Source organism: Prosthecobacter debontii (genome assembly GCF_900167535.1).
Classification (GTDB): Bacteria; Verrucomicrobiota; Verrucomicrobiia; order Verrucomicrobiales; family Verrucomicrobiaceae; genus Prosthecobacter; species Prosthecobacter debontii.
Window position 1 is genome coordinate 1 of record NZ_FUYE01000003.1, and the last position, 57,671, is coordinate 57,671.

General features: G+C 55.3%; 47 protein-coding genes (1 of these 47 running past the window's edge). 17 read left to right on the forward strand and 30 right to left on the reverse strand.

Features of this window, described 5'->3' with window-relative positions:
* The coding region (locus B5D61_RS04790) for a helix-turn-helix domain-containing protein (protein WP_139373069.1) at positions 1–238 on the reverse strand (238 nt) is incomplete at its 3' end.
* A 411-nt stretch (positions 239–649) separates the two neighbouring features.
* Positions 650–1,243 (reverse strand): hypothetical protein, encoded by a 594-nt coding sequence (locus B5D61_RS04800; RefSeq protein ID WP_078812183.1) that lies wholly within the window; start codon positions 1,241–1,243, stop codon positions 650–652.
* 381 nt (positions 1,244–1,624) lie between these two features.
* Here B5D61_RS04800 and B5D61_RS04805 point away from each other — a divergent pair, with 381 nt between their 5' ends.
* The gene (locus B5D61_RS04805; protein WP_139373070.1) at positions 1,625–2,080 is read left to right on the forward strand and encodes a hypothetical protein; all 456 of its coding nucleotides are present in this window, start codon (positions 1,625–1,627) and stop codon (positions 2,078–2,080) included.
* Positions 2,081–2,087: 7 nt separating this feature from the next.
* On the opposite strand, the gene B5D61_RS04810 is transcribed toward B5D61_RS04805, so the two are convergent.
* The 4 genes from B5D61_RS04810 to B5D61_RS04825 all read right to left on the reverse strand — a co-directional run bounded on the left by B5D61_RS04810 (position 2,088) and on the right by B5D61_RS04825 (position 7,169).
* Positions 2,088–2,501: a hypothetical protein gene (locus B5D61_RS04810; protein ID WP_078812185.1), complete on the reverse strand. Its 414-nt coding sequence runs from the start codon at positions 2,499–2,501 to the stop codon at positions 2,088–2,090.
* A 346-nt stretch (positions 2,502–2,847) separates the two neighbouring features.
* The gene (gene lpdA, locus B5D61_RS04815; RefSeq protein ID WP_078812186.1) at positions 2,848–4,224 is read right to left on the reverse strand and encodes a dihydrolipoyl dehydrogenase; all 1,377 of its coding nucleotides are present in this window, start codon (positions 4,222–4,224) and stop codon (positions 2,848–2,850) included.
* Between the two features lie 421 nt (positions 4,225–4,645).
* A complete protein-coding gene (locus tag B5D61_RS04820; protein WP_078812187.1) occupies positions 4,646–5,593 on the reverse strand; it encodes an AEC family transporter in 948 nt (315 codons plus the stop codon).
* Between the two features lie 4 nt (positions 5,594–5,597).
* Complete coding sequence (locus tag B5D61_RS04825) at positions 5,598–7,169, reverse strand: class I tRNA ligase family protein (protein ID WP_245846471.1); 1,572 nt, start codon at positions 7,167–7,169, stop codon at positions 5,598–5,600.
* 165 nt (positions 7,170–7,334) lie between these two features.
* Here B5D61_RS04825 and rapA point away from each other — a divergent pair, with 165 nt between their 5' ends.
* Together rapA and B5D61_RS04835 are read left to right on the forward strand one after the other, a co-directional pair.
* Positions 7,335–10,064 carry an RNA polymerase-associated protein RapA gene (rapA, locus tag B5D61_RS04830; protein WP_078812189.1) on the forward strand — a complete coding sequence of 910 codons (2,730 nt, stop codon included), beginning with the start codon at positions 7,335–7,337 and terminating at the stop codon, positions 10,062–10,064.
* Positions 10,065–10,159: 95 nt separating this feature from the next.
* Positions 10,160–10,861: a hypothetical protein gene (locus B5D61_RS04835; protein WP_176159228.1), complete on the forward strand. Its 702-nt coding sequence runs from the start codon at positions 10,160–10,162 to the stop codon at positions 10,859–10,861.
* 22 nt (positions 10,862–10,883) lie between these two features.
* On the opposite strand, the gene waaF is transcribed toward B5D61_RS04835, so the two are convergent.
* The 6 genes from waaF to B5D61_RS04865 form a co-directional block, all read right to left on the reverse strand.
* A complete protein-coding gene (gene waaF / locus B5D61_RS04840) occupies positions 10,884–12,881 on the reverse strand; it encodes a lipopolysaccharide heptosyltransferase II (RefSeq protein ID WP_078812191.1) in 1,998 nt (665 codons plus the stop codon).
* Between the two features lie 83 nt (positions 12,882–12,964).
* Complete coding sequence (locus tag B5D61_RS04845) at positions 12,965–13,879, reverse strand: sugar phosphate isomerase/epimerase family protein (RefSeq protein ID WP_078812192.1); 915 nt, start codon at positions 13,877–13,879, stop codon at positions 12,965–12,967.
* Between the two features lie 228 nt (positions 13,880–14,107).
* Complete coding sequence (locus tag B5D61_RS04850) at positions 14,108–14,608, reverse strand: NADH-quinone oxidoreductase subunit NuoE family protein (RefSeq protein WP_078812193.1); 501 nt, start codon at positions 14,606–14,608, stop codon at positions 14,108–14,110.
* A 41-nt stretch (positions 14,609–14,649) separates the two neighbouring features.
* Entirely contained in the window at positions 14,650–15,909 is a 1,260-nt protein-coding gene (nuoD, locus tag B5D61_RS04855; protein WP_078812194.1) for an NADH dehydrogenase (quinone) subunit D, read from the reverse strand.
* Positions 15,910–16,096: 187 nt separating this feature from the next.
* On the reverse strand, positions 16,097–16,327 hold the full coding sequence (gene rpsU, locus B5D61_RS04860) for a 30S ribosomal protein S21 (RefSeq protein WP_078812195.1): 231 nt from the start codon (positions 16,325–16,327) through the stop codon (positions 16,097–16,099).
* Between the two features lie 90 nt (positions 16,328–16,417).
* On the reverse strand, positions 16,418–16,909 hold the full coding sequence (locus B5D61_RS04865) for a hypothetical protein (RefSeq protein WP_078812196.1): 492 nt from the start codon (positions 16,907–16,909) through the stop codon (positions 16,418–16,420).
* A 464-nt stretch (positions 16,910–17,373) separates the two neighbouring features.
* On the opposite strand from B5D61_RS04865, the gene B5D61_RS04875 reads away from it, so the two are divergent.
* The gene (locus B5D61_RS04875) at positions 17,374–19,740 is read left to right on the forward strand and encodes an Ig-like domain-containing protein (RefSeq protein WP_078812198.1); all 2,367 of its coding nucleotides are present in this window, start codon (positions 17,374–17,376) and stop codon (positions 19,738–19,740) included.
* A gap of 133 nt (positions 19,741–19,873) precedes the next feature.
* On the opposite strand, the gene accC is transcribed toward B5D61_RS04875, so the two are convergent.
* The 4 genes from accC to B5D61_RS04895 all read right to left on the reverse strand — a co-directional run bounded on the left by accC (position 19,874) and on the right by B5D61_RS04895 (position 23,406).
* A complete protein-coding gene (gene accC / locus B5D61_RS04880) occupies positions 19,874–21,235 on the reverse strand; it encodes an acetyl-CoA carboxylase biotin carboxylase subunit (protein ID WP_078812199.1) in 1,362 nt (453 codons plus the stop codon).
* A gap of 107 nt (positions 21,236–21,342) precedes the next feature.
* Positions 21,343–21,876 carry an acetyl-CoA carboxylase biotin carboxyl carrier protein gene (gene accB, locus B5D61_RS04885; protein WP_078812200.1) on the reverse strand — a complete coding sequence of 178 codons (534 nt, stop codon included), beginning with the start codon at positions 21,874–21,876 and terminating at the stop codon, positions 21,343–21,345.
* 79 nt (positions 21,877–21,955) lie between these two features.
* The gene (locus B5D61_RS04890) at positions 21,956–23,224 is read right to left on the reverse strand and encodes a pseudouridine synthase (protein ID WP_078812201.1); all 1,269 of its coding nucleotides are present in this window, start codon (positions 23,222–23,224) and stop codon (positions 21,956–21,958) included.
* A 29-nt stretch (positions 23,225–23,253) separates the two neighbouring features.
* Positions 23,254–23,406 carry a small basic protein gene (locus tag B5D61_RS04895; protein WP_078812202.1) on the reverse strand — a complete coding sequence of 51 codons (153 nt, stop codon included), beginning with the start codon at positions 23,404–23,406 and terminating at the stop codon, positions 23,254–23,256.
* Positions 23,407–23,550: 144 nt separating this feature from the next.
* Here B5D61_RS04895 and mutS point away from each other — a divergent pair, with 144 nt between their 5' ends.
* Positions 23,551–26,055, forward strand: coding sequence for a DNA mismatch repair protein MutS (gene mutS, locus B5D61_RS04900; protein WP_078812203.1), 2,505 nt, complete (start codon positions 23,551–23,553; stop codon positions 26,053–26,055).
* A gap of 293 nt (positions 26,056–26,348) precedes the next feature.
* Positions 26,349–26,720 (forward strand): MutS-related protein, encoded by a 372-nt coding sequence (locus B5D61_RS27190; protein ID WP_217698917.1) that lies wholly within the window; start codon positions 26,349–26,351, stop codon positions 26,718–26,720.
* 660 nt (positions 26,721–27,380) lie between these two features.
* Here the strand turns inward: B5D61_RS27190 and B5D61_RS04910 are convergent.
* From B5D61_RS04910 to B5D61_RS04925, 4 genes are all read right to left on the reverse strand, one after another.
* Positions 27,381–27,719 (reverse strand): hypothetical protein, encoded by a 339-nt coding sequence (locus B5D61_RS04910; protein ID WP_078812205.1) that lies wholly within the window; start codon positions 27,717–27,719, stop codon positions 27,381–27,383.
* Positions 27,720–27,817: 98 nt separating this feature from the next.
* Positions 27,818–30,166 carry an NACHT domain-containing protein gene (locus B5D61_RS04915; RefSeq protein ID WP_078812206.1) on the reverse strand — a complete coding sequence of 783 codons (2,349 nt, stop codon included), beginning with the start codon at positions 30,164–30,166 and terminating at the stop codon, positions 27,818–27,820.
* Between the two features lie 144 nt (positions 30,167–30,310).
* Entirely contained in the window at positions 30,311–33,586 is a 3,276-nt protein-coding gene (locus B5D61_RS04920; protein ID WP_078812207.1) for a ribonucleoside-diphosphate reductase subunit alpha, read from the reverse strand.
* Positions 33,587–33,699: 113 nt separating this feature from the next.
* Positions 33,700–34,782, reverse strand: coding sequence for a ribonucleotide-diphosphate reductase subunit beta (locus B5D61_RS04925; RefSeq protein ID WP_078812208.1), 1,083 nt, complete (start codon positions 34,780–34,782; stop codon positions 33,700–33,702).
* Positions 34,783–35,213: 431 nt separating this feature from the next.
* Here B5D61_RS04925 and secG point away from each other — a divergent pair, with 431 nt between their 5' ends.
* Together secG and B5D61_RS04935 are read left to right on the forward strand one after the other, a co-directional pair.
* Complete coding sequence (gene secG / locus B5D61_RS26965; RefSeq protein ID WP_078812209.1) at positions 35,214–35,846, forward strand: preprotein translocase subunit SecG; 633 nt, start codon at positions 35,214–35,216, stop codon at positions 35,844–35,846.
* Between the two features lie 49 nt (positions 35,847–35,895).
* On the forward strand, positions 35,896–36,735 hold the full coding sequence (locus B5D61_RS04935; protein WP_078812210.1) for a M23 family metallopeptidase: 840 nt from the start codon (positions 35,896–35,898) through the stop codon (positions 36,733–36,735).
* Between the two features lie 51 nt (positions 36,736–36,786).
* On the opposite strand, the gene B5D61_RS04940 is transcribed toward B5D61_RS04935, so the two are convergent.
* Positions 36,787–37,485, reverse strand: coding sequence for a hypothetical protein (locus B5D61_RS04940; protein WP_078812211.1), 699 nt, complete (start codon positions 37,483–37,485; stop codon positions 36,787–36,789).
* Between the two features lie 52 nt (positions 37,486–37,537).
* A complete protein-coding gene (locus B5D61_RS04945) occupies positions 37,538–39,643 on the reverse strand; it encodes a S16 family serine protease (protein ID WP_176159229.1) in 2,106 nt (701 codons plus the stop codon).
* A 136-nt stretch (positions 39,644–39,779) separates the two neighbouring features.
* Between B5D61_RS04945 and pyrE the strand changes: the two genes are divergently transcribed.
* The 3 genes from pyrE to B5D61_RS04960 all read left to right on the forward strand — a co-directional run bounded on the left by pyrE (position 39,780) and on the right by B5D61_RS04960 (position 44,303).
* On the forward strand, positions 39,780–40,349 hold the full coding sequence (gene pyrE / locus B5D61_RS04950) for an orotate phosphoribosyltransferase (RefSeq protein ID WP_078812213.1): 570 nt from the start codon (positions 39,780–39,782) through the stop codon (positions 40,347–40,349).
* A 64-nt stretch (positions 40,350–40,413) separates the two neighbouring features.
* On the forward strand, positions 40,414–42,477 hold the full coding sequence (locus B5D61_RS04955; protein ID WP_139373071.1) for a hypothetical protein: 2,064 nt from the start codon (positions 40,414–40,416) through the stop codon (positions 42,475–42,477).
* 23 nt (positions 42,478–42,500) lie between these two features.
* Complete coding sequence (locus B5D61_RS04960) at positions 42,501–44,303, forward strand: FAD-dependent oxidoreductase (protein ID WP_078812557.1); 1,803 nt, start codon at positions 42,501–42,503, stop codon at positions 44,301–44,303.
* Between the two features lie 21 nt (positions 44,304–44,324).
* Here the strand turns inward: B5D61_RS04960 and B5D61_RS04965 are convergent, their stop codons facing one another.
* Together B5D61_RS04965 and B5D61_RS04970 are read right to left on the reverse strand one after the other, a co-directional pair.
* On the reverse strand, positions 44,325–45,110 hold the full coding sequence (locus B5D61_RS04965) for a glycosyltransferase family 2 protein (RefSeq protein ID WP_078812215.1): 786 nt from the start codon (positions 45,108–45,110) through the stop codon (positions 44,325–44,327).
* Positions 45,111–45,214: 104 nt separating this feature from the next.
* Positions 45,215–46,609 carry a sugar transferase gene (locus B5D61_RS04970; RefSeq protein WP_078812216.1) on the reverse strand — a complete coding sequence of 465 codons (1,395 nt, stop codon included), beginning with the start codon at positions 46,607–46,609 and terminating at the stop codon, positions 45,215–45,217.
* Between the two features lie 64 nt (positions 46,610–46,673).
* Here B5D61_RS04970 and B5D61_RS04975 point away from each other — a divergent pair, with 64 nt between their 5' ends.
* From B5D61_RS04975 to B5D61_RS04985, 3 genes are read left to right on the forward strand one after another with little or no spacing between them, the layout of a single operon-like run.
* Positions 46,674–47,384 (forward strand): type I 3-dehydroquinate dehydratase, encoded by a 711-nt coding sequence (locus B5D61_RS04975; protein ID WP_078812217.1) that lies wholly within the window; start codon positions 46,674–46,676, stop codon positions 47,382–47,384.
* A 1-nt stretch (position 47,385) separates the two neighbouring features.
* Positions 47,386–48,438 carry a D-alanyl-D-alanine carboxypeptidase family protein gene (locus B5D61_RS04980; RefSeq protein WP_078812218.1) on the forward strand — a complete coding sequence of 351 codons (1,053 nt, stop codon included), beginning with the start codon at positions 47,386–47,388 and terminating at the stop codon, positions 48,436–48,438.
* 18 nt (positions 48,439–48,456) lie between these two features.
* A complete protein-coding gene (locus tag B5D61_RS04985; RefSeq protein ID WP_078812219.1) occupies positions 48,457–49,155 on the forward strand; it encodes a class I SAM-dependent methyltransferase in 699 nt (232 codons plus the stop codon).
* Here B5D61_RS04985 and B5D61_RS04990 read toward each other — a convergent pair.
* Positions 49,152–49,910, reverse strand: a complete 759-nt coding sequence (locus B5D61_RS04990) for an endonuclease/exonuclease/phosphatase family protein (RefSeq protein ID WP_176159231.1) — start codon at positions 49,908–49,910, stop codon at positions 49,152–49,154. The two genes, B5D61_RS04985 and B5D61_RS04990, sit on opposite strands and share 4 nt — an antisense overlap.
* A 466-nt stretch (positions 49,911–50,376) precedes the next feature.
* Positions 50,377–50,631, reverse strand: a complete 255-nt coding sequence (locus B5D61_RS04995; RefSeq protein WP_139373072.1) for a hypothetical protein — start codon at positions 50,629–50,631, stop codon at positions 50,377–50,379.
* A 451-nt stretch (positions 50,632–51,082) separates the two neighbouring features.
* On the opposite strand from B5D61_RS04995, the gene B5D61_RS05000 reads away from it, so the two are divergent.
* Positions 51,083–52,381 (forward strand): nucleotide sugar dehydrogenase, encoded by a 1,299-nt coding sequence (locus B5D61_RS05000; protein WP_078812558.1) that lies wholly within the window; start codon positions 51,083–51,085, stop codon positions 52,379–52,381.
* 107 nt (positions 52,382–52,488) lie between these two features.
* On the forward strand, positions 52,489–53,424 hold the full coding sequence (locus B5D61_RS05005; protein WP_078812222.1) for an NAD-dependent epimerase/dehydratase family protein: 936 nt from the start codon (positions 52,489–52,491) through the stop codon (positions 53,422–53,424).
* 28 nt (positions 53,425–53,452) lie between these two features.
* Here B5D61_RS05005 and B5D61_RS05010 read toward each other — a convergent pair whose 3' ends face one another.
* The 3 genes from B5D61_RS05010 to B5D61_RS05020 all read right to left on the reverse strand — a co-directional run bounded on the left by B5D61_RS05010 (position 53,453) and on the right by B5D61_RS05020 (position 56,456).
* The gene (locus B5D61_RS05010; RefSeq protein ID WP_078812223.1) at positions 53,453–54,349 is read right to left on the reverse strand and encodes a sugar phosphate isomerase/epimerase family protein; all 897 of its coding nucleotides are present in this window, start codon (positions 54,347–54,349) and stop codon (positions 53,453–53,455) included.
* A 66-nt stretch (positions 54,350–54,415) separates the two neighbouring features.
* On the reverse strand, positions 54,416–55,138 hold the full coding sequence (locus tag B5D61_RS05015; protein ID WP_078812224.1) for a methyltransferase domain-containing protein: 723 nt from the start codon (positions 55,136–55,138) through the stop codon (positions 54,416–54,418).
* Positions 55,139–55,274: 136 nt separating this feature from the next.
* On the reverse strand, positions 55,275–56,456 hold the full coding sequence (locus B5D61_RS05020; RefSeq protein ID WP_078812559.1) for a M29 family metallopeptidase: 1,182 nt from the start codon (positions 56,454–56,456) through the stop codon (positions 55,275–55,277).
* Between the two features lie 114 nt (positions 56,457–56,570).
* Here B5D61_RS05020 and B5D61_RS05025 point away from each other — a divergent pair, with 114 nt between their 5' ends.
* Complete coding sequence (locus tag B5D61_RS05025) at positions 56,571–57,263, forward strand: SDR family oxidoreductase (protein ID WP_078812225.1); 693 nt, start codon at positions 56,571–56,573, stop codon at positions 57,261–57,263.
* Positions 57,264–57,275: 12 nt separating this feature from the next.
* Here B5D61_RS05025 and B5D61_RS05030 read toward each other — a convergent pair whose 3' ends face one another.
* Positions 57,276–57,671, reverse strand: partial view of an AAA domain-containing protein gene (locus tag B5D61_RS05030; protein ID WP_176159232.1) — the 3' portion only. 3,930 nt of this gene lie beyond the right edge of the window; 396 of the gene's 4,326 nt are visible here — the last part of the coding sequence; the start codon falls outside the window, past its right edge; it ends in the stop codon at positions 57,276–57,278.

Here is a 57,671-nt window from a genome sequence, read left to right on the forward strand (position 1 = left end):
CAGGCTTGGCCTTGAGATGCTGGCGGATGGCGATGCGATGCTCGGCGACAATGGTTTTCTTGCGTCCGGCGCGATGATGACGTGCTTTGATACAACCGGTCTTGCGGCGCTGCTGAAGAAGCTTTTTGACCATGCCTAAAGACACATCGAAGCGGCGAGCGATCTCGGGTTGAGTGCCCTCGCCTTGATCATAGGCTTTGACGATACGTTCACGTAAATCCAGAGAAAGAGTGGCCATGCTCAGACTATCTCACACTCCCTCTTGTTACGCTATAGAATTATTTAATATGCTCTAAAACGTAATCAGCCGTTTGTGGATTGAGTTGGCGGTCTGCCGACTCCTCCAAGCGGTTGCTCCACCGACTGCTTCAATGACCGGCTCCATACCACACCCGCGATCATAAGCCCAACACCCAGCAGGATATAAATGGGCCTCAAATTCAGGGGTTCCATCGTCCCCGCATAATGATCGACCACAGACGCTGATGCTGCCCCAAGGGTCACCAGCAACATGCAATAAACCCAGGCTTTTTGGACACGCCCTGTACCATAAGGCGAACCCTGCGGCAATTCGGGTTTCGAAAAGACCCCCAAGAAGGCGAAGCCTCCCAAAAGAGCCGCTAACAACATTAGACGTCTGAACGAAAGATTAAACTCCATGGTCGTTGGCGGTTGCTTTGATTCTCGGCACTCCCTTGTGAGCACTGAAGTCGATTTTCTGCATTTGAGCCAACATGAGAATCTCCTGTCTAAGATCTGGATACTCCTGGATCGATTGCCATTTCCCAGCCGCCTGCAGGACCTTAAGCGTGTCAGTCAGTCGCCTCTCCATCTGCGATGAATCCGGGAGACGCTGCACGAAGTGTTTCCAGGCTCGCAGTAACAGCAATGGACCTCCGAGAAAAATTTGGCTCAAAACATAGGCCGGCCCAGTCACTCGACGCGCATAGCAATCCATCATCACTGCGTGAGCTGAATCCTCTCCTAAATCGTGGAAAAGGGATGACTCCAGATAGCTTTTGAACCCATCTCCATTCCGCCAGTGCCGATAACCACTCCAACTGATAGCCCCCAATGCAACGATGACACTCCCAGACACAAAACTGACGTCAAACTTAAAGCTGTAGAAAACGAAGCGGAGCCCGTAGCTAAAAAATAGCCACGCGATTCCGTAGCAAAGCAAGCCGACAAATGCCAGAAGCACGGCCTTGATGAGTTGATGGCGATTGTAATCAGCGATCACAAAAATCGTTATAGAATACCAACCTCAAGCACTGCGAGATTTTTATGAGAGCTGGTATTTACGCCATTCATTAGCCCAGGTTAATCTCTTCATAACACATTCCAAACCATCTATTCTTTTCAAGAACTATGCGCTGAAACTGAATATCCATTTTGCTATCTGATCGGGGTTTTGAAAAAGCAGCCACCCCAGAAGCATCTGACGGCCAAGTTTTTCACGGACCAATTCAGCAGGTTGATGACTGTTGAAGATCAGGCTGACACAGGGTGGTAAACCCAAAGGCGCTGTCTTCTCACGGCTAAGTACGTGATGCCCACAGCTCCTCTAACCATGGCTCCATCATGGAGTCCCTTTCCCGTTGCGGCTAGCCTGCTCTAGCACGTGCTTGCACATGGCAAAACAGAAGAGAGCTGCGCCTCAGCATATGCAGTGTTTGAGCCACAGCTCCAGGCGGGCGAAAACACAACAAAGCAATTTGCTGGTGAATCTCGCTCCTTTGATTTGCCCGTCGCCGACAAAGATCTGTCGTTTGAGAACATTCATGCACACCACTTTTTCTGGCTACTTGAAATGACCGTGGCCCGCGCACAGCAAATGCGAAAACCTGTGATCCTTGCTGGGTTGCCGGGATACGGGTATGAAGATTGTCTTGAGGACGAGCCTGGAACTAAGACGCGGTTGCGACTTCTCCAAGCAAGCTATCTCTATCCGTCCCGTGTCCCTCAAGGTGCGCGTTATGCGTTTCTTTCGGACACAGCCGCCAGAGAAAAACGGCGGGCCAAGGTGACAGCGATGCGTGAGTCAGGCTTCCGTGCCCCACCTCTTCCATGCCGATAACAGCATTTCACAAATGCCATTTCTGGTGGTCTGCGACCGCTACGATGGCGCCATCGGCCAGAGGTCGTCGCAGGTATTCTTCCGAAGGCCAGCCAAGACTGAGCCAAGCAATGAGCTTGCCGCCCTGTATCTGCTCCAGATAAATGCCACACTTCTTGTTAGTTAGACCTATCTCAACGACAACATCGGCCAGTTGGGCTTTTTCAAGTAGATCACCCGGCGTGGTGCCCTGCGGCAGATGATAGGTGCCCGGACGCAAGAACCCTGCCTGGACCGTCACGGTCACAGGCAAAGACGAAGCTCCGTAAACGCGCGGTTTTTTCGAGTGATAGGCGGCTAGCTGATGGTCAATCAGCGCCGCACACCCCGCCATCATGAAGACGATGGGCAAGGTCACGCAGAGCTGGAGGAAGGCTGGCATTTGGCACCTCATGGCGCTGGGTTAGTCACGCTGCGAAAACCATACAATGGCTGGCATCAGGAGAGAAAATCCAAATCCTAAGAGGCGAGAAGCCACTCCGTAGAACACAGCCTTAGCCCCGCCGGTTTTGCGCCATTCCTGGTGCTTCTTCCGACGAAACTGAGGTGATATGACATAGCACCATCCCTCAAACGTCAATACAATCAATTCGAGGAGTCCGCGATTGTGACCGCTGCTGCCATATCGAAAAGTCATGGTCTGGATAGCAAAAAGCCAGTAAATCGAAATTTACTGGCTTTAAAGGAAAAAAAACAGGGAGCCCGCAGTCACTGCAAGCTCCCAGATTTTACACGTGGATCGGATGCCCCTTGGCCACTTCGGTGGCTTCTTTGACCATCTCGCTCAGCGTGGGGTGAGCGTGGATGGTGGCTTCGATCTCGTCCCAGGTGGCTTCCAGATTCATGGCCAGACCGATCTCGGCGATCATCTCGGTGCTTTCGCTACCGATGATGTGGGCGCCGATGATCTCACCATGAGGCTCACCGTAAAGGATTTTGACGAAACCTTCCGGCTCGGCGGCGGCGAGGGCCTTGCCACTGGCGACGTAGGGGAACTTGCCGACCTTGAACTTGAGGCCTTTTTCCTTCGCGGCACGCTCGGTCAGACCGATGCTGGCGACCTGAGGATGACAGTAGGTGCAACCTGGGAACACGCCGACTTTCTTCGGCTTGTGCTTGGTGAACATTCCTTCGACACACTGGACGGCCTCATAGCTGGCGACGTGGGCGAGCCAAGGTGGCCCGATGATGTCACCGGCACCGTAGATGCCTTTGACGCTGGTCTGGTAAGTGTCGTCGGTCTGTAGCCAGCCGCGCTCGGTCAGTTTCAGCTCGATGCCGCCGGGCAGCACGGGCTTCACGCCGATGGCGACGAGGGCGATGTCTGCCTCGAGCGTCTCATTGGCAGCGCCTTCCACGGTGATCTTGACACCGTTACCGTCCTCGGAGGTGCCCGTGACCTTCGTATTGGTCAGGATACGGATGCCCGCCTTGGTCAGGCTCTTTTCCAGGGTCTTGCTGACCTCGGTGTCTTCCACCGGCAGGATGTCGGGCAGCATTTCCACCACGGTCACTTTGGTGCCGTAGGCATTGAAGAAGTAAGCGAACTCGATGCCGATGGCACCCGCGCCGATGACGATCACGCTCTTCGGCTGTTTCTCCAGCGTCAGGGCCTCACGGCTCCCGATGACGGTGTTGCCGTTGAAGGGGAAGCCGGGCATGTCGCGGCTCTTGGCACCCGTAGCGATCAGGATGTTCGCGGTGTCGTAGGTGGTCTTGGCACCATCGGCAGCGGTCACTTCCACTTTACCGGCAGCAGGGATGCTGGCAGTTCCTTTGAGGTAGTCCACCTTGTTCTTTTTGAAGAGGAACTCGATGCCCTTGTTGAGCTTATCGGAGACGCCACGGCTGCGGCCGATCACCTTGGACCAGTCGTAGCTCAGACCTTCCACCTTGAGACCGAACTCATCGGCACGATGGGAGATGGTGTGATACAGCTCGGCGTTCTTCAGCAGGGCTTTGGTGGGGATACAGCCCCAGTTCAAGCAGGTGCCGCCTGCACGGTCATTTTCCACACATGCCACTTTTTTACCGAGTTGTGCTGCGCGAATGGCTCCGACGTAGCCCGCAGGCCCGCCGCCGATGACGATGAGGTCGTAGTTCATGTGTGTGAGATTGGGGGAGAAAGGATACGCGCAGAGAAGCGCAGGGGGGGAGGGAGTTCAACAAGAGACTGAATCCCATCCTCGGCCCAGCGCAGATTCTCAGGCATCCCGGCTCTTTTCCCAATCTCACCGCCGAGAGGTCGGCATGGACTCAAAAAGAGCCGCTACATCAGGTGCAGCCGCGCAGGAGGAACAGAACCAGAAGCACGGGGATAGGGATGCCGATCAGCCAGAGAAAAATCCAGCCCAGCTTGCCCGACTCACGCGGGCGTTTCATGTGGGTTTTCATAAAGGTTGTTGGTTAGTGGATGAGGAGAAGCCCTCCTCACCAAGGTATCGCAAGCCGCTCCGCGACTAGCCCTATCCAACACATTTGACTCGGTTCACACCCACACGCCCCCTTCCCTACACGCCCCCTTCCCTACACGCCCACCACCTTCAGCGCCCAGGCAATGAGTAACGGTGCAGTGACCAAGCTCACCACCGTGGTGGCGATGACGCACTGCACGGCGGTCGGAGCATGCCCTCCATAATGCCGGGCGATCATGATGGTGAAAACCGCACTCGGCATGGCTCCCTGGACGATGAGGATGCGCTTCAGTTCCACCTCCAGAGGCAAGTAAAACGCCGCTGCCAAAAAACCGAGAGGAAGGATGAATTGACGTAAAATGGGTGCCAGAATCGCCACGGACCAGCGCATGCGCTCCTGCCCCCAGATATCGGCAATGGAAGCCCCAATGATCATCACCGCGAGCGGCACCGCACAGGCCCCCATCATGCCCAGGGTATTGTGGATCACTTGGGGGATATAGACGTGCAGACCCGTGAAATTCAGCAGCAGCGAGGTCAAAATCGTGATCACCGGCGGATTGATCGCCAGTTTCCACGGGGCATTGCCCAAACCGGTCAGCAAACCCACCCCAGCTGTCCAGCAGGCCATTTCCACCCCAAGGGTAAAGGTAAACATCACCCCCAATGTGCCATTTTCAGGGAAAAGCGCGGTCACGATGGGGATCGCCACAAAGCCATAGTTCTGCATGCCGCAGGTGACCGCAAACGTGCGGCGTCCTTCATGCTTTTGCAGGCCGATGAGCGGCGCGGCAAAATATGAGATGGCAATCCCCAAAGCCACGAGCGCATAACCCAGACCTGCTGCAATGAGCACCGGCCCAGGTTTCATCACCGCTTCATTGCCCACCACCCGCTCCAGGATGAGGCAGGGGGTCAAAACCTTGACGGCCAAGCGCATCATCCCAGCATCAGCCTCCGCCGGTAGGATGCCTAACTTCCGCACCGCCGCTCCCGTCGCCATCGTGAGATAGACGGGCAGGACGACCGTGAGGATGCTGGCAAAGTCGAGCTGGAGCATGGAATTACTCCGCAGTGGCGATCTCCAAACGTGGGAATAGCGGCACCGGCGCACCCAGTTGATGACCGTCCTTCAGCATGCCCCACTTCAGATCACTCAGTTGGAAAGCTTCGGGCATCTCCCAGCCGATTTGGGCACGGGCGGTGGCCATGGCGGTCGGCATGATCGGATTCAGCAGCACGCTGATGTGCACCCAGGACTCGGCCAGATGATAGAGCACGCTGTCCAGGCGGGCCGCCTGCTCAGGGTCTTTCGCCAGAGAGAAAGGCTTCGTGCTATCCACATAGGCATTGGCGGCCGTAACGATCTTCCACGCGGCAGCGATGCCATCGTGGATGCCCCAGCCTTCCATGCTTTCCAGGTAGGCAGGCAGAGCCTCCGCCACCGTCTGTCGCAGAGCTGCATTCTCCGCATCGTCGTAGCTACCAGGGGTCAGCACGCCACTGCGATATTTCTGCGCCATGTTGATGCTGCGGTTGAGCAGGTTGCCCAGGCCACCGGCGAGCTCTTTGTTATACGACATGATGATGCGCTCATCACTGAAGTCGCTGTCGTAGCCCGTGGCGATATCGCGCATCAGGTAATAGCGCAGCCCATCGGGCGTGAAGGTGCCGGCGAGCACATTGGGATCAATGACATTGCCCAAGCTCTTGCTCATCTTCGCTCCTTTAACGTTCCACCAGCCGTGGACGATCAGGCGAGGGATCTGGTCATCGCTGAATCCAAGCGCATGCAGCATGATCGGCCAGTAAACGGCATGAGCAGGCACCAGGATGTCCTTGCCAATGACGTGAGCCTCAGATGGCCAGAGCTTGCTGAAATCAGGCAGGTCCGTGTTGCCGCATTCATCGGCAAGATAACCGGCGAAGCTGATGTAGTTGGTTAGGGCGTCGAACCAGACATAGTTCACAAATCGTTCATCGAAGGGCAACGGAATGCCCCAGCTCAGGCGCTCAATCGGACGGCTGATGCACAGGTCTTGTGGAGTGCCTTCCAGCGCATTCAGCACCGCGCTTGCACGGTGAGTCGGGAAGATGAAATCGGGGTGGGTCTTGATGTAATTCTTCAGCCACTCCACGTGATCACTCAGGCGAAAATACCAATTCTCCTCCTGGAGTTCGACCACCTCACCCCACTCCTCACCGAAACTGCCATCAGCACCGCGTTCCTTGTCGGTGAGGAACTGTTCCTGACGCACGCTGTAGAAGCCCGTGTAAGCTTGTTTGTAGAGCTGCCCGCAATCGTGCAGCTTTTGCAGCATCGCCTGCACCACTTTCTTGTGCGTGGGATCTGTCGTGGCAGCCCAGCCGTCATAACGAACATTGAGTTTATCCCAAAGCGCTAGGAAATGCTCGGTGACACCATCCACGAAAGCCTGAGGCGTAAGCCCAGCTTTATCGGCGCTCTTCTGCACCTTCTGCCCATGCTGGTCCACACCCGTCAGGAAATACACCTCTCGGCCGTTCAGCCGCTGAAAGCGAGCCATCACGTCCGCCAACACTTTTTCATAGGCGTGGCCGATGTGCGGCGGCGCATTCGTGTAGTCGATGGCGGTGGTGATGTAGTAGGGCTTCACAATGGGAAAAAGGAGGATGACAGTGTTACGCCTGCTGTGGCTTCAGGGCAAGCGGTTGCACAAAGATGAGCGGTCAAGAACAGCCAGTTCCCCCAGGGAAAACGTAAACCTTCTTGCACTCCGCCGTGTTGCCCCTACCATCGCTGCCCCCCTTTTACTTCTGCAATGGAACAACCTCTTCCTGGACAACGCTGGGTCAGCGATAGCGAGCCTGAACTTGGGCTCGGTGTGGTCATGAAAGCTGAATTCGCCCGCGTGGAAATCTTTTTCCCAGCCGCCGGTGAACACCGCCAGTTCGCCATGAAAACTGCCCCCCTACGACGTGTGCGTTTTCAAGCCGGTGATACCGTCAAGACCCACGATGGCAAATCCCTGGAAGTGGAGACGGTGGAAGAGCGCAAAGGCATGCTTTTTTACCTGGGCGCGAGCCGTGAAGTCAGTGAGGCCGAGCTCTCCGATACCATCAGCTTCAGCAAACCTGAGGACCGCCTCATGGCTGGGCAGATTGATGATCTGCGCACCTTTGACCTACGGGTCGAGGCGATGAAACGCCGCGCCGATATGCGTCAATCCACCGTGCGTGGTTTCTGCGGAGGCCGTGTGGATCTGCTACCGCACCAGATGTACATCGCCAACGAAGTGGCGGGCCGCATGGTGCCGCGCGTGTTGCTGGCGGATGAAGTGGGTCTGGGAAAAACCATCGAGGCCAGCTTGATCCTGCATCGCCTGCATCTCACAGGGCGTGCGGAGCGTGTGCTCATCCTCGTGCCAGAGCCGCTGGTGAATCAGTGGTTCGTCGAGCTCTATCGCCGCTTCCATCTCACCTTCTCGATCTATGACGAGAACCGCTGCGATGTCCTCGAAACCGAGGAAGAAGGCATCAACCCCTTCCTGGAAAGTCAGCTCATCCTTTGCAGCACCAGTTTCCTGGCTGGTTCTCCAAACCGTGCGGAGCAAGCCGAAGCCGCAGGCTGGGATCTGCTCATTGTGGATGAAGCTCACCACCTGGAATGGAGCCCCGAAGCGCCGAGCGACTCCTACGCTCTGGTGGATCGGCTCGCGTCTAAGATTCCTGGTTTGCTCCTGCTGACCGCCACACCTCAGCAGCTTGGGCCAGAAGGTCACTTCGCTCGTTTGCGTTTGCTGGACTCCAATCGCTATGCGGATCTGAGCCAGTTCCTCGCCGAGTCCGAGCACTACGAAGAGGTCGCCAAGGCCATGGATCGTCTTGCTTCGGGCAAGAACCTCACGGCCGCGGATGAAAAGCTCTTCATCAAAAAATCTCCGCACCTGAAGGAACAGCTCGCCGCTATGAAATCGGGTGAGGATGGGGCGCGCGAAAAACTGATCTCCTCGCTTCTCGATGAATTCGGCACCGGCCGTGTGATGTTCCGCAACACCCGTGCTGCGCTGAGTGGCTTCCCTGAACGTCAGGCCAACCTCGTGCCCATCAAAGCCAAAGAGGAGCCTCTGGAAGCCAAGGTCAAATGGCTGGCCGGATTGCTCAAGGAGTTAGGCGAAGAAAAAGTCCTGCTCATCTGCCGCACCCGTAAGCTGGCCGAACAGATCAATGAGAAACTGCTTCATGAGGTCAACGTTCACTCCGCCCTCTTCCACGAAGGGCTGACATTGATGCAGCGGGATCGCCAAGCCGCCTTCTTTGCCGAAGAAGATGGTGCTCGCATCCTCCTGTGCTCCGAAATCGGTAGCGAAGGACGTAACTTCCAGTTCGCGCATCACCTTGTGTTGTTTGATCTGCCGGAAGATCCCGAGTTACTAGAGCAGCGCATCGGTCGTCTGGACCGTATCGGTCAGACTTCCACGATTCACATCCATGTGCCTTACATCCAAGCCGGCGCTGAAGAAGTGCTGGCACGCTGGTATCACGAAGGTTTGAATGCCTTTGAGAAAAACCTGCATGGAGCCACCGAGATCGTCGAATCTCTCCGTGATGAATTGGCCCCGCTCATGAAGGACATGAAGGCCACCAACCTGAAGGCTTTCATCAAGAAGTCTCAGGAGCAACGCAAACTGGTGACCAAGAAGTTGGAGCGCGGGCATGACCGCCTTTTGGAACTGAACTCCTGCAAGCCTGAACAAGCCGAAGAAGTCATCCAAGCCGTGCGCGCCCAGGATGCGGACATCGACTTCGAAGAGTTCTTCATCCGCCTCGTCGATCACTTCGGCCTGCATGTGGAGGAGCATGGCAATCGCAGCTATGTGCTGATGCCCGCCCACCTCACCACCGATAAGTTCCCTGCCCTGCCTGATGAAGGCCTACTGGCTAGCTTCGACCGCACACGTGCACTCTCTCGCGAGAACATGGCTTTCCTCACCCAGGATCACCCCATCGTGCGCGGGGCACTGGATCTTTTGTTAGGCAGTGAAAACGGCAACAGCAGCTTCGGCCTTTGGCGCAATACTGGCAGCGAAGGTCTGATGTTGGAGACCCACTTCGTGGTCGAATGCATCGCCCCCGCCTCCCTGCATGTGGATCGCTTCCTGTCCTCCACACCGATCCGCATCGTTGTGGATCATAGCAGCAAGGATAGGCGAGATGACGCCGCCTTCATACAGGCCAAGATCGAAAAAGGCAGCCCCACACGCCTGCTCGAAAACGCCGGTATCAAGCGCAAGATCTTCCCCGCCATGATGAGCAAATCCAAAAAGCTCGCTGAAGCGGAAATGGACAAGCTGATCGCCGAAGCCACGGAAAAGATGAAGGCTCAACTCCAGGCCGAGAAAAATCGCCTGGAAGACCTGCGCCAAATCAACGACCACGTGCGCCCCGAGGAAATCACCGCCCTCGAAACCCAGATGACCGCCCTCGAAGAAGCCATCGGCTCCGCACGGGCACGCTTGGATGCCTTGAGACTGGTGCTACAGAGCACGTGATGAACGAAGCTGGGGAGCGAGTTTCTGACTGATCCCCTTCGAGTTCAAAACAAAGATATTGTATTCCTTCGCCAAGTTCAGCTACGGCTGGGTCAGTGAGTGCTATTCAATCAGTCCCCGAAGAACTCGCTAAATTCGAGAATCTACAAATTCAGCTCTCTGATATCAAGAGAGCTACCTCCATTCATACGGAGCTTATAGCACTGGCCGAATCGTTGGTTCGACGCTTCCCTCATGAGGCCGATGCTCATCATCTACTGGGTATCGCTTGGTATGAATACCCCTGTGCGTCTTCGTATCGGTCCTGGCGTTGCAAGAGTTCCTTAATGAAGGCCGTCCAGATCGAACCGGACCATCAATACGCTCTGCAATACCTTGCTTATCTAGCCTTCGATCAAGAGCGCTATGACGAAGCCCTGAAATTTCAACAGCAACTCAAACACGACTACTTCATCGAACGGGATCAAGAGTGGCGAGCATTGAAAAATGCCGAAACCTCTTTAGTTTGTAAGGTCCGAATCTGCTCAGATGAGCTTCCAGAGCAAGAATTCTCGGCTTTCTGCACATGGTATCTCGACGCTGAAAAACGAGAAAACTCCATCGACCCAAACGGTAGCTATGTGTGGCCTCAGGAACTCCGAGAACTAGCTGAGTGGTTGTTTGAAAACGGCACAGTCATCTCCGATGCGAAGCTTCAGAAGATTCTAAAATTTCTTCACCAAATCTCTTATCATAACACACTCCGCAACATGGAGCTCCGATCTTATACAGAGGCACTGCCTGATCTACATGGCTGAGGACTTTTAGCTCAGAACTTCATCACCCCACCACCGCCAACTGCTTCTCCACGGCCTCGGCCACTTGTTCAGGCGTCACTTTCGTCATGCACTCGTAGTGACCCAAAGGGCACTCGCGCTTGAAGCAGGGGCTGCAGGGAACGTGGTGACGGATGACGATGTGCTGTGAACCCAAAGGTCCAGTGAGCACAGGCTCCGTGGAGCCAAAGATGCTGACGGTTGGCACCCCCAAGGCAGCGGCGAGGTGCATAGTTCCTGTGTCATTGGTAACCAGCAGGTGGCAGGAACGCAGTTCCTGGATCAGCTCTGAAAGCTTGGTTTTACCCACCAAATTGGTGTGCGGTACGGAGCCCCCCACGAGCAGGGACAGTTCTTCACCCATTTTGGCCTCCCCTGGAGCGCCGTAAAAGGTCCACGCCGCATCGGCATGAAGGCTACTCACCTGCTGCATCACGGCCGCAAAGCGATCCATGGGCCAGCGTTTAGCCTGCCCGTATTCAGCACCGGCGCAGATGCCGATCTTCAATCCAGGCCCTGCCACCGGGCGTGCGGCCTGAGGCTCGCGTGATTCCAGCTTGGCCAGCTCCGGTTCCACATTCGCCCCGCAGCTCTTCGCAATGTGCAGGTAGCGCAGTGCATGGTGCATGGGAGGACCGGGTGCCTTTTTCGGCTCTTTGATGATCTGCGTGAGGAACCGAGAGCGAAGGGAGCCTTTGAACCCAACGAGACGTGGGATGCCTGCGAGCCAGAACTCCAGGGTGCTGCGGGTGGAATTGGTCAGCAGGATGGCAGCATCGAAGCGAATGCCCGTGGCTTTGATCCGGCGAGCCACGCTGAAGAGGCCCTCTTTGTTTTCCTTGCCGATGTAACGATCCACCTCGGGCTGGGACTCCCACAGCTCGCGCAGTTTTTCAGGGCCAAACACGGTCAGCTTGCAATCTGGGCGACCCGCTTTCATGGCACGCACAGCCGGGAAGGCCATGCAGGCATCACCTAACCAATTAGGCGACCGCACCAGCAGCTCAAAGGGCTGAAGTTTGGACTTATCGTAATCCGCCGGGAAGGCAATGCCGCGCTTATAATCATGCAGGAGGAAGCGCGGCTTTGGCAGCTTCCAGCGGTTATGCACCCAGAACCAGTTCTCGGGTTGGCGGCGCACCATCTGCTCCACGCTACGGTTCATCCAAACGGTGAGTCCATCCACAGTCTGTTTAACCTCGTGGGTGTCCACAGGCGCACTGCACACCATGCGCCAGCGGCCTGGACCATCATCATAAATGGCCATCGGCATCAGCACGCCATGGCTGCGCTGAGCCATCATGGCGGCGATAGGAGTGGTCGAGGCCAGACGATCAAAAAAGGGAGCCCATAGACCTTGATCCCCCGCATGCTGATCCACCAGCACACCGAGGCACCCCCCCTCCTTCATGTGTTTCATCGCCCCGGTGAAGCCATCCTGCCGATTGAAAAGCGTGTAACCCAGCTTACGCCGCCGCCGGATGAGCAAGTCATTGAGGAAGGGATTGCGTAACGGCTGATAAACCGTAGCCGGTTTGCGATCAAAAACGAAGAGGGTCGGCACCTGAGTAAGGATCTCCCAGCAGCTCAGATGGCAGACGAGGTAGAGGATGGGTTTCTTCTCCGCCATCGCCTTGCGGGTGTGCTCCATGCCTTCCACCTTCACCCGGGCCTCCACCTGGGCCTGCGTCATCATGGGCAGGCGGAAGCCGCACAGCACATTGGAAAACAGCGATTGGAAATGCTTTTTGGCCGTGTGGTGAATCCAGTGTTCATCCCTCTCACGACCGAAAGCGATGCGTAGGTTATGCTTCGCCAAACGACGGTATTTCCCGGCCACGTAAAAACCAATCGTGCCGACCACACGACCCACATACCAGACCAACTCCAGAGGCATCAGCCAGAGTGTGCCTTCGATGCAGCGAAAGAAGGCATACACCAGCCACTGGCTGATGCGTTCGAGTGTCTTGTTGCGATGTTTCTTTTTGGAGGCCTTGCCCATGCGCGCGTCCTCTTATGGCTCAGCGAGTTGCATTGCGCAACCATCGGAGGCGACACAGGGCGTGCGCGACAGTAATTTATGCCTCACGCCCAGTTCATCCACTCCTTGAGCACCTTGAGATCCCGCTGGTGAGCCTCACGGAATTCCTTGAGCACCGCAGGCGAGGTGGCATCCCCCTTCAGATACTCCAGGTGCAGGGAGATAGGACCGGCGAAATTGTTTTTCACCAGCATCTTAGCGAAGTCCGGGCTGACCTGCCCCTGACCGAGTGGGCAGTTTTCGCCTTTGCGGCCTTTCCACTGGAAGTCTTTGAAATAGACACCGCCCCAGTGGTCCTCGGTGAGTTTGGCGTTTGTCTGCCAAGAATAGCCGCCCTCAAGAGTCGCGTGGAAGATATCGAAGAGGAAGCCGAACTGCTTCGGATCATACTCCCGCATGATGGAATACATGTCCCAGATCGGTGCGGCCACATAGTCCTTGCCTGAGTGGTTCTGGAACAGGGGTTGGATGCCGATTTCAGAACTGAGCTGGACGAGATCTTTGATTTTCGGACGGAGATCCTGCAACTGCGGCCAGATGGGCTTGGTCAGGTCGTATTTGAAGTAGTTCATCCGGTAGCGCTTCACACCGAGAGCGGCTGCGGTGCGCAGGACTTTTTCCGTGTGTTGCTCGGCACTGACTTCATTGATACCGGAGGTCATGACGGTGAGCTCCAGCCCCTGTTTCTTCAGCGCTTCCACGTACTTAGGCAACTCCACCTCCACCGCTTCAGGCTCGATGTGACCCTTGGGTCGAATTGGCGACTCGACGCCGTCCACTCCCATCTCGACCGCGAGACTGGCGATATCTTCATACCCCAGTCCTTGCAGATGCTTGGTGAAGAAACACAGCTTATTGGTCCGCTGGCGCGAAGTGGCTGCGAAAGCTGGGCTGCCAGCAAAGGCGATGGAGCTACCCACAAGAGCAGCGTTTTTCAGGAAGGAACGGCGGTCAGGCATGGTGATGGGAGAAGAAACCGCGCAAGCGGAGGAATCTTGCAGGCTTTCCCTGCATACATTGACTCAAGAACGAGTTCACTCCTAGCTTCAGCCCCATATCCTAAAGTCTATTCACCCAAGCAGGCAAACATCGCAGGCTTCAACGTAATCCTGGCCAGCATCATGAGGCTTTTACCCCTGCATGATATCCATCGAACAGGAAACGGGCCCTCCCAGTCAATGTAACCTTTATTGATACTTCGCCAGCAGTTCACCAGCTTTGGCCGGATCGACTTTCTCAAAGAAGTCGTCCTCCACCATGCACACAGGGCCGAAGCCACAGCTGGCCAAACACTCTGCGAATTCGATGCTGTATTTCCCATCTTCACTCACCGCGATGGGGTGGTGGTGATCGGTATGGCTGCGATCAATTTTAGCCTCTTTGCAGAGGGAATCCATTAGCTCATAACTACCCGCCATAGCACAGGAAAGCGTGCGGCAGACACGGATATGATATTTACCTGGGGCACTCTGGCGGAAGCCTGGATAGAAGGTCACGACCTCCAGCACCTGGATAGGCTCCAACCCCAGCTTTGCGGCCACCCAGTTCACGATATCCTCGCTGATGTAGCGATAATGCTCCTGCATTAGATGAAGCAGAGGAAGCACGGCACTGCGCTTGGACACAGGGTAATGCGTAATCACCTCGTCCATCTTGCTTTCCAATTCTGCGGGGACTGCAAATGCCATCGTCGTCGTTCTAAAAAGTTCTGCTTCGTCTGCCGCCGGGCTTAGCGGTCACATTCACCCATCACAAAGTCCAAGCTACCCAGCACGGAAGGAATGTCGCTGAGCATATGTCCGGGCATCATTTTGGAGATGATGCTCAGGTTGATGAAGGAGGGGCTACGAATCTTCAAGCGATACGGCACGCCGCCGCCTTTGCTGTGGATGTAGAAGCCCAGCTCGCCTTTCGGGTTTTCCGCACCGAAATAAACTTCACCGGGAGGTGCGTCGATGCCCTGAGTGGCAATGATGAAATGGTGGATCAACTCCTCCATCTTCATGAGCACCCGTTCCTTGTTAGGAAGCAGCCCTTTGGCATCCGCCACATTGATGGGGCCACCAGGCAGGGTATCCATCACCTGACGCAGGATGCGCACGCTCTGGCGCATCTCTTCCATGCGAACCAGATAGCGATCATAGCAATCGCCCTTGGTGCCGATGGGGATATCGAATTCATACTTCTGATAATCCAGATACGGCTGGGTCTTGCGCAGGTCATGCTCCACACCGGAACCACGCAGGTTCGGGCCGGTCAGACCGTAAGAGATCGCATCTTCCTTGCTGATCACGCCCAAATCCTGAGTCCGGGCGATGAAGATGGCATTGCGAGTGAGCAGCTTATCGATCTCGTCGATCACTGGCTCCACCTCATTGAGGAACTTCCGCACCGCTTCCACAAAGCCATCTGGAAGGTCGCGAATCTGACCACCTACGCGGGTGTAGCTGGTGGTGAAACGAGCACCCGTAAGCTGCTCACAAAGGTTATAGATCTTTTCACGCTCCGTGAACGTGTAGAGGAAAACCGTCATGGCACCCACGTCCATGGCAAACACACCGACGCCGAGCAAGTGAGCCGAGATACGCGCCAGCTCACAGCAGATCACGCGAATGGCTCGGCCACGCTCAGGCACTTCCCAGCCCATCAGCTTCTCGACGGCGAGGGAGTAGGCCACGTTATTGGCCAGAGGAGCGAGATAGTCCAGACGGTCCGTGTAAGGCACGAACTGGTTGTAGTGCATGTTCTCGGCGATCTTTTCATCGCCACGATGCAGGTAACCGACGTCGGGTTCCGCTTTGGTGATGATCTCACCATCCAGCTCTAGGATCATGCGCAGCACGCCATGAGTGGCTGGGTGGGAGGGGCCCATATTCAGGACCAGCTTCTCGCCCACAATGTCATTGGTCGTCTCTTCAAGCCCGTCCAGGTGCATCGCAGCCTTCGCGGCGGTGTCCGGGGTCTCGTATTCACGGGTTACGGCAGGCATAATCAGGGTGGAAAGGACTATTCTCCGCCGCAGAAACAGCGGCAAGGCGAATTTGTGAAAAATTTCACAAGCTCAGATTCAAGAGCTCTAAAAGGTTAAGACCCACTCAAAAACACAAAAAGGCTGCCTGAACGAGCAGACAGCCTTTTTGAGGTTGGAAATCCAGACAACGAGCCCGGGAAAGAAATCAGGCTACGGGAGCCGAAGCAGCTTCAGGTGCCTTTGGCAATGTGAAGCGGAAACGGATCTTACCCCGCTTAGCGGCAGCACGGGCTTTGCGCTTGGTGCGCTCCTTTGGGTTCTCATGGGAGCGCAGACGGCGCATTTCCTCGAGGATACCTTCCATCTCGAGCTTGGTTTTCAGACGCTTGAGAGCGCGGTCAACTGGCTCACCTTTGCGGATTTGGACTTCGGGCATACTGATTCAGAGAAATGAGTTTGAAGAGGGGCGGCGATTGTAGAGGCTCCTGACCTTTCGTCAAATAGAAAGATGCCTTCTATCGCGCTTTTAAGCCTCAGCAGCCTCTGATTTGGAAGCAAGGCCATAATAACGCCGGCTGGGAAAACCAAAAATGAAGCCGCCAAAGATCCATATTTTAACGACTTGAACCACGAGTGCCGCTATGCCCACGCCCGGCCCAACTCGTTGGGCCAAGTCGGGTTCGGTCAAGAGGGGCAACAAACTTCCCACCATGAGAATTACCATAAAACAAGTCACGATGCGATGACTCCAGTGAGAGCGACCTCCGATCATCAAAACAAAGGCCGCCATGTAGCAGCCTAATGAAAGAGCCGTCGGACCATTCCACCCCATCGAATGCTGGCCGAATTCCTGCCAAAAAAACCACTGCCTTAACGACCAAGACAAGGCTCCTAGCACAAACACCATCAGCGCCAGCCACCACACCACAGGCCGTTTGGGTCGCGGGGATTGCAGACGACTCACATCACTCTTCGGAGGCTGATACGGATTCACCTCGTCGGAGTCAAAGTCAGACATAATGCAGTAAATGGATCGGCGAGGGTCGCTTGATTTCGCCAAGTTTCAAATCCAGAAAACGACCGACGTCACAGCAAGTCTGGTGCAGCCATCCAACCCATCTCGGTAGTGACGACGCCCCTTCCATAGGTCCTTGGCATGGAGACGGTGGGCGGATAGCCTTCTATCAAGAGCGTCATGTCGCTCTCTTCTCGTCGGTATCCGCTCCTTGAAAACGGACATAACCAAGCCGCTTTCGGAATCGCTGCATTTCGCGTCGCTTACGATAGGCCGGAGAAATGACCCCTCGCTTGTAGGTTTTGCGGATGATATCCCCATCAATTTAGGAGCGATCATGTGATATACGATCATTTTGATGGATAAAACAATTATAAAATCTTGAGTGAGTCTACTCAGACATCATCAAGCGAAGGACAATCACAGGATCGCTTAGGTACTGTCATTCACATTACCCCTCGCCTATCATGAAAACACTTCAAAATGACCCTCTCTCGGTCGATGGTAGCCCTTGCCTTCAAGGGCTTGTTCAGTCTTACACACTGAAATATTTGTTCGCTTTCTTATTAAGTTTAATCGCACTAGCGTCACCACCACCTGCACATGCAGATCCAACGCTTGATGATCTCGTCATCGTTGATGTGGGTCCAGATTCAGCCGAGGTGAAGGTCGAACTTCCGTCTCTCTTTATTGGCACGGTCAAACTGATCTACACCGATGAGGAAGGCACAACGAATGAAGTCGTTAAGCTCAACGTCAATGCACTCAACTTGGTCGACCTTACGCTGCCTATCCAAGTCACAGGCCTTGTCCCGGATACCGCCTACACTGTCCGCGCAGTGGCTACGGGCCTTTTGGGTACAGTCTACAATACCGCAGATGCGGTTCTTGAAACTCTGCCACTCGATGGCGACCCACTCCTCGACCTAGTGGCGGTGGAGGTAGGAACGGAGTCAGCAGAGTTGAACATTGAGTTACCAGAACTTTTTACGGGCACGGTGACTGTCGTTTACGAGGATGAAAACGGAAATGTGAACACGGAGGTGATCACCGACGTGGCCGGTCTAACCAGTCTGGACGTCAATCTGAATGATCTCCTTGCAGGCACCACTTATACTGTGCAGGCCTTAGTGGATGACCTCCTTGGGACGATCACTGAAACGGTAACTATCATTGTGGACACACTCCCACTACCAGCTACTGAAGCACCTGAGGCGGTCACCACCACGGCCACGAACATCACCACCACCAGTGCGACCTTGAACGGGACAGTCGATCCCAACCAGTCTTTAACCGTCTATTATTTCGAGTATGGCAAATCTACCGCCTACAGTAGCAGCACGCTCCCCGCTCCCCTCGTCGCGGGTGACAGCCCGGTGGCAGTTCCAGGTCCGATCAGTGGTCTGACGCCCAACACACTCTACCACTTCCGCATCGTCGCCACCAACAACGCTGGCACCAGCCGTGGCAGCGATGCCACTTTCACTACAGAGGCAGTGCCACCCAACACTCCTAACACAGCGCCTGTGGCATCGGATGACTTCATGTATCCCCAAGGAAACGCCACCTCCGTCGCAGTGCTGGACAACGACACCGATGCGGAGGGCGATCCCCTCACCATCTCAGAATTCACCCAGGGCACGAGCGGCACTGTGACGACGGGTCCCGACAACACGTTGGTTTACACGCCGGGACGTAATTATCGGGGGACAGATTCCTTCACCTATACCATCACAGATGGTGAGTTCAGTGATACAGCCACTGTTTACGTCCAGGACTACTACCAAGCCACCACCGGTATCTACAACGGTCTTGTCTCCAACACGACTCCGACGAATCGCAACACGGGTGTTCTTACATTGAAGGTCAACAAACGCAGCTCTTACACCGGCGTGCTTCAACTTGGCGGCCTGAGATATCGTTTTAAAGGTGCCTTTGACCCTTCCGGCAATTCGGTCGTTAATGTCAATCGATCCAAGCTTACGCCAGTCAACATCAGCCTCCATCTCAATCCTTTCCGTGGAGCAGTGGAAGGCACGATCCTGGTGGATAATTTCAGTTCGACTACTGTAGCGAAACGCTGCCCCTATAACATCAAGTCTAACCAGACTGCACACTACGGCCGCTACAATGCTGTGCTGAATCCCGCCGTCGGCCCCAATGTGCCGTTAGGCAACGGTTACATGGTCTTCAGTATAGGCAAGACCGGAGGGGTCCGCGTATCTGCCAGACTGAGTGACAATCGCCCATTTACCACCTCAGCTTATCTCGCGGCAGACGGCACCTTCCCTCTCTACAATGGCATCTATCCAGCCAATTTCAGCGAACGTGGCAGCTTGGGTGGCCTAGTCACCTTGGAAAATCCTGCCACGGCAGGCAACGGCAGCCTGACGGCCAGTAGCACTCTACGGTGGTACAAGCCCCCTCAGAGATCGGGCTTGTATGCTTCTGGTTTTACTGCCGACGTGGATCTAACAGGGTCTCGCTATGGAAAACCTGTCACTGGAACTCGTGTCTTCCAGGTGGACAATAGCAATGGTCAAGTGAAGGTGACTATCACAGATGGTAACCTGAGTTCCCCGATTTCTGCCACCTTCATCTGGGCCACGAACAATAAATTGGTCGCCACGGGTCCAAATCCGGGAAATGTGCAGATCAAGATATCACCAAGCACTGGGGCATTCTCAGGTAGGTTTGTAGACCCAGGTACTGGGCTAAAGAGGAGCTTTCGAGGGGTGATCACTCAGCGGCAAAAATATGGCAGCGCCCTATTCCAGGGCTTCACTCACACTGGCACTGTCACCCTTTCTGAAAGTGGCTTCGAACCTAACTGAATCTTCGACACTCCAACAATTCGTTAATTCCTGCATAAACCAAACGGCGCAGTCCTAGCGGGCTGCGCCGTTTTTTTGAATACTTTGCTGTGAACGTTAACGTCTTGAACAAACAATCGTTAACACGCCCATCTTACCCTTTCATCCCTTCCTGGCGGAGGAAGTTCTCCACCCAGGTGATGTCATACTGGCCGTTTTGAAAGTCACTGGTGGTCAGCACTTTGCTCTGGAGAGGGATCGTGGTCTTGATGCCCTCCACCACGAACTCACCCAAAGCACGGCGCATGCGACGAATCGCGATGTCTCGCGTAGCCCCCGTGACGATGAGCTTGGCGATCATCGAATCATAGTAAGGAGGCACTTCGTAACCGGAATAGACGTGCGTGTCTACGCGCACGCCACGACCACCGGAGGTATACCACAGATTGATGCGGCCTGGGCTGGGGGCAAAGTTACGGGACGGGTCTTCAGCATTGATACGGCACTCGATGGAGTGACCGCGTGCGGTTGCATTCAACACGTGTTCACTTAGAGGCAGGCCTGCAGCGATGCGGATCTGCTCCTTGATGAGGTCACAACCATAAACTTCTTCCGTGATCGGGTGCTCAACCTGGATACGGGTATTCATCTCCATGAAGTAGAAATCTTCACCCTTGTTATCCACGAGGTATTCGATGGTGCCACAGTTTTCGTAACCGATCTCTTTGCAGATCTTCACGGTGGCGTCGCCCATACGCTTACGCAGGCTGTCGGACATTTTCGGGCTGGGACATTCCTCAATGATCTTCTGGTTGCGGCGCTGCATGGAACAGTCGCGCTCACCCAAATGGACCACGTTGCCATGGCTATCCGCCACCACCTGGAACTCAATGTGGTGAGGCTTCTCGACGAGCTTTTCCATGTACATGGAGCCGTCACCGAAGCACTTCAGAGCTTCCAAAGAAGCAGCTTGGAAACTGGAAATCAAAGTCGCTTCATTGAGCACCGGACGCATGCCACGACCACCGCCACCGGCGCTGGCCTTGATGATCACAGGATAACCAATTTTACGTGCCCACTCGATGGCTTCCTCTTCGGAAGTGATGAGACCTTCAGAGCCTGGAGTCACTGGCACACCCGCCGCACGGGCGGTGGCACGAGCCACGTTCTTGTCCCCCATCATGGAGATCACGCGGGAGCTAGGCCCAATGAACTTGATTTTGCACTGTTCGCACACGTCGGCGAACTCGGCCTTTTCAGACAGGAAGCCATAACCAGGGTGGATAGCATCCACGTTAGCGATCTCAGCGGCGCTGATGATACGGCTGATTTTCAGATAGCTTTCCGTGCTGGGACCAGGCCCAATACAGATGGCTTCATCGGCCAAGTGGACGTGCATGGAATCCACATCTGCCTCGGAATACACAGCGACGGTTTTAACATCAAGTTCTTTACAGGCGCGAATGATGCGGACGGCGATCTCACCACGGTTGGCGACGAGGACTTTGCGGAACATGCGGGTGCGGGAGGGAAAGAGAGAGGGTGCTTAATTGAGACGATTGACGCCCTGACTGCCTGACCATCAAGTGGCTCAAGCAGTCAAGAGTAAGCTCACAGGTTGTCTTAGACCTTCAGCTCAAACAGGGGCTGACCGTATTGCACGGGCTTGCCATCCTCCACCAGAATGCGGGCAATGGTGCCACGCATCTCGGCTTTGATTTCATTCATCACCTTCATGGCTTCAATGATGCAGACATTGCTGTTTTCATCCACTGAGTCACCGATGTTGGCGAAAGGCTTCTCACCAGGAGCAGCGGAGCGGTAGAAAGTACCCACCATCGGGCTGTTGATCGTCGGACCGGCAGGCTCCGAAGCAGCAGGAGCTGAAGCGGCGGGGGCAGCACCTGCTACAGGCACCGGAGCGGCGGCGACTGGAGCCGCCAAGGCCATCGGGGCGGCGGCAGAAGCCATCGGCAGATTTTTCAGCAGCTCTTTAGCCGCCTGGAAGTCAGAGCCGCGGCGCAGCTCCACTTTCGATCCTTGGGTTTCGAAATTGAAATACGTGAGATCGTTCTCGGCCATCAGGGCCACGATCTGTTTGATCTGCTTCAGGTCCAAAGCTGTGGCCTCCTTGTCGTTTGATTTTGTGTCGTCCATTAATGGGATGTGAGTGCGATTGGCGGTGATGAGGTTAGCCCCTCTCACTCGCGTGGCAAGAATAAAGAGAATCCGTGTTTTACGGACGACGACGTGGGCCTTTTTTTGCAGGCGGGCGGGTATTTCCTCCAGCCCGAGGTCCTCGACCTGCCGAATCCGCCCGACCGGAACTTGATTTTCCACTGCCAGAGCGGCCACGTGGACCACCTTCGCTTTTGGCAAAGCGAGCACGTGCGCCACCGGCTCTAGGGCGTTCCTCGTCGTCACCACGAGCAGGCCTACGGCCGCTGGTTCTTGGACGACGCTCTTCATCGTCACCGCGGCTCGGTCGGCCACGTCCGCTTGATCTCGGACGACGCTCTTCATCGTCACCGCGGCTCGGTCGGCCACGTCCGCTTGATCTCGGACGACGCTCTTCATCGTCACCGCGGCTCGGTCGGCCACGTCCGCTTGATCTCGGACGACGCTCTTCGTCGTCACTGCGGCTCGGTTTAGCCCGCTCGCTACGGCCACGCCCGCGTTCATGGTCAGGCTTGGAACTCAGTCGTGGGCGACGAGCAGTAAAAGACGCCTCACCCTCGTCATCTTGGGGGCGAGTCGGCTTTTCAGCGCTGGCTACACGAGGCTTCTCAGCACGCGGTGCGCGACCTGTGGCCCCTTCTTTAGAAAAGAAGCGTTGAACCTCGGTCTCGGTGAGCTGCTTCCAGCCGCCTTTTTGCAAATTCTTAAGCTCCAGCCAACCGATGCGGGTGCGGGTCAGACGCTCGACTTCGAAGCCCAATTGATAAAACATCAGGCGGATTTGTCGTTTCAGACCCTGCTTCAGGACCACATGAGCACGATACTCAGTGATCATCCATGCACGCTCAGCCTTGGCATGACCTTCTTCGGTCAGCATACCTTTGACCAGCTTAGCCATGGTGGCTTGGTCCATGGCCTTATCCACGATCACCTCATATTCCTTCTCGGCTCCCATGCTGGGGTGGATGAGTCGGTGGGAGAGCTCGCCGCGATTGGTCATCAGCAGCAGACCTTCACTGTCTTTGTCCAGACGTCCCACATGGTGGAGGGACTGAAATTGCTTGGGCAGCAAGGAGTAGATCGTCATGCGATCTTTCTCATCACTTCGGCTACAAATGTAACCGCGTGGCTTGTGCAGAGCGATCACAACGCCCGCTTCGGTTTTCACCGGTTTCCCATCTGCCACCACTCGGTCGTCTGGATTGACCTGAGTGGCGAGATCGGTAATGACGTGTCCATTGATGGACACGCGGCCTTCAAGAATGAGCTGCTCGCAGCCACGGCGGGAACCGAGGCCGCATTGGCTGAGGTAACGATTGAGTCGCACAGGGGTAGGCGGGGACTACCCGCACAGGCTTAGTCAGATTTGGTTTTTGGCAGGCCGGTCGGAAGACGACCTTCTTTCCACTGACCACGCGCCTTCATGAGCTTGATGCGCTCACCGCGCTTAAGGACACTGCGCTTGGTGCCAACGGAACCGGCGGTTTTGAGGCTGCGATGCTGGGACATGGTAGAATAGAAGGTTCGAGGTTCGGAAAAGGGGTTGCGAGAATAGGCGACTCCTGAGTTTGCGCAACTTGTTTGTTCATCTCCCTCACTTCCAGCCTTGACCTGACCCCTCACGGAAGCCAAGCCTAGGCTCCGTTTCCTGCCATGTCTGACGCCAGCACCACCCCCATGATGAAGCAGTACCTCGCCATCCGGCGGGAGCTGCCGGAGGATGTGCTGCTGTTCTTCCGGCTGGGGGATTTCTACGAGCTGTTTTTTGAAGATGCCAAGGTCGCCTCTCCCCTGCTGAATGTGGCCCTGACCAAGCGCAATGGCGTGCCCATGTGCGGGGTTCCCCACCACTCTTCGCAGGGTTACATTGCCAAGTTGATCAAGGCGGGCAAACGCGTCGCCATCGCTGAGCAGACCACCGATCCCGTCCCCGGTAAGATCGTCGAGCGCGCCGTCTCCCAGATCCTCAGTGCGGGCACGATCAATGACCTGAACCTCTTGGAGTCTAACCGAGCCAACTACCTCGCCGCCGTTTTTCAGACCGGTAAAAAGCTGGGCCTCGCTTATGTGGACCTTACCACGGGGGAGTTTGAAGTCGCTGAGTTCAAGGAACCTGCCGAACTAGCCGATGAACTGGAGCGCATCCAGGCCAGTGAGCTTCTGTACAATGAGGAACAGCAGGAGTTGATCTCTGCACTGGGGCGTCCGTCCTACGCGCTTGCCGTTGAGGGCTATCTATTCCTTCAGGATCAGGCCGACCACGCCCTGACCCAGCATTTCAAAGTGAAGTCCCTGGATGGTTTTGGCTGCCAGGGTCTGAGCGCTGCCATCTGTGCCGCCGGGGCCATTCTGCAATACCTGCAGTTCCAACTCCGCCGAAATGTGGATCATATTCAGCGGCTGCGGGTGGCCCAAACCAGCGACTTCGTCTTGATCGATGCTGCCAGCCAGAGCCATCTGGAGTTGGTCAATGCCCGGGGTGGTAACCAGCACACGCTGCTTAGCGCGCTGGACCGCACCTGCACTCCGATGGGCGGTCGCAAACTCCGCCATTGGGTGCTGCACCCCCTGCGGGATCTTGAGCAACTCACCCAGCGCCAGGACATGATCGGCGGTCTCATGGCAGAACCCATCGTTCTGGGGCAAATCCGCACTCTGCTCAAAGAAGTGCGCGATCTCGAACGCACCAGCAGCCGCCTCAGCCAAGGCAGTGGTAATGGTCGCGATCTCCTGGCCATGGCCACGTCGCTGGAGGTCGTCCCTTCCCTCAAAGCCACCCTGGAGACCTTTGACACCGCCGGTTTCCATCAGGTTCAGGCCCACCTTCACGATCTCTCCGCCCTCGCTACGGAACTCCAGAGCGCCATTGTCGATGAACCGCCCATGCAGATCAAAGAGGGCGGCGTTTTCCGGCCCGGTTATCTGCCCGAACTCGATGAACTGCGCGATGCCTCCAGCCTGGGTCGCCAGTGGATCGCCGACCTGCAAAACCGCGAGATCGAACGCACCGGCATCAAGAGCCTGAAGATCAAGTATAACGCCGTGTTCGGTTACTTCATCGAAGTAACCAAGGCCAACGTCGGTGCCGTGCCTGCCGACTACCATCGCAAGCAAACCACCGTCAATGGCGAGCGCTACATCACCGACGAACTCAAGCGCATGGAGGACAAGATCCTCGGTGCTGAGGAACGTAGCAAAGCCCTCGAATACGAAGAGTTCGTGAGTCTGCGTAACAAGGTCCTGGCCCATCTGACCGAGATCCAGGAAACCGCCTCCGCCCTTGCCGTGCTGGATGCCCTGGCCTCCCTGGCGGAAACCGCGCGCCTGTTCAATTACACCCGCCCTGTTCTTAACGATACGCGCAATCTCTTCATTCGCGATGGTCGCCATCCCGTGCTGGATCAGAACCTCACCAGCGGAGAACGTTTCGTGCCCAATGACGTCACCCTGGAGCCTGAGGAGAGCCGCCTCATCCTCATCACCGGGCCGAACATGGCCGGTAAGAGCACCTACCTGCGCCAGACGGCCCTGCTCACCCTCATGGCCCAGATCGGCAGTTACCTGCCCGCTGCCAGTGCGGAAATCGGTCTTGTAGACCGTATTTTCACCCGCATCGGCGCCAGTGACGACATTGCTCGTGGTCAGTCCACCTTCATGGTGGAGATGAATGAAACCGCCCTCATTCTGAACAACGCCACCGAGCGTTCCCTCGTCATCCTGGATGAGATCGGCCGCGGCACCTCCACCTTCGATGGCCTCAGCATCGCCTGGAGTGTGGCCGAGCACCTGCACGACCACGTCGGCGCCCGCACCCTCTTCGCCACCCATTATCACGAGATCACCGCCCTGGCGCAGAGCCGCCCCGCCGTGCAGAACTACAACGTCGCGGTGAAGGAGTGGAACCAGCAGATCATCTTCCTGCGCAAGATCCTGCCCGGCTGTGCCGAGAAGAGCTACGGCATCCAGGTCGCCCGCCTCGCCGGCCTGCCCGAAAACGTCATCCACCGCGCTAAAGAAGTCCTGGCCCAGCTCGAATCCGGCCACCAACCCGCCGACAGTGTCACCGACATCCCCTCCGCCACCAGCGTCCCCGCCAAAGCTCGCAAACCGCGCAGCCCCAGCGACAGCGAGGCAGGCCAGATGACTCTTTTCGGTTAGGCCGCCTAGCCGCATGTTCGCACCTCGATTGTTGTGTTTTGTCGAGTTTTGTTCCGTTTTTAAATCTTTAGCCTCTTTACAGCCCTTTTTCGCCTGTGGTTCCTTGAGGATGAAAGGCTTGATCGGAAAACGGAATGGCTCATCCGCGAGACAAAAGGCATCAATGCCACCTCCCCCGGAGCCGCATGAAACTTCACGCATGGCCTCCACCCAGGCCTGACACGTCTGACGATAGCGAAGAGAACGGTTCATCCAAGTGAACCGGGTGGATTAAAAGAGAAAAGGCAAATGATTTGAAGCCACTCAAACAGCAACTCTCGCGGAGCACCGAGAAAGAGCGCCAGGAGATCACCGTGCTCGCCCAAAGCCGCCCCACCGTGAAGAACTACAACGTCGCCGTAAAGGAATGGAACCAGCAGATCATCTTCCTCCGCAAGATCCTCCCCGGCTGCGCCGAAAAAAGCTACGGCATCCAGGTCGCCCGACTCGCCGGCCTACCGGAGAACGTCATCGCCCGCGCCAGAGAAGTCCTCCGACAACTCGAAGCCGGTCACCAACCCGCCGAGAGCGTCAAAGAGGTCCCCGTGGCGACCAGTGTGCCTGCAAAGACAAGGAAGAAAGCCATCAGCGACGAGGATGCAGGGCATGTGAGTTTGTTTGGTTAGGAATTTCAGCCAAAGGACGTTCTCGGCCATTTCTCACATCCTCCTCGGCAGCGGCAATATCCCGCAAGAGGCGTGCGTCCTCATGCAACTCACGCCACACAGGTGACTCATCCGGCAATTCGGCCAGCCAGGACAAGGTTTGCTGTTTGGTGCTCATGGCTAAAAGTGTATCCCCATCCCAGCGGGCTACAAGACTCAGCCTGCTGTGATCTGGTTCAAAAAGTTCACGATTCGCAAGTGACAAGGGTGTTTGCGAGCGCTTCCCCTCAGGATGCTTTTCGGCTTTTAAATGAGGATACTGCCAGTAGTTGGAAAAACGCAACGAAGAGCCCTTTCTCTTCTGAGACCTTCCCATTTCTCGCGATATCTAACCAATGTTGCCCTAACGAGTTTGTTTTCCAGCCTGGACTGTAAACCAGATTCACGCGGCCCTATCTTGGGCGGAAAGCCTGACTCCTGAAGGGAGGCGAGAAGTCCATCATCACCAATCAGGCGCGAACTGGCCTAACCAACCGCACCTCGACACGGTTGTTTCTCGCGCCCATCCAGGGCGCTTCGGGATGCTGCGACGGGGCCTTCATCAACCGGGGGTTCCGTTCGTTCCTCACTCCCCCTCCCGGCTAATCTCCCTCCACCCTCCGGGAGGTCTTAGAGCCGTATCTAGGAGCACTGCCAGCATATGGCAAAGGTCCCCGGCACCTCAGCCCCGCACTTGGGACAACTCCAATCCTCTCCAGGGGTCACAGAGGCCTGATAGGCGGTCAAGATCGTTAAGGCCTCGTCATAATCTTCATCTTCGGCGAGGCAAAGCTCCGGCATGAACAAGGGGTTTTGGGCGTGTTCCCGTTTCCCCAATAGCAGGGCCAAAAACGACACTTCCCCATTGGCCAGCCACCAACTGTTGCCATTCAGAACGAAAGATGCGATGCCTGCTCCCGCTAGGATGGATTGCTGCAAGCCCAGCACCGCCAAGTCTGGATGATGAGAGATCCTGCGCATGGAGGTATTCTCAGTTATCTAATAACTACAAGTCATAATTTAATTTGGACACTCCATTTGAATCTATTTAGGCATCAAACCTCATTAAAACAAAATCATCAATTAAGCGTATTTAGCAGCTTGTTTTTCAAGGTAATAAACAGCTTATTGATTTGACCAACGAAACTATTATTTTGGCCAAAGAAAATGACATCATTTTTAAATTCTTGCCGAATATTGTAAGCAGTTTCTGACACCCCTGAAAGGTGATGCTCTTCAAGAAGCATTTTTCGAAACTCTTCAATAATCTGATCGGCATATTTCGAAGATCGAATAGCTCCCCGCGTTAAGTTGGATTTTTGAACAGTCCTGAGCATCACTCTGCCCTTATTGAGAAACCGTTCTAACAAAATGCCAATGTCGTTCCGAAGATCGCTTTCAGAATATTGTCGCTTTCCAGCATTAACCCTAACCTGATCAATCCACATTTGAGCGAAGGGATCAAATGATGTGCTATCTAAGAAAATAGACTCCCCTAAACCATTACATCGGATAGGAGCAATCCCCCCCCGGAAGGAACATTCAGCGAATTCGGTCTTGGCATCAAATTCACAGTTAATAAATGTAGCATGGTCAAACTTACATTTTATGAAAGATACGTTTTCAAAGTTAAATGAGCTAATAGTCCCACTAAACTCAAAATCTTTAATTGGAGATCCACACAACTCCACCAAACATTCCGTTCTTTCCAAGTGGCTCTTTCCTTTGGGCGTAATTTTTTCTACTGCGGCGAACGCTAGAGAAGCGGCAAATCTACCTGAGCAATGAATCTTTAAAGCATCGATCAACGTTTTGATTGAATCAGTCGGTGAGGCGATTGTTTCCAATGTTAGTATTTCAACCACAGTTTGAATAAGATCTTGCTGCTCTCCTGGTGTCAAAACCCAACGAGCGACTCGACTGGTTTGTTGTTCGTTGGCTAAAAAATGGGCCAGTAAGTATGTGCGAACTTGTTCTTCCCGGAAATACCACTTACGCGATGAACCGTCCATTTGTAGAATCGGGTGAGATGTCATGCTCTGAACCGCTTTTTGCCGCGAACCTCTATCAAGCACAGGCTGAACTACCTCCATACACAATTCTAAAAGCTCGGAGTCGGGGGACGCACCAGAAGCAATTTCTTCTGCAAACATCCGAAGGATTGAAAATTGCTGTTCGGAGTTAAATGGCAGCTCCTGCCTATGACGATCTCGCTGACAAAGCTCACGGATTAACCAGTCAATAGCATTGGAGGATGCTAAGATGGTCGCAAAAGATTTGCCGTCTGAGCTACCAACAACATCAGCAATAAGATTAAGAATAAAACCCCTTCCAACCAAATCTCTTGCACTAGCCGCAAGATTTCTAAACAACTTATCAGCAGATGAGACTAAACGATCATTACTGCCAAATCTTTTAAGGAAATAATTGTTAGCATGTGTCTCTTCAAACGGAACCATTTCATAAAATAAGCAACTAGTTGATTCACGCATCCTCTGATCAATTTGAGAATCTATACTGGCATGCCAATAAGAAGTTCTCGATGTTATAATTATTCTAGCCCCAGTTTCTTCTGCCAAGTTTCGAATAGCATCAATCACATCTTCTTCTTGGGCTACATCACGATTACTGAGTAAGTATTCATCAAAACCGTCGAATATTATTTTAAAAAGATCAAGTTTCAAAGCTATTGCTATAAACTCATCTTCATGACTAGTTAACCAAGGAACCGGACATCCATAATGATGCAGGCAGTTAAGAATGGTTTTGGACAAAGAACGCTGATCAGCGACAGGCATATTCTTCCATTGCGAAGAGTCGATAAGTATTGGTATCACGTCTGAACCGCGTTCTAGGATTGTAGACGCTAGGTGTTTACACATGTAAGTTTTGCCTTGCCCTGCTTCAGCGAGGACTACAGCTACTGTCCCATCACTATATCCTGCACCCAAGTGAGGATCTAAAAGGAAATTTAGAAGTGGATTGGGTGTTTTTTTATTGAATCCACTTGGAGTTTTAATATTTGGGTCAATATAATGGCTCGGCTTTTCTTCCTTAAGATGTTCCGTATAACCACTTAATTCATCGTGAATAAAGGAAGCTAAATATGCCTTGGTATCGAGAACCTTTAACCCTTCCTTGCTAGCACGCTTCAACTCAACAAGCTTTAATGATGCAGCATGAACCAATTCTGGATTTTGAACTCTTTTAGCGCAACTAATGGCCTCGGCAAGATCTGCATTTGAAGCACTTGATTTAAGGTAAATAACATTAAACGGGTAATCAACTCCACGTAAAGTATTTTTACCAGCATACCTAGCCCAATTAAAACCTGATTCTTTGGGGTCTAAATCAATATTTGTCGAACGGCTGTAATTGAGTAGCTTAGCAACGTCCGTAAATTCCAAAATTTGGTTGGCTTGGATCATAACTGATTCTTAGGCGATCGACCTCTAATCGGGCTAAATGCATATAAATGCAACTTTTTGTAACATTTTATCTTCCACAAAAAAACGGCGGGCATTTCTGCCCGCCGTTGAGGAATCAACGAATTTGGAAATTCGTTCTACAAGTCACTGACACGCCTCACACGTGCCACCATTCCGCATGGCTTCGATGGAGCAGGCCATGGCTTCTTCGGCGGTGTATTCGCGTTTGGCTCCGGTGTCCTGACCGACGACGCCGCGGAGTTCCTTCTTCACTTCGACATCGGCTTTCTCGATGTTGGAGGCGGAGCGGGTGCGGAGGTAGTAGGTAGTCTTGAGGCCTTTTTTCCAGGCACCTCGATACATGTGGGAGAGAGTGCGCATGTCACTTTCTCCACAGAAGAGGTTCACGGACTGGGACTGATCGATCCACTTCTGACGGCGGGCGGCGGCGTCGATGAGCCAGGCCCAGTCGATGCCGAAGGCGGTGGCGTAGCGGCGCTTGAGGTCCTGAGGGATTTCCTCAATGCCTTCGATCTCGCCATCCATGTATTTGAGCTTGTTCTGGATGTCGGCGGTCCACAGGCCGCGCTTCTTGAGGTCGCGGATGAGGTAGGGGTTCAGCACCATGAAGTCGCCGGAGAGGTTGGACTTCACGAGCATGTTGCTCATGAGCGGCTCGATGCACGGGCTGCTGCCCATGATGTTGGAGATGGTGGCCGTTGGGGCGATGGCGAGGACATTGCTGTTACGCATGCCGTTCTTGGCGATCTTGGCCCGGAGGGCGCTCCAGTCCATCTTACCACCACGGGGCACCTCGACCTCGACACCGCGCTCTTTTTCCAGGAGGTCCACGGTATCCTGCGGGAGGAGGCCGCGATCCCACTTGCTGCCTTTGTAGGAGGAGTAGGTGCCTTTTTCGGCGGCGAGGTCGCTGGAGGCCTCATAGGCGTAGTAGGCGACGGCTTCCATGAATTCGTCGTTGAACTCGACGGCTTCCTTGGAGGCGAAGGCGACGCCTTTGCGGTAGAGGGCGTATTGGAGTCCCATGACGCCGAGGCCGATGGGGCGATGGCGCTCGTTGGAGGTGCGGGCGGCGGGGGTGGGGTAGAAGTTGATGTCGATGACGTTATCGAGCATGCGCACGGCGGTGCGGATGGTCTCACGCAGCTTGGTGTGATCGATATTGCCAGCGTCGTCGAGGTGGTTGTCGATGAGGACGGAGCCGAGGTTACAGACGGCGGTTTCATCCGCGCTGGTGTTCAGCGTGATCTCGGTGCAGAGGTTGCTGCTGTGGATGACGCCGGTGTGGTCCTGCGGGCTGCGTAGGTTGCAGGGGTCCTTGAAGGTGATCCAGGGGTGACCGGTCTCAAAGATGGACTTGAGCATCTTTTTCCACAGGTCGAGGGCCTCGATCTCGCGGCCGAAGATTTTCCCGGCTTTGGCCAGGGCTTCGTATTCGACGTAGCGTTTTTCAAAGGCGCTGCCGTAGAGTTCGTGGAGATCGGCGACTTCATTGGCCCGGAAGAGGGTCCACATGCCACGGGACTCCATGCGCTTCATGAAGAGGTCGGGCACCCAGTTGGCGGTGTTCAGGTCGTGCGTGCGGCGGCGTTCGTCACCGGTGTTCACGCGGAGCTGGAGGAAGTCCTCGATGTCGTTGTGCCACACTTCCAGGTAGGCGCAGCCGGAGCCGCGACGCTTACCGCCCTGGTTCACGGCGATGAGCTGGTCGTTATGCAGCTTCAGGAAAGGAATGACGCCCTGGCTTTCACCATTGGTGCCTTTGATGTAACCGCCGGTGCCACGCACACTGGTCCAGGAACCGCCGAGACCGCCAGCCCACTTGGAGAGGAAGGCGTTTTCCGCGATACCACGGATCATGATGGACTCGATGCTGTCATCCACCTTGTAGAGGTAGCAAGAGCTGAGCTGGCTGTGCAGGGTGCCGCTATTGAAGAGAGTGGGTGTGCTGGAGCAGAAGCGGCGGCCTTTGTAGAGGCGGTAGAGCGCGATGATTTTATCCTCGGGATTTTCCTCCTCGATGCACAGGCCCATGGCCACACGCATCCAGAAGAGTTGAGGCGACTCCAAACGCTTGTTAGGCTTCACCTTCTTATCGACGATGAGATAGCGATCGTAGAGGGTCTGGATGCCGAGGAAGTCGAAGTCCATGTCGGCCGCGGGATCGAGGGCATCGGCCAACTTATCCAGATCATACTCGAGCAGACGAGGGCTGATGCGATCGATCTCCACGCCACGAGCGAGGTTGCGACGGAAAGCGCGGCGATGGAAGTCGCGCAGGGCTTCGATGCCGTCTTTGACGATGTCCCAGCCGAGCACTTCCTCATAGATGTAGCTGAGGCGGATGCGGGCGGCGAACTTGGCAAAGTCGGCATCCTTTTGCATCAGCGTCTTGGCATTCAGAATGACGGTCTGCTTCAGGTGATCCAGCGTGATGTCGGAGTTCAGGGAGCGACGCAGTTCCATCTCGATCTCACTGCGGGTGAGGCAGAGATCCAGGCCGAGCATGGCGAAGTCGATGCGCTTTTTGAGGTCCTGTCCATCCCAGAAGAAGGTCTCGGTGGGGCTGGCCTTCACCACGATGAGGGCCTGCTGATCCTGGTCCTGCTCAGCAGCCACGGCGGCGACTTCCTCGTCGTGCTCACGCATCTTGGAGCGGAGGGCACGGTATTGGATGTAAGCGCGGGCCACTTTGTAGAAGCCCTGTTTCATCAGCTCTTCTTCGACGATGTTCTGCACGTCCTCGATGTGCATGAACTGCTTGTTTTCATCTGCCACGGCCTGGCTGACGGCCTCCGCTACCTGCACGGCAGGAGTGGAGTCCAGCTCCATGGAGAGGAAGGCCTTGCGGACAGCGATCTCGATCTTGTTATGATTCCAGGGGACGAGCTGACCGCTGCGGCGGATGACTTTGGTATTCACAATCAGGGGCTGTGGGTGGCTGTCACCAAAAGCATCGTTTTCGACACGCTTGCGCCGCTCTGCCAAGCTACGGGCGATGTCGTGGGCATTGTGGCGGACGAGCGCACGCTCGATGCAGTGATAGATGTCCTTGCTATTGAGCAAGCCAGCGCCTTCCACGAGCTCTGAGGAGCGCTGCTGAAGTTCAGTCGTCACCGCCTGGGCGATGGTCTGCACCAGACGCTGATTTTTCTCGTTGTAGATGTCGCCTTCTTTTTGGCGTGCCATGAACAGGTCCGCCAGGGCACTGCCGACGGTATCGGCGATCTCGCCCATGTCGAAGTCGCGTTCGCCACCGCCGACTTTCACTTTAATGGAAGAAGCCGTATCGCCACCTCCGACAGCCAGAGCGCTCCATTCAAAATGAGGCTTTTGGTCTTTAGGGGTATGGGCGACTCTTTTGAGTTCCTTGTCTTCGTGAAGCAGGTCCTTGAACATGGCAGTAGGGAGCTAGAGTGGGAGTAAAATGTCGTTCAATGGGGGGAAATGGAGAGCCTGAGAAGCCAGCACCGGCAGCCCGGCGACAGACCTCCCCAACCCGGCGATGCGGGTTACAGATCGTCGTCGTCGCAGACCGTCAGGGCGGAGGCCTTTTGATAGTCGGTGACTTTTCCTTCAAAGAAGTTTTGCTCTTTGCGCACATCCATCATCTCCGCCAGCCAAGGCAGTGGGTTGGTGACGCCAGGGTTCAGGGCAGGCAAACCGCAACCGGCGAGACGACGGTCAGCGATGTAGTCGGTGTAGCGCTCGAATTCATCCGCGCTTAGGCCCACCGCATTGACGGGCAGGCAGTCACGGATGAATTCTTTTTCCAGAGTTACGGCCTCACGCATGGTATCGACGAGATTTTCGCGGAATTCGGGAGTCCAGATATCTGGATTTTCCTCGATCAGGTCCATGAACAGATTGCGGAAGACCTCAATGTGATTCGACTCATCCCGCAGGGTATAACGGAACATCTGACCGATGCCGGGGAACTTATTCTGGCGATACAGACTGAGGATCATGCCAAACAAACCGTAGAACTGCGTGCCCTCCATGCACTGGCCGAAGACGAAGATGTTCTTGGCCAGGAGTTGTTTGTTCTCCAGCTTGGTCAGGTCGAGATCGCGGCGCAGGTTGTTCGAATGCTTGGTGACGAATTCGTTTTTCTTCACGATCGTCGGGATCTGCTCAAACATGGCCTCACACTCATGGGGATTGATGCCCAGGGAGGAGATCATGTACAATAGAGAGTCTGCATGGATGTTCTCCTCATGGGCATGACGGCCTAACACGAGTTTCAATTCAGGTGCAGTGACGAGCTCACGCACCACGTGCTGGACATTGTCTCCGACGATGCCCTCGGCTGCGGAGAAGTAACCGATGCCCATCATGATGATCCAGCGCTCGTTTTGAGAAATGTCGTGGGAGCGCCACTGCTCCACGTCTTTTTGCATCTGAATGTCCTCAGGCTCCCAATGGTTAGCCTTCATGACACGATAGAGATCATAAGCCCATTGATATTTCAGAGGCAAAAGATTGAAGGTCATCGTCTGACGGCCATTGATCACCTTTTTTGCGGCAAAGGCCGCTTCGGCTTTGTCTTGGTCGAGAGGGAATTCGCGGTTTCCAATCTTGTAGATCTTATCCATGGGGAGCTTCAGAGTTGGGTTAAAAAGCAGAGAAGAATCGAATTTGTGAAAAAAGACCGCCGATCGCTAACCACCAGATATTGCGAGAGGCGGGGGAGATTATGCACTACATCTTGTGGAGGGCGAGATGTTTTTACCCCACTTCACCACTACCAGATGTTTCACAGCGCAGCGGTAAGCGTTCCACAGGGATAAAATTTTTTGCGCGTTAAAAAGTTAAAATAGAGGCTGATTTTTGAGAATTGTCGCAAAAATGCAGAAACTCCTTCAAAACCAAGACGTTGTGAATAACTCCCTGGCAGAAGTGTCACCCAACCTATTTTTGAACTGCTCCCCGCCCCTCATTTTCAAAGGCTTTCCTATCCGGTTTGCACCCCCCTGGTAGAAGCTGCTTGCCAAAGAGAGGACTTCCCCCATATTCGCCGCCCCTTATGGACATTTTGATTGGCATTCTCACGGTAGTCGAAGTCCTCGTCTGCCTTCTCCTCATCCTCGTCGTTCTCATGCAGCGTCCGCGGCAAGAAGGCCTTGGTGCATCTTTCGGAGATGGCATGATGTCTCAAATCGCCGGAGCGCAAACCACCAACGTGCTTCAGAAGTTCACGGTGTATTTGGCAGTGGGCCTGTTCATCTTGACCCTGAGCTTGGCCATGCTGGTGACACGCAAACAATCCTCCCGCGCTAACACGCAACTTTTCTCCGCCCCTGCCCCAGCCGCCGTGGAAGCCCCCAAAGTGGAAGAAAAACCTGCCGCTCCTGCTCCAGCAGCCCCTGCTGAGGCGCCCAAGTCTGGCGAGGCCAAGCCTGCTGTGGAAACCAGTCCGCCCACTAAGCCCCTCCAGGAAGCCGTGAAAAAGGAAGCTGCCCCAGCCGCTCCTGCGGAGAAAAAGGCGGAAGCACCAGCTCCTGCTAAGCAAGAAGAGCCTAAGTCCGCTCCGGCGGCACCTGCCCCAGCCCCCGCACCAGCAGTTCCGGCCCCGACTCCAGCTCCAGCGCCAGCCGCCCCTGCGACGACACCCGCTCCTGCTCCAGCGGCCCCTGCAGCACCTGCCACCAACCCTTAAACCAAAGGCTCCTTTTCCGAGTCTCAACCAACCACCCTCTGACCGCCCCATGACGAACGGCGGCCCAGCCTTTACCTTCAGCCCCCCACGCCCAGTCTCCTGGTGTGGAGGGCTGTTGTTTTTCGGCCTGCTGCTACTGGCAACCCTCAGTCAGGCTCAGTCCACTGGCTCTGTCCGCTGCCAATTGGCCGATGGTTTTGACTTCCCTGTCGGTAAGCCCAATGGCGACGGCTATTACAAGTCTCGCGGTTACTGGCCCAACGGCCACCTCGGGGAAGACTGGAATGGCAAAGGCGGTGGCGACAGTGACCTCGGCGCTCCTATCTACTCCACAGCCCGCGGAGTGGTGATCATTTCCGAGAACATCGGAGTCGGCTGGGGAAATTGCATCATCGTGCGTCACGCCTACCGTGACGAAACGGGCAAAATCGCCATGGTGGATAGCCTCTACGCCCACCTCCAACAGCGCCTCGTCAAGGTGGGCCAGGTGATGGAGAAAGGTCAACTCGTGGGCACCATGGGTGGCAACAACGGCATGTATCTGGTGCATTTGCACTTTGAGATGCGGAAAAACCTGCGCATCGGCATGAACCGCAGTCAGTTCGCCCGTGACAATACGAACTACTACAGCCCCACGGACTTCATCAATAAGCATCGAAATCTCCAGACCAACTTCCAGAAGTATCCCATCCCCATGGGCTTGTTTGCTCCCTATGGCCGATCCTTGGCCGATGCCCGTAGTGACGGAGGCGATACCGTGAAGGTGCCGACGGTGACCCCCAATCTCCCAGATGCGGGTCCTTCTGCTGACGACGAAGACTTTTGGTCAAAGCTGCGCAGCCGCTTGAAGCAGAGCAAAATCACCGAAGGCGAGAAGACTCAGCCCTGATCTGGAATAAGCCTCTCAGCCGAATTTCGAGGAGACGAAAAGATCCGTCCGTCACGGTGCCGCCACCTTTTCCCAAACCCCTTCTTTCTCCTCCCTGGCCCGGCGGCCGAGAGCCATGAGTTCAGCCAGATAAGTCGGTAAATCCCGAGAGTCGCCGGGCAGAGCCGTGTCCACCCCGTCCAACCGCGCATAGCCTTTGCGCAGCAGTAGATCCATGAGATACACCCGATGCCCATCTTCACGCAGGAAACGGATGAGGGCATAATAACGGAGCGTATTGGGCACGCGTTCCCAGCGAGTAAGGACCTCAAACGGACGGGTTTTCAGCAGCTCCGTCACATAAGCAGCCGCCTCCTCCCCCGTGGACGTGATCACCTTCTCCGTAGTGTGACCAAAGTAGCGAGCCTGCTCAGCCACCCGTTGGGGATGCGTCATGGTCGCTTCCAGAGCATCCACAAAGTAGAGCACGAAGATGTACTCATCATTGCCGATGCGAATGCGTAAGGTGTCGGCCTCATTGGCACGGCTCTCGACCAATGACGCCTTCGGAAAGATAAGAAATTTCTCCTCCACCGGGTTGGGTGCCCCTCCCTCATCAGGCAGAGTTTCCCCCGGCACACCCGCCACCTTCACGGGCATCGCCCGCGCAGGAGCTGAGCGGCTTTCTTTGAGCAAGATCCCACCGAGTACAACAATCAGCACCAGCACCGCAGTGATGGCGAGATTGAGTAAAGTATCACGGAGAGACATGAGCAGCAGCCAATCATCGTGAAATCAGCGCTCTTGCCAAGTGCTTACCGCTTTAGAGGCCGAGATCTTCAATGACCTCGGGGTCACTCAGCAGCTTGCTTTTGGCCGCATCCGCCGAACGTCCGGCTTGTCGAGCCCGCCCCAGCATCTCGTTGAACTTGTTTTGAGTGCGGGATGGATTTAGCAGTTCTCCGCGAATAATCTCTCCACAGCTCACGAGGCTGTCCACATAAGGCCAGACGCGAGGGTCCAGACGCGGACGCAGATTCTTCAGTCGATTGATGGACCCACCGAGTTCATCGGGCTGAAACGATAAAGCGGTTTTTCCGGAAAAATCGTTTTTGGTTGAACTGCTCAGCCCCATGGCTCCCGCATCCGCCGCCTCAATGGAACCCGCCAGCGACAGCTTTGTCGGCACCCGTCCCTGGGCATACATCAACAAATATTTTGCCGAGAGGCTATGAGGGGCTTTTTCCAGGACTGCTTGCAGCCGAGTGATGGCGTGAGGCGTGCGCAGAATGGCCAACATCTGCCGTGGATCACGCTGGAGCGCGCTGCGAATGACATCAAACTCAGCCACAGCTTGCTGAAGCGTCCCCGTTCTCTCTGAGTCGGCTAGCTGCACGGCTTGATTGAATTGCTCCAGAGCAAAGACATGGATCGCCGCCAGCGGTCCTGGACCATCCAACACGAGGATGTCCTGAACAGATCGCTCGTTCTTGGCTGGCACAGCGACGATCTTACAAGCACCCTTCGTTGCTCCTCGCACCTTAGCCGCGACTCCGCCGATGGGTTGGACACTTCCATCGGCATTCATGTCCCCTGTGACTGCAAACGTAGGATCCCAGGTCTTACCCATGATCACAGACTCCACGAGTAATCCACACGCCACCGCCGCTGAAGGACCATCCTTGCCTGAATATTTTTCTTCAAATGCGATCTCCAGCGATCTACCTGCCGCGAGCCCCTTATGGCGTAGCCTCATGAATTTGGTGACTTCGTTCAGGGCGATGCGCATATCACTCCCGACTGGTTGACTAAAGTTAAGCGAGGCATTTCCCGGCACGGCCGTGATATTCATTTTGGTCACTTGGCCTGCTTCTCGCCCGGAGGCCAGTTGCATGATAAGTAATCCATTCACATGGGACTGCTCCAACTTCAATTCCACCCCATCGGTCGCCAGCGTGTCCCTACCTTGCATGGAGCTATCAGTGCTAGGTGTGCCGGACTCGGGCAAGATACTTGTCAGTGGTAAGGCCGCCTGTACGTCTAGCCCTTTGAGTTTGAGCACCCCATCCTCGACCGTCGCCTCCAAACGGCACCCACCAGCAATTTCCTCATTCAGGACCAGCAACCCAACATTTGTTGGCAACTCCTCAGGCTGACTATTTATCCAACGAATGGGCAAAACGACGCTTGTCGAAGCTCCAAGCCCATCCGCAGCAAGCAGGTTATTGAATAGGCCGCGACTGTTTTCAAACGTCACATGAGAACTGGTCAGCAACAAAGATCGGTCAATGGCGCATTGGTCAAATCGAGTGTATTGGATCAAAGGGCTCCGGGCCAGGGCTAGAGGTGTAAAAGGGCCGCTTTTCTGGGCAAGTGCACCGCCAAAAGCACAACGCATGGTATACCGCGATGATTCTAGCTCTCTCACCACACAATCCATCATCTTTAGCCCCATGAGATTGATGGGAGAAAACCAAGCACCCGCCTGCAAGATGGAATTGGTGATCTTGATCTCCGATGGAAAATCCAGCTTCAAAGCATTGGGCGAAGCAAACTCGCATTTCTCCAAACCACAGGAATCAATCGCTACCTCAGCACCTGGGTCCATACCGATATAACAGTTCCTCAACAACGAACCGCGGACGCTCAAGCGTCCCCCAGCCCGAACGATAAAACGAGTGGATTCAATGACACACCTGTCGGGAATCGTCAGCGTGCAGGTCCGATCAGGACCAGGATCAATAGTGACTGCGCCTGTTCCCTGATAGCCCCCCTCCGGAAGCTTGAACGAAGAGGTCAGGACATGCTTATCCTCGCCGAATTTCAGCATTTCATATCGTGCAGTTTCCTCCTGCGCTGAGACTAAGCCATACGATAGCAATAATCCTAAATACCAACGCCCCAACTTGCAGCCTCGGAATTTTTTCATCCCCATTTTCATAGAATAATTACCCAGAATAAAAAGCCCGATTCTGGATCAAAAACCAACTACAAATGTTGTGTCCTTTCAGATCGCCGAAAAATCCTGTCCTTGCGTCGCGAATCATCCCCGCTAAACGCTCGGCATGTCCCTCGAATCCGACCGCGCTGAACTCGCCCAAATCCTCCGCACCAAATCCGTCAAAACTGGAAAATTCACTCTGGCTTCAGGCAAAGAGAGCGATCTGTATGTGGACTGCCGGTTGACCACTCTGGATGCGCGTGGTGCGGTTTTGGTGGGTCGGGTGCTGCATGATTTACTGCGCCAAAAAGAGGCAGCCCTGGGAATCAGCGTTGGCTCTCTGGGGGGCCTGACCATGGGGGCAGATCCCCTGACGTTGGCCGTCGCGATGACCTCGAGCCTAGCGGGTGACGCCAAGGTCGTACAAGCCTTCAACGTGCGTAAAGAACCCAAGGGCCACGGACGGGGCAAGCGCATCGAGGGGAACTTTGATCCCGCTCAACCCGTCGTGGTGGTGGACGATGTGATCACCACGGGTGACTCCACCCTGAAAGCGATCCAGGCCATCGAGGACGAGGGTGGTAAGGTGGCTTTTGCGCTGATTTTGGTGGATCGCCAAGAAGGCGGACGGGACAACATTGAGAGCAAAGGTTACCCCGTCGTGGCGGCTTATACCCGCGCTGACCTGGTGTGATACTTTCCTCATCCGGCATTTGATTGACAGGATGTCGGCTCACGGGATGCTGTTGCCCGTGAGGATGCACCTTTTTTGTTTTTGGCAGAGGCTCCTCGGCCTCTGCGCTCTCCTCTGTGTCAGCGCCACAGCGCAGGTCACCACACGCGGCGACGCGGTGGGAAAACTGCTCAACGATTGGTATCAAGCCGGGACCGCAGCAGGACTCACCGCCATCACGTATGAAAATCGGGACGGTCAGCACTCCCCGTTGGAACCAGGGCGCTATCCCCAACTTCAAATCTTCAAGCCGGACTCGAAGAGTGGCCCAGCGATGGGACCCGCCGTTGCCCTGCGCACCTCACCCACGGTAGGCAATTGCTCCATGTCCGCCCCTGCGGATAAAGGCGGCAGCCTGCCACGCATGTATCAGATAGATCCTCAAGGTCAGCGTTTCCTGATGATGCAGTATCTGGCCTGTAACCTGATGATTTATCCGGAGCATCAGGACTACGATCCCGGCGGCAATGGTGTCGGCGGTTATGGGGATCTCTATCCTACCAACAACGCCTGCACTCTCATCTCGCAAGGTTCGTCGGGGAGCGATCAGCCTTTTCTCAATTCCGTGCTGACCACCATCGCCGCATTCCCTCCGGCGACGCAGCAATTACTGATCGAAAAGCGACTGCTGATGCCGACTGTGCAAGCCATCTTCCGCCAGTCTAACAAACGGGTTCAAAAAGAAGAGGATTATTTCACAGGCATCGCCCACCCAGTCGTCTTCGATGCAGCGGATCTCGACGAAGAGAAGATGATGCGCATGGCTCATGACATGCGACCACCTCAAATCCCTCCCTTGCCCCAAATTGAAGTCATCGAAGAGACGGAGATGCAAAACGGTCGGGATTACTTTGAGGCGGAGAAAGCCCACCCTTGGAAGCTGGCCGACACCCCTGTCTCGATTGCCCGCATCATGCGAGGAAACACCTCCGAGCATGTTATGAAGATCAGTACGAAAAAAAGTGCCGACCTTATGGGCAGACCGGTGCAACTCCGCTGGCAACTTCTGCAGGGTGACCCGCGCCTGATCCGACTGGAAAACTCGGCCCAAGGCGCCATCACCGAACTGCATGTGCGCTGGCAGCCTCCGATCAAGACATTGAAAGGGCTTCGCAGCCATCGCGTGGACATTGGTGTCTTCGCCACCAATGGCCTCACCGTGAGCGCCCCTGCCATCCTCAGCTTCTACATGCTGCCTAACGAAATGCATTTTTATGATGAGAAAGGACACTCATCGGAAATCTGTTATCAGGTGCATAATCCAGATCTCGGACTCCCCAACGATCCGCGTGACCTACGTTGGCTGAAGGCCATGCTCGCCGCCTCGCTCGCCGGAGATGGACTGCGCAGCCGACTCATGGAAAAGCTGCTGACAGAACCAGAACGTCAAAGCCTTCAAAAGATCTGGATACCGCTCAATCAACGTTGGCAATCGATCCAAAAACTAGAGTCCGATGAAACCCGCAAGGACAGTGCTCCGATCCTGAAAAACAGTCTTCAGGATGACCTCGCCAAGACACTGAATGAAAAACTGGAAGGTGATCGTGGCCTGACCGTCCGCACAGCCATCGAACGGTCACTGGAAGCCATTGCCGGATTCACCGATCTCTACCTCACCTTTCAAAAGGAATTGGTCCCCCTCGCGGCCCAATCGCCGAAGACGAGCGCAACAGGCGATATCCAAAGGGAAATCAAACGCCTCCAGGATCTCAATGTGCTCATGGTTGAGGCCAACGGACATGTCACGACATCAGCACCGCCAGACCGGATTTCACTGGCAGATCGCTACTACATCAGCGGTTTGAACCTGACCGTCATGAGTCAGGCCTTGTTCCCAGAGGTGCTGGAACGCTCCACCGCACCAGCTTGGGTGGACCCTCGTCTAACAACACCTAAACCCTGGAGAGATATCCGCCGTTATGATGAGGCCGGCAAGCTCATGGGCTGGATACGTTATCAAGCAGGACGCACCACTTGGTTCAATCCAGAGGGGCAACTTTTGCCCGAAGGCCCTGATCATCCCGAGAAAACCAAAACCGTGATTTATCAAAAGACTGCGGAAGGTTTGTTGGAGTGGCTGCCTCAGTGACGTATAGCTTGGCCCTACCCGCCATGCGTCTCGTTGCTTTGTCTCTCATTCTCGCCGCCTTCACGGGCTTATCCGCTGCTGACCTGCAAACGGATGTGTGCATTTATGGTGCCACTCCCGGCGGTGTTGCGGCCGCTCTTTCAGCCGCGCGTTCAGGCAGTGAGGTGGTTTTGGTCGAGCCGACGGCCCGCATCGGAGGCTTGCTGACCAGCGGTCTATCTCACACCGACTTCCATTCGCTGGAATCCCTCACGGGCAGCTTTCTGGAGTTTAGCCAGAAGGTGAAAGCCTATTATGTGAAGACTTACGGTGCCGATTCAGAGCAGGTCAAAGCCTGCTTCGAAGGCACCTTTGGCGAGCCCAAAGTGAACCTCCTGATCTTGGAGCAAATGCTGGCGGGGGAATCGCGCATCCAGATTCACCGTGGCGCCGCGCTGGAAAAGGTGGAAAAGGAGGGCACCCAGATCGGTGCGATTCACTTCAAAGGTTTGAGTGTTCATGCCAAGGTCTTCGTGGATGGCAGTTATGAGGGCGACCTCTTAGCGAAAGCAGGCGTCAGTTATCATGTCGGACGTGAAGGGCGGGATGACTATGGCGAATCTCTAGCTCCTGAAAAAGGTGACTCGCAATTGCAGGCCTACAATTTCCGCTTCTGCGCTACCGATGATTCTGCCAATCGCGTTCCGATCGCTGCACCTGCCGGCTACAAACGGGAGGATTTCCTGCCCGTGCTGGATTTTCTCAAGCCTGGCGAAATCGAGCGCGTCTTTGGTTATCCTTCCAAATGCATCGTGAAGGCTCAAACACCGGCTTTACCGAACCACAAGTATGACTTGAACGATGTCTCTCGCGGCCTTGTTCGCCTCTCCATGCCGGGACATAATCTAGGCTGGCCGGAAGGGGATGCCGCTGCACGCCAAGCCATCTTCGCCGAACATCTCCGTTACAACGTGGGATTGCTTTACTTCCTGATCAACGATGAAGCCGTTCCGGCTCATATCCAGGAACCGGCAAGAGCCTGGGGATGGTGTAAAGACGAGTTCACCGAGACCGACCACCTGCCACCCCAACTCTATGTGCGCGAAGCCCGCCGTATGACGGGGGAGCATATCTATGTGCAACAGGATAGCGAGCACGCCGCTGGAGACGCGCGGGCGAAGCTGTTCACGGACTCCATCGCCATGGGAGACTATGGGAACAACTGCCACGGCACCTCTCACGAAGGACCTCAAATCGGCGGCAAGCATGGTGGCGAGCTCTACAATCCTGTGCCGCCTTACCAGATCCCGTATGGTGCACTGGTGCCCAAGGCTGCTGAATGCACAAACCTCTTGGTTCCCGTAGCGCTCTCTTCCTCTCACGTCGGGTTCTGTGCCCTGCGGCTGGAACCGATCTGGATGTCCCTGGGACAAGCGACAGGACACGCCGCTGCACTTGCTGCAAAATCCGGCCAAAGCGTGCAGGATGTCCCCGTGCCCAAGCTTCAAACCCTGCTCTGGGCGGATCACTCAGCCACCCTCTATGTCGCAGATGTGCCGCCAGGACATACTCTCTTCACCGCCGTCCAGTGGTGGGGCACTGCGGGCGGCCTGCATGGCCTCAATCCCATGCCTGCGAAACTTGGCCAGCGTGGCAAGAACTTGCATGGCCAGTATTACGAGGCCAATCCCGGCCATGCTGTGGAACTGGATAAAGCCCTTGATGACGCTACCCGCACGCGCTGGCTGGAGCTTGCTCAGAAGCTCGGCGTTCCGACTTCCACACTAACGCAAACGAAGACACGGGGTGGCTTCATTGAAAAGGCTTTCACCGCTGCCAAACCCTGAGTCACCCAAAATCACGAACGTCTAGTTAGGCTTACCCTTCGCCAGCAGCTTGCGCTCGTAGAGCTTCGCATACTTGAGGAAGGTGTAAAGAAAGGCGTACATCCCCAAAACCACTCCGGGGAAACCATCTTTATATCCTTGTTTTACGAGATACCATTTGAAGGCTGCAACCCAAGGCCGTGTGATGACTTTTCCCAATGAAGCACTGGTGACCTCGCTTTGATCGGTGCCGCGTGCTGCACGGCTCGTGTAATGATTCACCTTGCCAAATAGGTCGTGAATGGAGCCTGTCGTATCATGGACCAGTAGGCCAGGCAGTGGTAAAATGCTACAACTCTTAAATCCTACAGGCTTATCATCGACAGGACGATCATTGAACTGAACTGACTGCCGATTGAAGAGGCGGACCACTCGATCTGGCGATGAGACGGGATAAAACGCATGCAGGCTGCGTCCCAAGAACAGCCACTCCCGATGGACCCTGTAAGCATCGTGATGAACAGGTCCTTTCTCTTTCCATGCCCTCAAAATCTGAGCTAACTCAGCATTTACGGACTCATCAGCATCCACACAAAACACCCAATCATGGCTAGCCAAGGCAATGGCTTTATTCATTTGAACGCCATGATACAGATAAGGCTCCTGGGTAATTTTTGACGTGTAACGGCGGGCGATGTCCAGAGTCGAATCCGTGCTGAAAGAGTCCACGACAATAATCTCGTCGGCCAGACCCACTAGGCTGGAGAGAGTCGCATCAAGGGTGCGCTCGGCATTGTAGGTCACACAGCAAAAGGAGATCGGCGTCATGGAACAGAAAAGCGACTATGCTCGGAGGAGAAGCATGCGGTGGCCGCTTATTTCGGAGAAACCTCCGTAGGTTGCAAGGAAGGAATCCGAGACGAACTCTTCGTTCAAGAAGCCCCGGCTCCCCGCAGCACAGCGGGCAGGGTGCGAAGGAGGATTTTCAGATCCAACCACAAGGACCAGTTGTCGATGTATTGCAGGTCCAGCGCCACCCATTCCTCGAAGTTACGGATGCCATTGCGTCCTGTCACTTGCCATAAACAAGTGAGCCCCGGCTTCACACTCAAACGCCGCCGCTGAGCATGCTTCTCGATCTTTTCGATCTCATAGACCGGAAGGGGACGGGGCCCGACGAGGCTCATCTCCCCACGCAATACGTTCAAAAGCTGTGGCAGTTCATCGATGCTCATCCGCCGTAACCAGCGGCCAAAGGCAAAAATGCGAGGATCACGTGTGACTTTAAACACGGGGCCGTCCATCTCATTGACTGCCTCCAGCTCTGCCCGCCGTTCCTCGGCATCCAGGCTCATGGTGCGGAACTTCCACATCTTAAAGGGCTTCCCATAACGGCCGGAACGCTCCTGGCGAAAAAAAACAGGCCCAGGCGAGGAGAACCGAATGCCAATGATGGCGATGAGCCACAGCGGCAGGGACAGCACGAGCAAGACGGCAGCTCCCACCCGATCCACGATCTCTTTAAACCACAACGCCCAAGAGATCTGAGGCGTGCTATGGAATACCAGCATGAGCCGACCGCCCAACACATCAAAGGTGGGCCGAGCGATGGCTGTCTGAAAGAAATCCGCAGCAATCCAGGCCTCCACACCCTCGGTTTCACAGGCCTGCACGGCCTCTTCAATCTTGCTGAAATGCACGTGTTGTGCGGCAAAGATGACCCGCACGGCGGAGTACTGATGCATGGCCTTCACTAGATCACTGATCGGCCGGGTAGTGATATCAATGCGGTCCGCCACCTCGATACTGGCCAGTTGCTCGGGCGGCAGCATGTCCAAAAAACGCTGAATATCCGCCTCCAGCCCAGCGAGCAGCACACACTCACGCCCAGCTCCAGAGGAGATCTGCTGGCGTAGCCGATGCCGCTGCACACTCTCCCGAATCAGCAGGGCGGTCCCTGCCATCGCCACCGCGAAGATCACCACCGAGCGGCTAGGCACTTCCCATTTTAAAAACACGACAAAGGTGCCCACGATCATGCCCATGATCACCAGTGCTTCTGCTAACTGGCGCAAACTCTGCGCTGGGGTCTTATGATAGAGGTTGCTGTAAAAACCACGTGCCTCCAGCACCAGGGGTGTGAAAGGGCCGACGACCGCCATCACCCAGTAGAGTTTCTCCATCGGGGGGATCTCCACTAACTCCGGCCATATCCCAGATAGGACGGTCGAACGTAAAAAGTGAGCAAGCCAAAGACAGAAAATAAGCAAAGCGCTATCCAGTAGCTGGGTGAGCTGCAAATTGATTTCTTGTCGGCGGCCAAGCATAGTCGCGTTAATATAGCCTACAAACGGTCCTTTATTCCTATTAAAATTATAGCAAACCTAGCGAATGCCTCAACTGCTTTCCTCCAGCAATCTGCTCCTCTCTTCTCGCCCACTGGCGGTGGGAGTCATCCCCGATCCTGCCACTCTGGACCTCTGGGCAAGCTACAGCCTTGAGCAGAAAACGGCTGCTTGCGACGTCATCGAGCTCCGTCTGGACACGCTGCAACTGTCTGCGGAAAAAGTGCGAGCCGCTCTCGTGGGCAATCAAACGCCTGTGCTGCTTACGGCCCGTCATCCGGCAGAAGGTGGACAGGGCACGGTGGAAGCCGCTGGCAGAATCGCCCTGCTGGAGCCTCTCCTCGACCTCGCCGCTCTCGTGGATATCGAGCTGCGCAGCGCCATGGAAATGCGCCCTCTGGTGCAAAAAGCTCAAGGAATGGGAGTGCGTGTCATGGGATCCTTCCACGATTTCCAGACCACCCCTGGGGAGGAAGTCTTGCGCGGGGCCATCAACTTTGCTCAACCCGCGGGGCTGGACGCAGTGAAGATCGCTACGTTCCTGAATAATTCTACCGACCTGACCCGCCTGATCGCGCTCACCTCGGAGGTCCATCGCCTGCGCCTCTCCTGCATGGGGATGGGGCCATTGGGCAGAGTCTCGCGGTTGGTCCTTGCAAAGTGTGGCAGCTTGCTCAACTACGGCTATCTCGGTGAGTCAAATGCTCCCGGACAATGGCCTGCCCCCCGGCTGAAAGAACTTCTGGCTGAACTGTGATATGATCTCTTTCCCAACATCCAAGCCCTGCCGGTGGATTACCCTGCTGGTCCTACTGCCTCTGACTGGCTGCCTTGAAGATCCTCAACGTGAGGAAAAGCTGAAATGGCGGGAAGAAGAGGTCAACGCCAAAGAAGCGGCCGTCATCCAGCGCGAACTCGCCCTGGCCAAAGAGAAGCAAGTCCTGGAAAGCGCCCGCCTCGACCTCGTGGCCAAGGAAAAGAATGTGGCCATGCTACAGGAGCAGCTGGCTGATGAGGTGGAAAAGACCAAACGGGTGAGGCGTGAGATCGAAATCAAGGAGCTGCGCGGCCCTATTCCCCAGGTCAGTGCTGACCGTGTTATCGTGATCGATGTCGACTCGGACGAAGTCCTTTTCGAGAAAAATCCTGATAAACGCGGTGCCATTGCCAGCACGACCAAGTTGCTGACCGCCCTCCTCGTAGTGGAGGCAGGAGATCTCGACAAAATCGTCACGATTGAGCAAAGCGATACCCAATGTGCGCCTGTGCGCCTGGGGCTGAAAGCGGGCGAGCAATACACTCGCCGTCAACTCCTGACGGCGGTGCTGGTGAAAAGCTCCAATGACATCGCTCAGGCGCTGGCTCGTGACAACGCAGGCAGTCTGGAAGCCTTCGTCGCCAAGATGAATGCCAAATGCGCAGAACTCGGCCTCAAGGATAGTCATTACGTGAACCCTCACGGCCTGCCCGCCCGTGACGGAGATGAGCCCTTCAGCACCGCTCGTGATCTGAGCGTCATCGCCAAAGCATGCGACACGAAGCCTGACATCCGTGCGATCGTGAAGCTGCAGAACTTTTCCTTCAAATGGCCTAACGGCCGTGTGACGGAACTCTCCAATACCAATCGTGTGCTGCGTAGCGCGAGCTACTGCGACGGCATGAAGACCGGCTACACCGATGCCGCCGGGTATTGTCTCGTGGCCAGTGGTGAGCGCAATGGCCGACGCCGCATCGTGATTGTGCTGAACGATACCGAAAGCGGTGTCTGGCGAGACGCTCAGTCGCTCCTCGACTGGGCCCTGAAAGCCTAACTCCCATCAAACTCTGCCATGCCTGAAGCCCCCACCGCTGAATTCGACGCCTACGCAGGCGATTACGATGCTGCCATCAACAGGGGGCTCAAGTTCACCGGCGAGACCAAGGAATACTTTGCCGAAACCCGGATCGAGTGGCTGAAGGCCCGGCTGAAAGAAGTGGGTCTGACGCCCAAGAGTTGTCTGGATTTCGGATGCGGGACAGGCACCTCGGCCCCGTTGCTCGTGTCGGGATTGGGATTGGACACTTACATCGGCTACGATCCCTCCAGCGAATCGATCACTGAAGCGAGCAAGGAACACCCAGATCCAGCCTGCACTTTCATCCATGATGTGGACAAGCTGCCCAAACACACTCTGGATCTCGCTTTCTGTAACGGCGTGTTCCATCACATTCCCATCGCAGCACGGCAGGAAGCCTTTCAGCACGTTTATGACAGTCTGCGCCCTGGTGGCTGGTTTGCCTTCTGGGAAAACAATAAGTGGAATCCCATCGTGCATCTCTTGATGAGTCGCGTTCCCTTTGACCGCGATGCCATCATGCTTTTCCCTGGCGAAGCAGCCCGCCACATGGAGAGGGCTGGATTTAAGATCGGATTGAGAGACTATTTGTTCGTCTTCCCTGCCAGCCTTAAAGCGCTTCGCCCCCTAGAGCCTGCCTTGTGCAAGCTACCCTTGGGCGGTCAGTATTTGATCCTCGCTCACAAGGTTTAATCAGGGCTTCGCTCAAGGTCTTTAAGCACCAGCGTCGCAGCTAAAGCTCGGTGTTGGGAAGGGCGATCGGGTTCTGTTACGCATTGGATTGCCTCCCAGTGGCGATCATAAAAGACGTAATCAATTCGCATCCATGGACCGCCAGCACTCAACGGGTTGTTGGTAAAACCAGGAAAGGTGAGACCGAACCCCTGGCCAGCTTCTGCATGTGAATCCTTGAGCTGCCGAGTGATCATCCTGTGGATGTAACCTATGTGGGGAGCATTGAAGTCCCCAGCGGCGATCACAGGTAAAGAATCCTGACGGATCGCGGCTAAGACGATCTCGGCATCGGCAATCTGGCCATTCCAAAACTGCTGTAGGCGCTGGCGCTTCTCCGCCCAAGGGGTTCCGGGAAGTCCTAAAATGCCATACAAAAACGGCCCCCATTTTTGATATGCCAAAGTTTCGCGAGGTGAATGCAAGTGTACACTGTAAAGGGCAACTTGCTTTCCCTTCCAATCGATCACGAATCGCACCGCCTTGGGAGACTGTCCGGGCAACGATGCCAGTGCTGAACTCTCCAAAATAGGATAGCGACTCAAAATGGTGTGTTCCCGCACACTCTGCATGAAGGGAAACTCGGCGTAGTTGCCGGACCTCTCATAGCTAGATGCCTTGCCAGGACTCTCCTGAAGAACGATCACATCGGGCTGAGTAGCGTTCTTAAAGGGCTGCAAACTTTGATTCATATGCTGCCCATGATTGTTGGTCATAACAATCAAAGCGTCATTCCCGCCCTCTCGCTCATGGCCACTCAGGTTCCATCGCCACCCCAAAAAATCATATCCAAACCATGCCATCGTCAGCGCGAGGAGACATAAGGCACGCCGATGCAGGCAAAGAGTCATCAAAGCCAAGGGCAAGGCAGGCAGCCACCAAATCGCCGGTGGTAAAAAAAGCAAAAAGGCCGTCGTCGGATTCCTCTCACCGACCCAACTTGAAACCAAGGTAAGCCCAACCAAGACCGCAATATACAGCAACGTCGTCCACAGAGTCAGAAAGCGCAGCCACCGCACTAACAGCATCCCGCAACCTTCGTTTTCTGAAGCCTCAATGAGGGCATGTCCCGCGCGGGCCAACCATGCTCTTTTGGCAGCCACCTTCGTTTCAGCATCCATGCATTAAACAGTCAGCTTTGGCTATAAAGACTACCTGTCATTTGATAGATCGCCCAACGGATCACTCGGGCTGGCCAAATTTCTCTTGGAGGGGGGGATCCGGGACCATGATCATTGGTTGATCCGTCTCATGGAACGCCGGAATAAAAGGCTGCTCAACCTTCTCCCACACACCGGGCCCTTTTCGATTGGGATCCGTTTCTTTCAGATAGATCGCCCAGCTAGCCAGAGCCAAAATAGTCATCAGCCCCATCATTAGCAGCGATTCTAGAACCGTAAATGCTGGTAGGAAGGGAGACGAGGACGTAAAGCGCATGCAGCAAACAGAAGAGTAAAATCATCAGGCACAGGGCTTTAAACCATGTGCAAATAAAGCTCTAGAATCACTCGATCTAGAACATGGAACGCTCTCGCTGAACTTCTCTGGGCACATATGTGCGAGGAGCGGCAGCGTCACCACCTCGGCTACCATAGTAGTTTCCATAGGAACTATGGCCGAAAGGATATGCACAACTGCTCAAAAGAGCACCCACTGTGAGAGCGAGAGTAAGGCGAAGGATCATGAGGTATGCAGCTTGAAGTTCAGGGAACACGCACCTCACTGCCAAAAGACAGCGGCACCGATCAACATCCCTTATGGGTTGGGCTTTGCAAGCGTCAAGAATGCCCTCTTGTTTTCCCAGTGTGTAGGATTTCCCTGAAAAATGGTGGCAACGATGGGACAATTCTTGCATAGACAAGCCGCGTTAGCTCTCGCATCTCCCATCATGGCTCCCGACTCACTCATTGGCATCATTGGTTTAGGATACGTCGGCCTCCCTCTTAGTTTACGATTTGCCCAATGTGGCAGCCGAGTCCTAGGCCTCGATATTGATTCTGCAAAAGTGGATAAATTGAATGCAGGCCAGAGCTACATTCTCCACATTTCAGAAACGGACATCGCCTCCGCCGTCACCGAAGGGCGCTTCTCGGCAACCACCGATTTTTCCCGCGCCGCCGAGTGCTCCGCCCTCATCATCTGTGTGCCGACTCCTTTGGCGCCAGGCAATCAACCTGATCTCAGTTTTGTCCTTAACACAGGCCGAGCCATCGCTCCCTATCTGCAAAAAGGGCAACTCGTCGTGCTGGAATCCACCACTTACCCAGGGACGACGGACGGCGAACTTCGTGAGGTTCTCGAAGAAGGCTCGGGACTCAAAGCAGGTGTGGATTTCCACCTTGCCTTCTCGCCGGAGCGCGAAGACCCGGGCAATCCCCTGAGTGACGTCGCCCGCATTCCGAAAGTCATCGGTGGCCTGACCCCCGAATGCCAAAAGCGTGCCATGGCGGTATATGGGCGCGCCATTCAGACCCTCGTCCCCGTGGACTCCTGCCGAATTGCCGAGGCGGTTAAACTCACGGAAAACATCTTCCGCGCCGTCAACATCGCCATGGTGAACGAACTCAAGGTCGTTTACGACAAGATGGGTATCGATGTCTGGGAAGTGATCGAAGCCGCCAAAACCAAGCCTTTTGGTTTCATGCCCTTTTACCCCGGCCCGGGCCTCGGCGGGCATTGCATCCCGATTGATCCCTTCTACCTCACTTGGAAAGCTCGCCAGTATGGTCAGGAGACTCGTTTCATCGAGCTCGCGGGTGAGGTCAATACGGCCATGCCCAGCTACGTCATCCAGCGTTCCAGTGAAGCGCTGGCTACGGTGGGCAAAGAACTCAGCACCAGTCGCGTGCTTCTTCTCGGCATCGCCTACAAACCGAATGTGGATGACGACCGCGAAAGCCCCGCCTATGTACTGTGGGAACTCCTCGAAGAAGCCAAGGCCGATGTCGCTTACCACGATCCCCACGTGCCAGTGATCCGCCCCTCTCGTGAGCACGGCCACTTCGCAGGACGGGAGAGCGTCGCACTGACGCCGGAGAGCATCGCCAGTTTTGATCTCGTGTTGCTCGCCACCAATCACAAAGCCGTGGATTATCCCCTCATCGCTGAACACGCGAAACTGATCGTGGATACCCGCAATGCCTTTGGCAGCCTCCTGAAAGGCAAGCCACATTATCACAAAGCTTAACCCGCTGGTTGTCTAGGAGACAGGGGTCGACTCCATGATCGTCTGCCTTGCTCCTTCCAACTTTCGCCAACCCCAATCCACAACAGCCCCACCCTGTCCCTTTTCTCATGAAAGCCCTCATTACCGGCGGTGCCGGATTCATCGGTTCTCACATTGCGGAAGCTCTCTGCGCTCGCGGAGCCAGCGTTGTCATTCTCGACAACCTCAGCCTTGGTAAAGTCGAAAATCTGGCTTGGAAAAAGTCGGGTGATGACCTCGAATTCATCGAAGGAAGCATCGCTGATGAAGCTCTCTTGGCAAAAATCATGCCGGGCTGTGATTGGGTCTTTCATGAAGGCGCCCTGCCCTCCGTTCCTCGCTCCGTTGCTCAGCCTTGGGAAAGCAACGTGGACAATCTCGATGGCACTTTGAAGGTCCTCATCGCGGCTCGTGATGCAGGCGTGAAGCGCTTGATGTTCGCCAGTTCGTCCTCCATTTACGGCGACTCGGACGCTCCGTCTAAACACGAAAGCCTCCCTCCCAACCCGCTCTCGCCCTATGCGCTTCAGAAGTATGGGAGCGAAAAATACTGCCAGCTCTTCCATCGCCTCTACGGTTTGGAAACCGTCGGTCTGCGTTACTTCAATGTCTTTGGACCTCGCCAAGCCTTCGACTCGCCCTACTCAGGCGTGATCGCCAAATACTGCACGGCCATGCTCAAAGGTGAGCGCCCTCTCGTTTTCGGTGACGGCCTGCAAGCCCGCGATTTCACCTTCGTGGACAACGCCGTTTCCGCCAATCTCCTGGCCGCTGAAGCCCCTGCGGAAAAAGTGGCCGGCAAGTTCTTCAACACCGCCGCCGGTGAGTCCATCTCCCTGCTTCAGCTGATTGAGGAGTTAAACCAACTGACGAACCAAAAGCTCGAACCCGAGTTTCAACCTCCACGTGTAGGTGATGTCCGCAACTCTCTGGCCGATATCTCCGCCGCCCGTGATGCCATGGGCTATGAAGTGCTGGTGAACTGGAAAGATGGCGTGGCTCGCACGCTGGATTTCTATCGTTGATCGTTAATCAATTCCTCACGGACTTCCCTCACGCCTCCAGCACCCGTTGGATGCGTGAGACGATGTCTTTCAGGCGGGTCAAATCGCCCCCTTTTACCTCGGCGGAGATCCAGCCTCCGGTGTAGCCGACTTCATCCAAGGCTTTCATCACAGCGGCAAAGTTAATGTCCCCGTCACCGATCTCGCAGTCAAAGCCCGCCCAAGGCCCCTGCTTCAGGTGCTTCTCCGTACTGTAGTCTTTGATATCCAGTTTAAAGATGCGTTTGCCGCCCAAGGCTCGCACCCAATGCTCCGGCCAACCGAAGCGCGCAATGTTGCCGATATCAAAGAACCATCCGCAATAGGGGCTGCCGATCTCATCCACAAAACGCACCGCATCCAGCGGGCTCAGGAAGATGTTATTCCAGACGTTTTCGAGCGCAATCTTGACTCCCGTCTCCTCAGCAACCGGCAGAACCTCACGGGTGGATCGCAGCAGATTTTCATACACCTCCGCATAGCGATGCCCCTCATCCACGATCCCTGGATACATCAGCACCGTCGTGCCTCCCAGAGCCTTCGTTTGCTGTAGGGACTGCTTGAAAAGCTCCACGCCTTCCTGGCGCAATTTCTCGTCGGAAGATCCCATCTGCCGACCACCTTTGGGACACACCGTCCCCGGCACAACAACACCGGTTTTCTGGATCGCTTCCAGCATTTCGGCCACCTCTTCATCCTTGAATGGGCCTCCAGGCTCAAGCCCATCAAAACCCGCTTGCTTGGCGATTTCAAACTTCTCCAGCATCGTCTTGCCATCTTTGATCATGCCGAGCTTAGCCGCGATCTTGATCGGCCGCCTTGTCGCAGCCTGAACCTGACCTAACCAAGAGGATGACACACCCGCAGCCAGGACCGATGGAATGAAACGACGTCGAGAGATAAGCATGTTCCCTCTACGTCCGTAGCACGCCCGTATTTATGATGTTTTCGTGACCAAAATGCATGCAGCGGATCATTTCCTGATCCAACGCGTCCCGAGAGCGACACTCCACTGATATTTGCGAGCGTGCTCACGAATCAAAAACGGCAGGTTCTTTTCCAGATCCAATTCGAAGTGCGTTGCGAGCTCTTGTTTTAACCAATCCCGTGTCGAACCCGTGGGCCAATGACCTTTCGGTGTAAACTCCTCCAGCCAAGTGCATGGGGTCGCCAACAGAAGTTGCCCGCCTGGTTTCACTAGGTCAGGTAACCGTGAGATCAGCAAAGCGGGATCCGTCAATCGGCACAGCAAGTTAGCGGCATGCACGAGATCGAAGCTGCCGAGGTCCTCGCGCAAATGCATGGCATCGCCTTGCTCGAACTTCACGCGATCGCATGGGCAATCCACAGGCACTTTGGCCGCTAAGCGAGTCGTCGCCGCCGCCTCATCCAACCGGAGGTAAGACAACTCATTCCAAGTCAATGCCGTCGCCGCTTCGATGAAGCTGTGACTGTAATCAATCCCGACCACCGACTCAGCATGCTTGGCGAGTTCAAACGACGAACGCCCGACTGCACAGCCGAGATCCAAGGCTATGTGGATCGGTTTATCCAAATCCGCCAGCTCCGTCACCGTCCGCACCGCAAACCCCAACGCCGACTTGGGCCCCTCCTCCCACGGCAGCACCTCATGCGGAGCTCCGTAGTGAAAGAGCAGGTATTCATCGAGCAGGCGACGGGTTTCGTAGATGTTCACGCGGGATCGGGACCTTTTTAGACAGGATGGACATGATTTTCAGGATTAACAAAATTGGATAACAGATCATCGGTTAGACTCCTTCAAAGCCTCCTGTGAATCCTGAAAATCTTGTTAATCCTGTCAGAAAAAGACACTACTCAGCAGCCAGAGCTTCCAGCAGATACTTGGCCGGCTGGAAGTGCTCGATCAGGATTTCGTGCTGATCACCGCGCTGCATCCGCACCTGTTTAATATCGAAGTTTGGTGTTTTGTGAGGGGCAAAGAGGATATCATCATGCGTGGCATTCTGATGTCGTTTGAACTGAGCCGGCGTAATGTGGCCACCGAGATGATCGTCGCGCCCCGTGGCCATGTGGCAGGTGCCCAGCACTTTTTCATCCTGAATATCAGCGCCTGAAACAGGCAGCACCTGAGTGCCAAAACCGAGTTCCCCAAGCACGCCCGTCATCGGATCGTCTTGAAGCTTGGCGTTGTGAACATCAATGGTGGCCTGATCCCCAGCGATGAGCTCGCTCTTGATGATGCGTCCACCCGTGACCGTGAGTTTCCCCAGGGTGCCGTTTTCATACTTCATGGGGAAGAAACCTTCCGCACCTGTCGGCACGAAATAGACCTCGCCCGCCGGTAGGTTAGCCACGTCTGGCGTGGTGCCACGGCAGAGGCCATGGCTTTTCTGGGCCTCCTGGCCACTCAGTTCAAGCTTGGCCGTGAGAATCTCACCGCTTTCGAGAGCAAAGTCGATCTCCACAGAGTCGGCCTTGGTCATGGCCAAACGCAGTTTTTCAGCATCACGGCTGACTTCATCATAATCGACCGCAAGGCCGGTATTGAGGATGATGTCGTTAAGACCATGCAGAGTCGCGCCACGGAATCCATACTGCTTGGCAAAGGCGGTGAGAGGCGCTGTGGCGGAGAAGGTGGAGATGCACAGAATGATGTCGTAGTTCGGGTAAATATCCTTCTCTAGACTCAGTGCCTTGCCTTCCATGTCCACGCACTCATCGGGGAGATCCAGATTGCTGCCGCCGGTCTGCTGGTAGGCATACATTTCGCCGCCCTTCATGGCCAGCTCATCGAGCACGCCGTTTTTCAGCCCCAGGTAAAAGTGCTTGTGGGCTTGACGTTGCACAGCCCGCTCTGGATTTTCCAAGAAAGCCATGCCTTGGGCCTCTGCGAGGTCTGGCAGATCAATGAGGATACAAACTTTACAGCCAAAAGTGGGCTGAAAAACGGTATGTAGGAGACGATAGAGATCGAACTTGGGGAAAGTGCGGCTATTCGCCGTCGTCTGAACGGTGGGCATGGCAGCGGACATGATGAAAGAGAGTGTGATTCGGGTAAAGCGCAATACGGCGTCAAAGGACTTCACGGGCGCGGTTTTCTTTTGGGAAATGGCTCCTTTGTGGGAAGAATGCACTGAAAACACCCCATGAAGAAGCCCAAAATCGTTCTGATCACCGGCTGTAGCCGCGGCCTTGGCCGAGCCATGATCCCTGAGTTCATCGCCCGTGGATGGACAGTCGCAGGCTGTGCACGCGACGAACAGATGATTTCCGCCCTACAGAAAGAGTTCCCTCAGCCGCATTGGTTCCAGCCCTGCGATGTCGCCCACGCCGATATCGTCGAGCATTTTTGTCACCTCCTCCAAAAACACTGCGGACTCCCGGATCTCGTGCTCAACAATGCCGCCATCGTCAATGCCAATGCTCCGATCTGGGAAGTGAGCGCGGATGAGTTTGACCGAGTCGTGGATATCAACATCAAAGGCCCGACCCATGTGATGCGTCATCTGCTGCCACCCATGCTGGAGCGGGGCAGCGGTGTCATTGTCAATTTTTCCTCGGGTTGGGGCCGCTGCACCGCCCCCGAGGTGGCCCCCTACTGCGCCACGAAATACGCCATTGAAGGTCTGTCTCAGGCCGTGGCTCAGGAGACCGGTGGTAAGGTGGCTGTCATTCCTTTAAACCCAGGCATCATTGATACCCGAATGCTGCGCAGTTGCTTCGGTCATGATGCCGGGCACTACCCTGGTCCCGAGGTGTGGGCAAGAACAGCGGTGCCTTTTTTGATTGGCCTCGGCCCCAAGGACAACGGTCGCCCCCTGACGGCTCCCGGTGGGTAAGTCGAATCACTCTCACTCCACCATAGAAGCAATCTGTTTGTCGGAAGGCGGGGCGGAGAGGCGATCATGCCCAGCTTTCACCTGCTGCAGCATCTCTTCAAATCGGCGAAACAAAACGGGCGACCAAAGACGCTGGATCTCCCAGCCTTGAGTGCGCAGAACTCGGGTGCGGAAGATATCCCACTCGATCGGGTCAGGGGTCTTGTGAAAACGACTGAAGTCGGTGAGCACACCCACCGTCACATCCGCAGGCATCAGCGGATGAATGCAGGCCACGTCCACGCAAAAACCCTCATTGCCCCAATGGATGTGTATGCCCGTCTCATGACGATCCAGCATCGCTTGCCCCAGAGCTGTGGCCAGCCGTGAGGGAGTCGCAGTTTCCCACGCCTTCAACTCAGGCTTCGC

Coding starts and splice junctions, on each gene's coding strand:
- B5D61_RS04935 (WP_078812210.1), top strand. CDS start 35,896: ATGACGAACGGCGGCCCAGCCTTTACCTTCAGCCCCCCACGCCCAGTC.
- B5D61_RS04995 (WP_139373072.1), bottom strand. CDS start 50,631: ATGCGCTTTACGTCCTCGTCTCCCTTCCTACCAGCATTTACGGTTCTA.
- B5D61_RS04955 (WP_139373071.1), top strand. CDS start 40,414: ATGCACCTTTTTTGTTTTTGGCAGAGGCTCCTCGGCCTCTGCGCTCTC.
- B5D61_RS05025 (WP_078812225.1), top strand. CDS start 56,571: ATGAAGAAGCCCAAAATCGTTCTGATCACCGGCTGTAGCCGCGGCCTT.
- B5D61_RS05005 (WP_078812222.1), top strand. CDS start 52,489: ATGAAAGCCCTCATTACCGGCGGTGCCGGATTCATCGGTTCTCACATT.
- B5D61_RS04810 (WP_078812185.1), bottom strand. CDS start 2,501: ATGCCAGCCTTCCTCCAGCTCTGCGTGACCTTGCCCATCGTCTTCATG.
- B5D61_RS05000 (WP_078812558.1), top strand. CDS start 51,083: ATGGCTCCCGACTCACTCATTGGCATCATTGGTTTAGGATACGTCGGC.
- B5D61_RS05010 (WP_078812223.1), bottom strand. CDS start 54,349: ATGCTTATCTCTCGACGTCGTTTCATTCCATCGGTCCTGGCTGCGGGT.
- B5D61_RS04975 (WP_078812217.1), top strand. CDS start 46,674: ATGCCTCAACTGCTTTCCTCCAGCAATCTGCTCCTCTCTTCTCGCCCA.
- accB (WP_078812200.1), bottom strand. CDS start 21,876: ATGGACGACACAAAATCAAACGACAAGGAGGCCACAGCTTTGGACCTG.
- B5D61_RS04920 (WP_078812207.1), bottom strand. CDS start 33,586: ATGTTCAAGGACCTGCTTCACGAAGACAAGGAACTCAAAAGAGTCGCC.
- B5D61_RS04925 (WP_078812208.1), bottom strand. CDS start 34,782: ATGGATAAGATCTACAAGATTGGAAACCGCGAATTCCCTCTCGACCAA.
- B5D61_RS04960 (WP_078812557.1), top strand. CDS start 42,501: ATGCGTCTCGTTGCTTTGTCTCTCATTCTCGCCGCCTTCACGGGCTTA.
- B5D61_RS04820 (WP_078812187.1), bottom strand. CDS start 5,593: ATGCTCCAGCTCGACTTTGCCAGCATCCTCACGGTCGTCCTGCCCGTC.
- B5D61_RS04970 (WP_078812216.1), bottom strand. CDS start 46,609: ATGCTTGGCCGCCGACAAGAAATCAATTTGCAGCTCACCCAGCTACTG.
- B5D61_RS04980 (WP_078812218.1), top strand. CDS start 47,386: ATGATCTCTTTCCCAACATCCAAGCCCTGCCGGTGGATTACCCTGCTG.
- B5D61_RS04985 (WP_078812219.1), top strand. CDS start 48,457: ATGCCTGAAGCCCCCACCGCTGAATTCGACGCCTACGCAGGCGATTAC.
- B5D61_RS04965 (WP_078812215.1), bottom strand. CDS start 45,110: ATGACGCCGATCTCCTTTTGCTGTGTGACCTACAATGCCGAGCGCACC.
- B5D61_RS04895 (WP_078812202.1), bottom strand. CDS start 23,406: ATGTCCCAGCATCGCAGCCTCAAAACCGCCGGTTCCGTTGGCACCAAG.
- B5D61_RS04910 (WP_078812205.1), bottom strand. CDS start 27,719: ATGCGCAGGATCTCTCATCATCCAGACTTGGCGGTGCTGGGCTTGCAG.
- B5D61_RS04915 (WP_078812206.1), bottom strand. CDS start 30,166: ATGATCCAAGCCAACCAAATTTTGGAATTTACGGACGTTGCTAAGCTA.
- B5D61_RS04850 (WP_078812193.1), bottom strand. CDS start 14,608: ATGGCATTTGCAGTCCCCGCAGAATTGGAAAGCAAGATGGACGAGGTG.
- secG (WP_078812209.1), top strand. CDS start 35,214: ATGGACATTTTGATTGGCATTCTCACGGTAGTCGAAGTCCTCGTCTGC.
- waaF (WP_078812191.1), bottom strand. CDS start 12,881: ATGGGCAAGGCCTCCAAAAAGAAACATCGCAACAAGACACTCGAACGC.
- lpdA (WP_078812186.1), bottom strand. CDS start 4,224: ATGAACTACGACCTCATCGTCATCGGCGGCGGGCCTGCGGGCTACGTC.
- rapA (WP_078812189.1), top strand. CDS start 7,335: ATGGAACAACCTCTTCCTGGACAACGCTGGGTCAGCGATAGCGAGCCT.
- B5D61_RS04940 (WP_078812211.1), bottom strand. CDS start 37,485: ATGTCTCTCCGTGATACTTTACTCAATCTCGCCATCACTGCGGTGCTG.
- nuoD (WP_078812194.1), bottom strand. CDS start 15,909: ATGCCTGCCGTAACCCGTGAATACGAGACCCCGGACACCGCCGCGAAG.
- pyrE (WP_078812213.1), top strand. CDS start 39,780: ATGTCCCTCGAATCCGACCGCGCTGAACTCGCCCAAATCCTCCGCACC.
- B5D61_RS04845 (WP_078812192.1), bottom strand. CDS start 13,879: ATGCCTGACCGCCGTTCCTTCCTGAAAAACGCTGCTCTTGTGGGTAGC.
- B5D61_RS04945 (WP_176159229.1), bottom strand. CDS start 39,643: ATGAAAAAATTCCGAGGCTGCAAGTTGGGGCGTTGGTATTTAGGATTA.
- B5D61_RS04875 (WP_078812198.1), top strand. CDS start 17,374: ATGAAAACACTTCAAAATGACCCTCTCTCGGTCGATGGTAGCCCTTGC.
- B5D61_RS05020 (WP_078812559.1), bottom strand. CDS start 56,456: ATGTCCGCTGCCATGCCCACCGTTCAGACGACGGCGAATAGCCGCACT.
- accC (WP_078812199.1), bottom strand. CDS start 21,235: ATGTTCCGCAAAGTCCTCGTCGCCAACCGTGGTGAGATCGCCGTCCGC.
- B5D61_RS04865 (WP_078812196.1), bottom strand. CDS start 16,909: ATGTCTGACTTTGACTCCGACGAGGTGAATCCGTATCAGCCTCCGAAG.
- mutS (WP_078812203.1), top strand. CDS start 23,551: ATGTCTGACGCCAGCACCACCCCCATGATGAAGCAGTACCTCGCCATC.
- rpsU (WP_078812195.1), bottom strand. CDS start 16,327: ATGCCCGAAGTCCAAATCCGCAAAGGTGAGCCAGTTGACCGCGCTCTC.
- B5D61_RS04990 (WP_176159231.1), bottom strand. CDS start 49,910: ATGACCAACAATCATGGGCAGCATATGAATCAAAGTTTGCAGCCCTTT.